General features: G+C 50.8%; 52 protein-coding genes and 3 pseudogenes. 32 read left to right on the forward strand and 23 right to left on the reverse strand.

Features of this window, described 5'->3' with window-relative positions; translation table 11 throughout:
- Window positions 1-867, forward strand: coding sequence for a plasmid replication initiator RepA (gene repA, locus ACXKZD_RS19865; protein WP_488982150.1), 867 nt, complete (start codon window positions 1-3; stop codon window positions 865-867).
- 662 nt (window positions 868-1,529) lie between these two features.
- Window positions 1,530-1,682: a hypothetical protein gene (locus tag ACXKZD_RS19870; RefSeq protein WP_488982151.1), complete on the forward strand. Its 153-nt coding sequence runs from the start codon at window positions 1,530-1,532 to the stop codon at window positions 1,680-1,682.
- 169 nt (window positions 1,683-1,851) lie between these two features.
- On the opposite strand, the gene ACXKZD_RS19875 is transcribed toward ACXKZD_RS19870, so the two are convergent.
- The 6 genes and pseudogenes from ACXKZD_RS19875 to ACXKZD_RS19900 form a co-directional block, all read right to left on the reverse strand.
- Window positions 1,852-2,613 (reverse strand): abortive infection family protein, encoded by a 762-nt coding sequence (locus ACXKZD_RS19875; RefSeq protein ID WP_488982152.1) that lies wholly within the window; start codon window positions 2,611-2,613, stop codon window positions 1,852-1,854.
- Between the two features lie 186 nt (window positions 2,614-2,799).
- On the reverse strand, window positions 2,800-4,824 hold the full coding sequence (locus tag ACXKZD_RS19880; RefSeq protein WP_488982153.1) for an acyltransferase family protein: 2,025 nt from the start codon (window positions 4,822-4,824) through the stop codon (window positions 2,800-2,802).
- A gap of 310 nt (window positions 4,825-5,134) precedes the next feature.
- Window positions 5,135-6,031: pseudogene (gene umuC / locus ACXKZD_RS19885) on the reverse strand (translesion error-prone DNA polymerase V subunit UmuC); the annotation flags it as partial.
- Between the two features lie 106 nt (window positions 6,032-6,137).
- On the reverse strand, window positions 6,138-6,974 hold the full coding sequence (locus ACXKZD_RS19890; protein WP_000480968.1) for an aminoglycoside O-phosphotransferase APH(6)-Id: 837 nt from the start codon (window positions 6,972-6,974) through the stop codon (window positions 6,138-6,140).
- The gene (gene aph(3'')-Ib, locus ACXKZD_RS19895; protein ID WP_001082319.1) at window positions 6,974-7,777 is read right to left on the reverse strand and encodes an aminoglycoside O-phosphotransferase APH(3'')-Ib; all 804 of its coding nucleotides are present in this window, start codon (window positions 7,775-7,777) and stop codon (window positions 6,974-6,976) included. The genes ACXKZD_RS19890 and aph(3'')-Ib overlap by 1 nt, the downstream gene beginning before the upstream one ends.
- Before the next feature lie 65 nt (window positions 7,778-7,842).
- Window positions 7,843-8,457 (reverse strand): recombinase family protein, encoded by a 615-nt coding sequence (locus ACXKZD_RS19900; RefSeq protein WP_000904906.1) that lies wholly within the window; start codon window positions 8,455-8,457, stop codon window positions 7,843-7,845.
- Between the two features lie 125 nt (window positions 8,458-8,582).
- Here ACXKZD_RS19900 and ACXKZD_RS19905 point away from each other — a divergent pair, with 125 nt between their 5' ends.
- Window positions 8,583-11,468 carry a Tn3 family transposase gene (locus ACXKZD_RS19905; RefSeq protein WP_001138082.1) on the forward strand — a complete coding sequence of 962 codons (2,886 nt, stop codon included), beginning with the start codon at window positions 8,583-8,585 and terminating at the stop codon, window positions 11,466-11,468.
- A 32-nt stretch (window positions 11,469-11,500) separates the two neighbouring features.
- Here the strand turns inward: ACXKZD_RS19905 and ACXKZD_RS19910 are convergent.
- From ACXKZD_RS19910 to umuD (ACXKZD_RS19920), 3 genes and pseudogenes are all read right to left on the reverse strand, one after another.
- Window positions 11,501-11,650: pseudogene (locus tag ACXKZD_RS19910) on the reverse strand (Y-family DNA polymerase); the annotation flags it as partial.
- 46 nt (window positions 11,651-11,696) lie between these two features.
- Window positions 11,697-12,971 carry a translesion error-prone DNA polymerase V subunit UmuC gene (gene umuC / locus ACXKZD_RS19915; protein ID WP_064741215.1) on the reverse strand — a complete coding sequence of 425 codons (1,275 nt, stop codon included), beginning with the start codon at window positions 12,969-12,971 and terminating at the stop codon, window positions 11,697-11,699.
- A gap of 8 nt (window positions 12,972-12,979) precedes the next feature.
- A complete protein-coding gene (gene umuD, locus ACXKZD_RS19920; RefSeq protein ID WP_073991704.1) occupies window positions 12,980-13,429 on the reverse strand; it encodes a translesion error-prone DNA polymerase V autoproteolytic subunit in 450 nt (149 codons plus the stop codon).
- A 348-nt stretch (window positions 13,430-13,777) separates the two neighbouring features.
- Here umuD (ACXKZD_RS19920) and ACXKZD_RS19925 point away from each other — a divergent pair, with 348 nt between their 5' ends.
- Both ACXKZD_RS19925 and arsH read left to right on the forward strand, forming a co-directional pair.
- Window positions 13,778-14,113, forward strand: coding sequence for an ArsR/SmtB family transcription factor (locus tag ACXKZD_RS19925; RefSeq protein WP_050680605.1), 336 nt, complete (start codon window positions 13,778-13,780; stop codon window positions 14,111-14,113).
- Complete coding sequence (arsH, locus tag ACXKZD_RS19930) at window positions 14,110-14,832, forward strand: arsenical resistance protein ArsH (RefSeq protein ID WP_050680606.1); 723 nt, start codon at window positions 14,110-14,112, stop codon at window positions 14,830-14,832. The genes ACXKZD_RS19925 and arsH overlap by 4 nt, the downstream gene beginning before the upstream one ends.
- Window positions 14,833-14,890: 58 nt before the next feature.
- Here the strand turns inward: arsH and arsC are convergent, their stop codons facing one another.
- The 4 genes from arsC to cadR form a co-directional block, all read right to left on the reverse strand.
- A complete protein-coding gene (arsC, locus tag ACXKZD_RS19935) occupies window positions 14,891-15,319 on the reverse strand; it encodes a glutaredoxin-dependent arsenate reductase (RefSeq protein WP_050680607.1) in 429 nt (142 codons plus the stop codon).
- 49 nt (window positions 15,320-15,368) lie between these two features.
- Window positions 15,369-16,652: an arsenic transporter gene (locus tag ACXKZD_RS19940; RefSeq protein ID WP_050680608.1), complete on the reverse strand. Its 1,284-nt coding sequence runs from the start codon at window positions 16,650-16,652 to the stop codon at window positions 15,369-15,371.
- Window positions 16,653-16,748: 96 nt separating this feature from the next.
- A complete protein-coding gene (locus ACXKZD_RS19945; protein WP_006785991.1) occupies window positions 16,749-17,102 on the reverse strand; it encodes a metalloregulator ArsR/SmtB family transcription factor in 354 nt (117 codons plus the stop codon).
- A 262-nt stretch (window positions 17,103-17,364) separates the two neighbouring features.
- A complete protein-coding gene (gene cadR, locus ACXKZD_RS19950) occupies window positions 17,365-17,823 on the reverse strand; it encodes a Cd(II)/Pb(II)-responsive transcriptional regulator (RefSeq protein WP_050680609.1) in 459 nt (152 codons plus the stop codon).
- 319 nt (window positions 17,824-18,142) lie between these two features.
- Here cadR and ACXKZD_RS19955 point away from each other — a divergent pair, with 319 nt between their 5' ends.
- Window positions 18,143-20,533, forward strand: a complete 2,391-nt coding sequence (locus ACXKZD_RS19955; protein ID WP_236566396.1) for a heavy metal translocating P-type ATPase — start codon at window positions 18,143-18,145, stop codon at window positions 20,531-20,533.
- Window positions 20,534-20,732: 199 nt separating this feature from the next.
- On the opposite strand, the gene silA is transcribed toward ACXKZD_RS19955, so the two are convergent.
- The 4 genes from silA to silC form a co-directional block, all read right to left on the reverse strand.
- Entirely contained in the window at window positions 20,733-23,879 is a 3,147-nt protein-coding gene (gene silA, locus ACXKZD_RS19960; protein ID WP_050680611.1) for a Cu(+)/Ag(+) efflux RND transporter permease subunit SilA, read from the reverse strand.
- 10 nt (window positions 23,880-23,889) lie between these two features.
- Window positions 23,890-25,182, reverse strand: coding sequence for an efflux RND transporter periplasmic adaptor subunit (locus ACXKZD_RS19965; protein ID WP_050680612.1), 1,293 nt, complete (start codon window positions 25,180-25,182; stop codon window positions 23,890-23,892).
- 113 nt (window positions 25,183-25,295) lie between these two features.
- Window positions 25,296-25,649, reverse strand: coding sequence for a cation efflux system protein CusF (cusF, locus tag ACXKZD_RS19970; protein WP_039389861.1), 354 nt, complete (start codon window positions 25,647-25,649; stop codon window positions 25,296-25,298).
- 28 nt (window positions 25,650-25,677) lie between these two features.
- A complete protein-coding gene (gene silC / locus ACXKZD_RS19975) occupies window positions 25,678-27,063 on the reverse strand; it encodes a Cu(+)/Ag(+) efflux RND transporter outer membrane channel SilC (RefSeq protein ID WP_039389859.1) in 1,386 nt (461 codons plus the stop codon).
- A 194-nt stretch (window positions 27,064-27,257) separates the two neighbouring features.
- Between silC and ACXKZD_RS19980 the strand changes: the two genes are divergently transcribed.
- The 3 genes from ACXKZD_RS19980 to ACXKZD_RS19990 all read left to right on the forward strand — a co-directional run bounded on the left by ACXKZD_RS19980 (window position 27,258) and on the right by ACXKZD_RS19990 (window position 30,077).
- On the forward strand, window positions 27,258-27,941 hold the full coding sequence (locus ACXKZD_RS19980) for a copper/silver response regulator transcription factor (RefSeq protein WP_039389857.1): 684 nt from the start codon (window positions 27,258-27,260) through the stop codon (window positions 27,939-27,941).
- Complete coding sequence (locus ACXKZD_RS19985) at window positions 27,931-29,385, forward strand: Cu(+)/Ag(+) sensor histidine kinase (RefSeq protein ID WP_050680614.1); 1,455 nt, start codon at window positions 27,931-27,933, stop codon at window positions 29,383-29,385. The genes ACXKZD_RS19980 and ACXKZD_RS19985 overlap by 11 nt, the downstream gene beginning before the upstream one ends.
- 269 nt (window positions 29,386-29,654) lie before the next feature.
- Window positions 29,655-30,077 carry a hypothetical protein gene (locus ACXKZD_RS19990; protein WP_039389853.1) on the forward strand — a complete coding sequence of 141 codons (423 nt, stop codon included), beginning with the start codon at window positions 29,655-29,657 and terminating at the stop codon, window positions 30,075-30,077.
- Between the two features lie 853 nt (window positions 30,078-30,930).
- Here the strand turns inward: ACXKZD_RS19990 and ACXKZD_RS19995 are convergent.
- Window positions 30,931-31,161 carry a hypothetical protein gene (locus ACXKZD_RS19995; RefSeq protein WP_050680615.1) on the reverse strand — a complete coding sequence of 77 codons (231 nt, stop codon included), beginning with the start codon at window positions 31,159-31,161 and terminating at the stop codon, window positions 30,931-30,933.
- A 297-nt stretch (window positions 31,162-31,458) separates the two neighbouring features.
- Here ACXKZD_RS19995 and ACXKZD_RS20000 point away from each other — a divergent pair, with 297 nt between their 5' ends.
- From ACXKZD_RS20000 to copM, 7 genes are all read left to right on the forward strand, one after another.
- Complete coding sequence (locus tag ACXKZD_RS20000) at window positions 31,459-33,300, forward strand: copper resistance system multicopper oxidase (RefSeq protein WP_039389849.1); 1,842 nt, start codon at window positions 31,459-31,461, stop codon at window positions 33,298-33,300.
- Between the two features lie 103 nt (window positions 33,301-33,403).
- Window positions 33,404-34,288: a copper resistance protein B gene (locus ACXKZD_RS20005; RefSeq protein WP_050680637.1), complete on the forward strand. Its 885-nt coding sequence runs from the start codon at window positions 33,404-33,406 to the stop codon at window positions 34,286-34,288.
- A 31-nt stretch (window positions 34,289-34,319) separates the two neighbouring features.
- The gene (gene copC / locus ACXKZD_RS20010; RefSeq protein WP_039389843.1) at window positions 34,320-34,700 is read left to right on the forward strand and encodes a copper homeostasis periplasmic binding protein CopC; all 381 of its coding nucleotides are present in this window, start codon (window positions 34,320-34,322) and stop codon (window positions 34,698-34,700) included.
- A gap of 4 nt (window positions 34,701-34,704) precedes the next feature.
- A complete protein-coding gene (copD, locus tag ACXKZD_RS20015; RefSeq protein ID WP_050680616.1) occupies window positions 34,705-35,637 on the forward strand; it encodes a copper homeostasis membrane protein CopD in 933 nt (310 codons plus the stop codon).
- Window positions 35,638-35,668: 31 nt separating this feature from the next.
- On the forward strand, window positions 35,669-36,349 hold the full coding sequence (locus ACXKZD_RS20020) for a heavy metal response regulator transcription factor (RefSeq protein WP_039389839.1): 681 nt from the start codon (window positions 35,669-35,671) through the stop codon (window positions 36,347-36,349).
- On the forward strand, window positions 36,346-37,755 hold the full coding sequence (locus ACXKZD_RS20025; protein ID WP_061704457.1) for a heavy metal sensor histidine kinase: 1,410 nt from the start codon (window positions 36,346-36,348) through the stop codon (window positions 37,753-37,755). The genes ACXKZD_RS20020 and ACXKZD_RS20025 overlap by 4 nt, the downstream gene beginning before the upstream one ends.
- A gap of 128 nt (window positions 37,756-37,883) precedes the next feature.
- Entirely contained in the window at window positions 37,884-38,234 is a 351-nt protein-coding gene (copM, locus tag ACXKZD_RS20030; protein WP_039389835.1) for a CopM family metallochaperone, read from the forward strand.
- Window positions 38,235-38,383: 149 nt separating this feature from the next.
- Here the strand turns inward: copM and ACXKZD_RS20035 are convergent, their stop codons facing one another.
- The 4 genes and pseudogenes from ACXKZD_RS20035 to umuD (ACXKZD_RS20050) form a co-directional block, all read right to left on the reverse strand.
- Window positions 38,384-40,489: a tyrosine-type recombinase/integrase gene (locus ACXKZD_RS20035; RefSeq protein ID WP_061704456.1), complete on the reverse strand. Its 2,106-nt coding sequence runs from the start codon at window positions 40,487-40,489 to the stop codon at window positions 38,384-38,386.
- On the reverse strand, window positions 40,489-41,475 hold the full coding sequence (locus ACXKZD_RS20040; protein WP_064740974.1) for a tyrosine-type recombinase/integrase: 987 nt from the start codon (window positions 41,473-41,475) through the stop codon (window positions 40,489-40,491). The genes ACXKZD_RS20035 and ACXKZD_RS20040 overlap by 1 nt, the downstream gene beginning before the upstream one ends.
- A gap of 73 nt (window positions 41,476-41,548) precedes the next feature.
- A pseudogene (locus ACXKZD_RS20045) lies at window positions 41,549-41,776 on the reverse strand (Y-family DNA polymerase); the annotation flags it as partial.
- Window positions 41,776-42,210, reverse strand: a complete 435-nt coding sequence (gene umuD, locus ACXKZD_RS20050) for a translesion error-prone DNA polymerase V autoproteolytic subunit (RefSeq protein ID WP_488982168.1) — start codon at window positions 42,208-42,210, stop codon at window positions 41,776-41,778. The gene umuD (ACXKZD_RS20050) and the pseudogene ACXKZD_RS20045, both read right to left, overlap by 1 nt.
- 437 nt (window positions 42,211-42,647) lie before the next feature.
- Between umuD (ACXKZD_RS20050) and ACXKZD_RS20055 the strand changes: the two genes are divergently transcribed.
- The 4 genes from ACXKZD_RS20055 (at window position 42,648) to ACXKZD_RS20070 (ending at window position 45,690) form a co-directional block, all read left to right on the forward strand.
- Complete coding sequence (locus ACXKZD_RS20055) at window positions 42,648-42,974, forward strand: type II toxin-antitoxin system Phd/YefM family antitoxin (RefSeq protein WP_488982154.1); 327 nt, start codon at window positions 42,648-42,650, stop codon at window positions 42,972-42,974.
- Window positions 42,974-43,381 (forward strand): type II toxin-antitoxin system death-on-curing family toxin, encoded by a 408-nt coding sequence (locus ACXKZD_RS20060; RefSeq protein ID WP_488982155.1) that lies wholly within the window; start codon window positions 42,974-42,976, stop codon window positions 43,379-43,381. Before ACXKZD_RS20055 ends, ACXKZD_RS20060 begins: the two co-directional genes overlap by 1 nt.
- 435 nt (window positions 43,382-43,816) lie before the next feature.
- Window positions 43,817-44,074, forward strand: a complete 258-nt coding sequence (locus ACXKZD_RS20065; protein WP_488982156.1) for a helix-turn-helix domain-containing protein — start codon at window positions 43,817-43,819, stop codon at window positions 44,072-44,074.
- A gap of 134 nt (window positions 44,075-44,208) precedes the next feature.
- Entirely contained in the window at window positions 44,209-45,690 is a 1,482-nt protein-coding gene (locus ACXKZD_RS20070) for a putative phage abortive infection protein (RefSeq protein ID WP_488982157.1), read from the forward strand.
- Window positions 45,691-45,830: 140 nt separating this feature from the next.
- Here ACXKZD_RS20070 and ACXKZD_RS20075 read toward each other — a convergent pair whose 3' ends face one another.
- Window positions 45,831-46,145 carry a hypothetical protein gene (locus tag ACXKZD_RS20075; protein WP_488982158.1) on the reverse strand — a complete coding sequence of 105 codons (315 nt, stop codon included), beginning with the start codon at window positions 46,143-46,145 and terminating at the stop codon, window positions 45,831-45,833.
- 61 nt (window positions 46,146-46,206) lie between these two features.
- On the opposite strand from ACXKZD_RS20075, the gene ACXKZD_RS20080 reads away from it, so the two are divergent.
- The 12 genes from ACXKZD_RS20080 (at window position 46,207) to ACXKZD_RS20135 (ending at window position 57,142) form a co-directional block, all read left to right on the forward strand.
- The gene (locus ACXKZD_RS20080; RefSeq protein WP_488982159.1) at window positions 46,207-46,407 is read left to right on the forward strand and encodes a hypothetical protein; all 201 of its coding nucleotides are present in this window, start codon (window positions 46,207-46,209) and stop codon (window positions 46,405-46,407) included.
- A 710-nt stretch (window positions 46,408-47,117) separates the two neighbouring features.
- Window positions 47,118-47,876: a tyrosine-type recombinase/integrase gene (locus tag ACXKZD_RS20085; protein WP_488982160.1), complete on the forward strand. Its 759-nt coding sequence runs from the start codon at window positions 47,118-47,120 to the stop codon at window positions 47,874-47,876.
- Window positions 47,877-47,889: 13 nt separating this feature from the next.
- A complete protein-coding gene (locus tag ACXKZD_RS20090) occupies window positions 47,890-49,161 on the forward strand; it encodes a HEPN/Toprim-associated domain-containing protein (protein WP_488982161.1) in 1,272 nt (423 codons plus the stop codon).
- An 87-nt stretch (window positions 49,162-49,248) separates the two neighbouring features.
- Window positions 49,249-50,331, forward strand: a complete 1,083-nt coding sequence (locus ACXKZD_RS20095; protein WP_488982162.1) for a hsdR — start codon at window positions 49,249-49,251, stop codon at window positions 50,329-50,331.
- A 1,238-nt stretch (window positions 50,332-51,569) separates the two neighbouring features.
- Entirely contained in the window at window positions 51,570-52,430 is an 861-nt protein-coding gene (locus ACXKZD_RS20100) for a ParA family protein (RefSeq protein WP_488982163.1), read from the forward strand.
- Window positions 52,430-53,521, forward strand: coding sequence for a ParB/RepB/Spo0J family partition protein (locus tag ACXKZD_RS20105; protein ID WP_488982164.1), 1,092 nt, complete (start codon window positions 52,430-52,432; stop codon window positions 53,519-53,521). The genes ACXKZD_RS20100 and ACXKZD_RS20105 overlap by 1 nt, the downstream gene beginning before the upstream one ends.
- Window positions 53,521-53,976 (forward strand): hypothetical protein, encoded by a 456-nt coding sequence (locus ACXKZD_RS20110; protein ID WP_488982165.1) that lies wholly within the window; start codon window positions 53,521-53,523, stop codon window positions 53,974-53,976. Before ACXKZD_RS20105 ends, ACXKZD_RS20110 begins: the two co-directional genes overlap by 1 nt.
- Window positions 53,973-54,302 (forward strand): hypothetical protein, encoded by a 330-nt coding sequence (locus ACXKZD_RS20115; RefSeq protein ID WP_488982166.1) that lies wholly within the window; start codon window positions 53,973-53,975, stop codon window positions 54,300-54,302. The genes ACXKZD_RS20110 and ACXKZD_RS20115 overlap by 4 nt, the downstream gene beginning before the upstream one ends.
- A gap of 208 nt (window positions 54,303-54,510) precedes the next feature.
- The gene (locus ACXKZD_RS20120) at window positions 54,511-55,515 is read left to right on the forward strand and encodes a DUF4238 domain-containing protein (protein WP_488982167.1); all 1,005 of its coding nucleotides are present in this window, start codon (window positions 54,511-54,513) and stop codon (window positions 55,513-55,515) included.
- A 310-nt stretch (window positions 55,516-55,825) separates the two neighbouring features.
- Window positions 55,826-56,413 carry a hypothetical protein gene (locus tag ACXKZD_RS20125; protein ID WP_488982111.1) on the forward strand — a complete coding sequence of 196 codons (588 nt, stop codon included), beginning with the start codon at window positions 55,826-55,828 and terminating at the stop codon, window positions 56,411-56,413.
- Entirely contained in the window at window positions 56,410-56,664 is a 255-nt protein-coding gene (locus tag ACXKZD_RS20130; RefSeq protein ID WP_312080868.1) for a sugar ABC transporter substrate-binding protein, read from the forward strand. The genes ACXKZD_RS20125 and ACXKZD_RS20130 overlap by 4 nt, the downstream gene beginning before the upstream one ends.
- Complete coding sequence (locus ACXKZD_RS20135; protein WP_488982112.1) at window positions 56,657-57,142, forward strand: hypothetical protein; 486 nt, start codon at window positions 56,657-56,659, stop codon at window positions 57,140-57,142. Before ACXKZD_RS20130 ends, ACXKZD_RS20135 begins: the two co-directional genes overlap by 8 nt.
- Window positions 57,143-57,671: the final 529 nt, after the last annotated feature.

Consider the following 57,671-nt stretch of genomic DNA (forward strand, 5'->3'; position numbering starts at 1 on the left):
GTGAATAAGCAACTTACTGAAAAAACCTCATTTTACCGGCAGGTAAAGAATCCTAATCCGGAATTTATTCCAGAGAACGGAAAGAAAACCCTGCCGTTCTGCGAAAAAATCCGCGAGAAAGCGGCAGGCTTCACCCAGCGCATGGAGTTTCAGTCGCTGGTTGCCATGTCTATAGCCCGGGGGGAGCGCAAGCGCCGACCTCCGGAACTGCGCATGCGTGCACTGGAAGCCTCGCTGCAGGCTCTCTGCCATTATTTCAATCCGCTGGCCAATCGCGTAGGCGCCTCACTGACTACGATGAGTATTCGCTGCGGGCTGGCCACCGAGAAGAAACGCCTCTCGATCACCCGTTTCACCGGTGCCGTGCAGTTTATGGCCCAGCTGAAGCTCCTCACCTATAACACCGAATATGACAAAGAAATCGGCTGTAATATCCCTACCGATATCACTTTCACGCCGTTGATGTGGCAGGTGCTGGACGTCTCCGAGGAAGCCGTTGCGGCCGCACGCCGCAGCCGCATCGAGTGGGAAAATCGCCAGCGTGAAAAGAAGGGCTTACCGCGCGCCGACGCCGGTGAGCTCATCGGCGCCGCCTGGTCATTTGTCCGTGAGCGCTTCCGTGAGTATCAGAGGTCACGGCGTGAGCACGGCATGAAGCGCCACCGTGCACGCAAAGACGCACCGCGCACCCGTAAGGACATCGAGCAGCTGGTACGACTGCAGCTGCAAAAAGAAATCCGTAATGGCGCCTTTTTTGGCAGCCTCGATGCAGTCCGCACGGAGATAGAGCGCCGCGTCACGGAGCGCATGAAGCTTTCACGCGGACACTACACGCGACTCGGTGACGACCTGCTGGTCACAACCTGATGCGTCTCTGACGCCTTCCTTCTTAAACTGCTGGCGCACCCGCGCCGGATGACCCCTGCACGTAATCCGGCTTCAGAAGCCGGCACCTACGCCTTTCCGCCCCCCTTCACGTTATCCGGTTCGCGTCGGAGGCCCGATCACGCCTGCATAAAGCAATTTGCACAAACATTAATCACAACAGTCTCTTACCGGTAACCCAGAAACGAGACCGGGCGCACAAAATTCACCTGCGAGCAGGCCCGCAATCTGTAGTCCTCACTTATCCACATTAACTGCGAGAGGGTATGATATTTATCTTCTGACCGGACTGTCAGTTAACCGCTACCCGAACTTTTTACAAACCGCGATGATCCTTTTAAAAACCCGATCTCCTTTCTTTTAAACAACAGTTATTAGTTACCTTTAAAGATAAAACCTATTCAGCATCCGTCCTGTGGACAGATGAAAAATGCCCGCCCTCGCTGCGGACTGACGTCCGCGCCGGTTCGGATAAAACGCTTCGCGTTAGAAATAGCTCCCGTCGCAAGCGCCGGGCATTGTCCGTAGTTACAACAAACAATCAGCTGACTTCAGACTCACAGTGCTTATTTCAGCATCGAGTGGTACCCACCCTGAAAAGCGCCACCGCCCCGGCCGAAGGCCGGGATGGAGTCGCTTTAAGAATGGATGTTGTAATTAGAATAGGAGTTGCTGCTGATTTTATTACTGTGAGAATGGAGAACACGCTCGTAAGCGGCCCTCACGGCCCGCTAACGCGGAGATACGCCCCGACGGCGGCTACGCCTTGTCGTGACCACTCCGACCGCGCAAAATAGCTCCTGTGCGACTGATAACGGGTTTGGCTTTGCAGGGCGAAGGTATGGTTAGGCAGAACCTATCAAACCGGAACCGGCTTCGCCGGGCTATCGGCGCCATGTGGCCACTTTACCCTGGCTAACATAAGCTGGCGCCTTCATGCCGCTTACGCGGCATCAAAACAAGTGGTTAGCTCTTAGATAAATGCTGCCATGTTTGAATTAGAAAAACAGCCATACCTCCTGCAAGATTAACCGCCAGCAAGGCGTGCCTGTCAGATGGTTTTACCGGTTTTTTCCCTATGCCGTGAGCATCACCTAGTCTATTACGCAGAGTGCCGAGGCCATTAACAACAGACGAACAACCTTTAAGGATCTGTTTGAATATTTGCTCGCTATGCTGCTCTGGTGCGAGCTTCAATTCTTTCGCAGTCAGCTTATAGAGCTCGCTCATGTCCAGGTTACGTTCATACGTAATACTCAAGTCATCCAAGATATGCTTGCAGACTGTTTCTATAAGAGTACGGGCTGCAGTTATAGCCCCCTCTGGATCAGAGCTTCTGCGGTCGAGCGCCTTAGTCCATGCTTCATTCACACCTTTCTCATCATAACTTCTCAGACCGTCGGTTATGTGAAAATCTGAAGGATTGGCCCCTAAGCCTTCAAAGTAATCAAATAGGGGAGAAAACTCATGAGTGATAAAATTTTCTCTTTCTCTGTAGGATGGATACTTGGGCTGGATAAAAGCCCAGAATTGTTTAAGAGTTCTGCACTCCCTTACAAAGGCCGGGAGCAGGGGCTTTATTGCCATATTTTGGAAAAAAAAGGAGCGAAGCGCCATGTAGTCTGTACTGTCTTCTCTATGACCTCCCCGCGCCACTTCTATGAGAAGATTTTCAAGGTGTCTTCCCTTTTCCTCGTCAGATTCAAACTCATTTAAAAAATCGCCCATATCCCCCTCCTTTGCTTATTGTCTCGGACCTGTAATGTCAATTCTCGGCCTTGTTTAATTATATTGTTTCGGATAAATATATTTCGGCATTAATAAAATAAAAAGACGCTGTCAGTTCTTAGCCGTAAGTTATAGGTGATAAAACGCAGGAAAAGACTTGATAAGGGCCTCAGAGAGGCCCTTTTTTTACTGAAGAGGATTGCTAAACTTCTGAATGTATTCCTGACCAAATTTATAGGATGCAAAGTCATTCAGATGACCAACGTCACGGTAGATTGGGGTCCCGTCCAGTGCTGTAACACAATAGTTGTTTTCACACTGTACTTTTTTTGGGTCAATCACGATCAGGGTCGGAAACTCTTTCTGAAGCTGGCCGAACAGCGGCAGCGTCCATTCTTTTTCAGGACTCTGTGGGTTCTGGTTGTCGCATTCTTCCTGGCGATACGGTTCCCTGAAGATCACGTGGTGACGGATACATTGCTGATAATTAACGGGCATGGGGGCCACGGTCCTTATGATCACCGGTCGTGCTCCTGATGCGACTATCGCGTTTAAGGCCTGCCGAATGGCTCTGCTGAATCGCTCCTTAGTTAGTGCATCTGAACGTTCATCACCTGAATGGTTAATGAGATGAGGACCACTTACATACCATTCCCAGACCTGACCCAGAATGACGTAATCATAATGATTTTTAGCGATCAGCTCATAATATTTAGCCGTGTTTTCATGGCACTTATCAAAGGTCTGGTTCCGGAATGACCACCAGTCATAGAGGTATGTATCCGGGAGTGCTAAACACAGCGCTGTACTTAACGCAGTCATGCGAATATGAGCGTCCTGAGCGAGCACATCGAAGAATCCCCAGAAATGGTTTGAGTGAGAATCGCCAATCAGCAGGGCTGTCTTCTGACCTTTAAGATCCCCGAACATGCATTTATCTGCATTCTGAGATCCATCCAGACAGTCTGGCCGGTGTCCGGCCTGAGCTAACCCAGCACTAATACTTTGAGCCACGTGGCCGTATTCAGCACCGAATCGTCCAGGCATGCCGTCGCGGTTCTCAGCATATTTGAACGCAGAGTTGAAGATAACGATCGGGACGATGATCAACAGGGGAATCGTATATTTCAGAGACCAGCGTAACCGTCGGCATGGCTGTTCCACGAAGTAATAGCTAATCAGCGATAGCAGTACCGTCAGAATCAGGCACAAAAGAAGCGTGGAGCCAGCCAGGTTGTAACCCAGGTAACGAGTTATGGCCAGAACGGGCCAGTGCCAGAGATATAACGAATAAGATATCCTGCCCGTGAATGCGACGGGTGAAAGGCTTAGTAACTTAGATGCAATGCTGTTCCTGTACGTTCCGGTAAACATGAGTAAGGCTGAAGCAGTGACAACCAGCAATGCATAGAGATTTGGATAGAACCCGATAACGTCAGGGTGAATCGCAATATAAAGCAACACGGCAAGCGATAAAATGCCTGTACTGTTTGAGACAGCTGAAGGGACCGAGCGAACGTAGCGCGTCAGAAAAAATGCAGCCCCGCCCACCATGAATTCGAATATACGGGTAAGCAGTGAGTAATAGGCTGCATCGGCCTCTCGGCTGGCCATAATCAGCGCCAGAGCAGCTGCCAGCGGCGTCAGGATAAACCACACTGCAGCAAGTGCATTTGCCGGGTTACTGATCACCTTCTGAATCGACTTAAGACGTAAGATGGCACCTGACAGTAAAATGCCCAGCGGGAGAAATAGATACCACTGCCACTCAATTGCCAGAGACCAGGTATGGAGTAAAGGGAACAGATCGGCTGCAGGAGAAGCATACGCAGCACTCTGACGTGCAAAGAACTGATTTGAAAGCAGTAAAGCGTTGTAGTAACTACTGTGCAGGTATGCCAGAAAATCATCAGGCAGATACAAATAGAACGTTGCTATAAGCGTAGCCAGGGACATCGTGATAAAAGCAGGCTGTATACGCCAGAGACGGTGCACGAAGAAGTTCGCCAGACTGAAGGTGTTTTTTTCTCTTTGCTTTACGATAATTCCGGTAATCAAAAAACCGGAAATTGCAAAAAAGATATCGACCCCTATGAAACCGGAAGCTATCTGGTTAATCCCGGCATGAAAAAGTATGACAAGAACAACAGCCAGTGCTCTAAGGCCATCAATGTCCTTTCGGTAGGTCTCTTTGAAGCTTTTATTTGACATAAAACGGACTATGTAAGGAGAATGAAAGGGTGCAGTATATTATTTGTAAAGGAGAAAAAGAAGCTAAGATGCTTTAATAAGGTGATTTTATTTATTCGTTTTTCATCTAATTTTCGAATAATAACTCTTTGTTAGCGGTAAGGCGGTATTGAATATAATTCAGGTGGAACACTGCTTAATAAATTTTTTGCAATTTTTTATTGTGATGATTTATTAATTTATTTTAATGTTAGTTGTCAACCATAATAGTAACGGTGAAAACTTATTTAATTTACTCCTCCTGTAATAAGGCGCATTCGACCTGGCAAAGTCAGTGAATACGGGCTACAGGTATATCTTTCCAACAAGTAGTGTAGGAGGGGGATAACATATCCCGTTTCATTTGCCATGCCTGATTTACGCCTTTTCCAGCAAACCATATCTGCCCTAATCCCGTAGTATTTATGCTGTCGATGATTTTCATCAGTGCTTCGCTATTCTCCCGGGGCTGTTCGTCAGAAAAAAGATTCAGCTGCGCCACACCTGTGGGAAAAAAATCACCCAGCATAATTCCTGCTTTGGCATAACGATGCCCATCAATCCAAATACGATCCAGCGCTTTCATGGCTGCAGCGATGATGTCCCGTGTATCCCGCGTAGGCAGCAACAGTTTCTCGCTGGCCACATTACCGTAATAAACTTCACCTTCTACAAAGGGGGAAGTCTTGATAAAAACGCCTATATGACGCGTGAACTGCCTTTCCTGACGTAGTTTTTCACCTGCCCGCTGAGCGTACTGGCAGATCGCCTGCCGCATAGACTCATAGTCCGTAATTCGTGATCCGAAACTGCGGCTTACCACGATCTGCTGCTTCGTAGGTGGTGCTTCTTCCAGGTCAATGCAGGATTCGCCGTTGAGTTCACGAACGGTACGTTCAAGGACCACGCTGAAATTTTTACGGATGAAAGCCGGATGTGTCCGCGCAAGATCCAGCGCAGTTGCTATGCCCAATGCATTCAGTTTCTTAGACAATCGGCGGCCTACCCCCCACAGCTCCTCGACGGGCTGCAGGCTGAGCAGTTTTAGGGTACGTGTCGGATTGCTGGTTGTCAGCGCCAGAACCCCTCCGAATTGCGGCCACTCTTTTGAAGCCGATTGAGCCGATTTGGCCAGTGTCTTCGTAGGGCCCATACCGACACCTATTGTTAGGCCCGTATAGGCCTTGACGGGGTCGTTTGCGGGAGAGGGCGAAATCCTACGCTAAGGCTTTGGCCAACGATATTCTCCGGTAAGATTGATGTGTTCCCAGGGGATAGGAGAAGTCGCTTGATATCTAGTATGACGTCTGTCGCACCTGCTTGATCGCGGCCGCGATAGCTAGATCGCGTTGCTCCTCTTCTCCATCCGCGTTCCAAGCTGCGGAAAGGCACCCATAAGCGTACGCCTGGTCGAGCAGGCGACGCGGATCGACGTCCAGCGCACGAGAGAATGCGTCCGCCATCTGTGCAATGCGTCTAGGATCGAGACAAAGGTCGTCTCTGTCAGCCGGATCGTAGAACATATTGGCGGCGCCAAAGCCCACTTCACCGACCAGACCGACGGGATCTATCACCAGCCAGCCGCGACTGGAGAACATGATGTTTTCATGATGCAGATCGCCATGTAGCCCACGCAGTTCCGAGGCATTGCTCATCATTTGATCGGCTATAATCGCCGCGTGGACGTAGTCAGTTTGACAACCTGCGTTTTGATCATCGCGCGCCCGCTGAAACAAAGCTGCAAAGCGATCCCGGATCGGGAGAAGGGCAGAAGGCAGGGGTTCCTCAGATGCGGCATACAGCTTCGCCATTAGTTCCGCTGCAATTTCGGTCGCCTGGTAGTCGCCGTGCTCGGCAACGATGTGAGAGAGCATTCGCTCCCCGGCATATTCGAGCAACATCAGATTGTTCTCACGACCGAGCAACCGGACTGCTCCCCTCCCATTGCGCCATACCAGATAGTCGGCCCCGCGCAGTTCATCAGCAATGTCTTCTATAGGTTTCAATCCCTTGACGATTGCAGGAGTCCCGTCTGGCAATGAAACTTTCCAAACGAGGCTGGAAAAGGTGTCCGCAATGAGAACAGGTTGCGAAACGTGCCAATGAGCAGGAAAAACAGGCGGCATGAACATCAACCCCAAGTCAGAGGGTCCAATCGCAGATAGAAGGCAAGGCGTTCGCGGTCGGGGGCTTCGATCCCCAATACATTGAATAGGACAGCGAAGGCGCGCTCTGCTTCATCTGGCGCTGCCCAGTTCTCTTCGGCGTTAGCAATCATGAGTGCCAAATCGGCATAGCGATCTGCTGTTCCGAGCCGCCCAAGGTCGATCAGACCCGTGCATTGAAGAGTTTTAGGGTCCACCATGAAGTTCGGCATGCAGGGATCACCATGGCAAACAACCATATCGGTGCGCTCTTGGTCGAGCCGCACCGGTAGCTCTCGTTCGACACGAGCCAAAAGATCGAGCTGCGGCGTACTCTTGTCCTCGTCCGGTAAGAAGTCGGGATTGACGGCATTGCGGGACACCACATCAACGGCGCGTCCGAACATTCGCGACAGCCTGCGCTCAAACGGACATTGATCAACCGATAGGCTGTGAACAGCGCCAAGTTGCTGCCCCATTGACGGCCACGCTTTGAGCAAATCCGCTCCAGACAGATCAGCCGCCGGTACTCCCGGAATTGCCGTTATCACCAAGCATGCACCCTCCTGTTCCTCCTGCCAGTTGATCACCTCGGGGCAAGCCACACCTCGACCTTTGAGCCAAATGAGGCGGTCACGCTCTCCAGCGAGCTCACCGCGGCGGGAAGCAGGTGCGATTTTCGCGAAGGCATGCCCGTCACCACGTCGAAAAACAAAATCACCAGATTCTCCGCCTCTGACAGGCAACCAGTCAGAATGCGATTCACCAAAAAAAATATTAGTTCGATTCAATGGAGGTTCCTTCAGTTTTCTGATGAAGCGCGGAGGTGGCTCAACCTGCGAAAAGAAACGAGTTGCTACGTAAGTCCGAGAACATGCTTTCCATGGTCTCTGAGCTCGCCTTTGGGACCGACATATCGGTAGAGAGTGACGCGCTCGATGCCGAGTTCCTTGCAGAGATCGGAAACTGAAGTATCGCGCTGGGCCATGGCGGCTTGCGCGAGACGCACCTGAGCTTTGGTGAGCGCGAATTTTCGTCCGCCCTTGCGACCGCGCGCTCTCGCGGAGGCGAGACCCGCCATGGTGCGCTCTCGGATCAGATCCCGCTCGAACTCGGCCAAGGTGGCGAAGATTCCGAACACCATGCGACCGGACGCAGTCGTGGTGTCGATCTGAGCGCCCTTTCCAGTCAGAACCCGCAGGCCGATCTTGCGGTCTGACAGCTCCTTCACCGTGTTGACCAGATGGGCAAGCGATCGTCCGAGGCGATCGAGCTTCCAGACCACCAGCACATCGCCGTCACGCAATGACTTGAGGCAGGCAGTCAAGCCAGGGCGATCATCACGACCGCCGGAAGCAAGATCATCATAGATATTGTCCCGTTCGACACCTGCGGCGCGCAAGGCGTCGTGCTGCAGGTCGAGAGACTGCGAGCCATCGGCTTTGGAGACGCGGGCATATCCGATCAGCATGTATCACAAACGTTGGTTTGAGGCGGCGCTTCGGCCACGATTGCATTGACCTCTGGAAATGTATCTCAACCAGCTTCATAAACAAAGCGTCTTGAACGCTATCAGATTTTGAAAAAGGAACATGTATGCCGCGTCGCGTCACTCTAACCGATCGGCAGAAAGACGCGCTGTTGCGCTTGCCGACTTCACAGACGGATTTGCTCAAGCACTATACGCTGAGTGATGAAGACCTTGGGCATATCAGGCTGCGTCGGCGCGCTCACAACAGGTTCGGCTTCGCCCTGCAATTGTGTGTCCTGCGCTATCCCGGCCGGGTGCTGGCTCCAGGCGAACTGATCCCTGCAGAGGTCATCGAATTTATCGGAGCGCAGCTTGGCCTGGGTGCCGACGATCTCGTAGACTATGCTGCCCGCGAGGAAACACGGCACGAGCATCTTGCCGAGTTACGGGGGCTCTACGGCTTCCGCACCTTCTCCGGACGTGGTGCGAGCGAGCTGAAGGAATGGTTGTTCCGAGAAGCCGAGATGGCGGTGTCGAACGAGGATATCGCCCGTCGCTTCGTAGCCGAGTGCCGACGCACCCGCACTGTCCTTCCCGCGACATCCACGATCGAGCGGCTTTGTGCCGCGGCTCTCGTCGATGCCGAGCGACGCATCGAGACGAGGATCGCCAGTCGGCTGCCTATGTCGATCCGAGAACAGTTGCTGGCATTGCTCGAGGAGACGGCTGATGATCGGGTGACCCGTTTTGTGTGGCTGCGCCAGTTCGAGCCTGGCTCGAACTCTTCGTCGGCCAACCGGCTGCTCGACCGGCTCGAATATCTGCAACGCATCGATCTCCCCGAGGATCTGCTTGCCGGCGTTCCTGCCCATCGGGTGACTCGTCTGCGCAGGCAGGGTGAACGGTATTATGCCGACGGCATGCGCGATCTCCCGGAGGACAGGCGGCTTGCGATCTTGGCTGTTTGCGTCTCGGAATGGCAGGCGATGTTGGCCGACGCAGTGGTCGAAACCCACGACCGGATCGTCGGCCGTCTCTACCGTGCTTCGGAGCGTATTTGCCATGCAAAGGTCGCAGACGAAGCGGGGGTGGTGCGTGACACCCTGAAATCCTTCGCCGAGATCGGGGGCGCCCTGGTCGATGCACAGGATGATGGCCAGCCGCTGGGCGATGTCATCGCGAGTGGGTCAGGGTGGGACGGCTTAAAAACCCTTGTTGCAATGGCAACCAGGCTGACCGCCACCATGGCCGACGATCCGCTCAATCATGTGCTCGACGGTTATCACCGCTTCCGCCGATACGCTCCACGCATGTTGCGCCTGCTCGATCTGCGAGCTGCGCCCGTTGCACTGCCGCTTCTGGAAGCGGTGACGGCCCTTCGTACCGGTTTGAACGATGCCGCGATGACCAGCTTCTTGCGGCCCAGCTCGAAATGGCATCGCCACCTTCGGGCCCAGAGGGCTGGCGACGCTCGCCTATGGGAGATCGCGGTGCTGTTCCATCTGCGCGATGCGTTCCGCTCCGGAGATGTCTGGCTTACTAGGTCCCGGCGCTATGGCGATCTGAAACACGCACTCGTTCCGGCACAATCCATCGCGGAAGGCGGTCGTCTCGCTGTGCCATTGCGGCCGGAGGAATGGCTGGCAGACCGGCAAGCTCGCCTCGACATGCGGTTGCGCGAGCTTGGCCGTGCCGCTCGCGCAGGCACGATCCCGGGCGGGTCGATTGAAAACGGCGTTCTGCATATCGAGAAACTCGAAGCCGCCGCGCCGACAGGCGCCGAAGATCTGGTGCTCGATCTCTACAAGCAGATCCCGCCCACGCGCATCACCGATCTCCTGCTGGAGGTGGATGCGGCGACCGGCTTCACCGAAGCGTTCACCCATCTGCGCACAGGAGCACCCTGCGCTGACCGGATCGGGCTAATGAACGTTATCTTGGCGGAAGGGATCAACCTCGGCTTGCGCAAAATGGCGGATGCGACAAACACCCACACCTTCTGGGAATTGATCCGCATTGGACGGTGGCATGTCGAGGGCGAAGCCTATGACCGGGCGCTGGCCATGGTGGTCGAGGCACAGGCAGCGTTACCCATGGCCCGGTTCTGGGGCATGGGCACGTCGGCTTCGAGCGACGGACAGTTCTTCGTCGCTACAGAGCAAGGTGAGGCCATGAACCTGGTCAACGCGAAATATGGCAATACCCCGGGCCTGAAAGCCTATAGCCACGTCTCCGACCAATATGCGCCGTTCGCAACCCAGGTGATTCCTGCAACGGCAAGCGAAGCGCCTTACATCCTCGATGGCCTGCTGATGAACGATGCTGGACGCCATATCCGCGAGCAGTTCACCGACACGGGCGGCTTCACCGATCACGTCTTTGCCGCATGTGCCATTCTCGGCTACCGGTTCGCTCCGCGCATCCGCGACCTGCCATCCAAACGGCTCTACGCGTTCAATCCGTCGGCCGCCCCGGCGCACCTGCGAGCGTTGATCGGCGGAAAGGTCAACCAAGCCATGATCGAGCGCAATTGGCCCGACATCCTGCGCATCGCCGCCACCATTGCTGCCGGGACCGTCGCGCCAAGCCAGATTCTGCGGAAACTCGCCTCCTATCCGCGGCAGAACGAGCTCGCGACAGCCCTGCGGGAAGTCGGTCGCGTCGAGCGCACCCTGTTCATGATCGACTGGATTCTGGATGCCGAACTCCAACGGCGTGCCCAGATCGGGCTCAACAAAGGCGAAGCTCATCATGCGCTGAAGCGGGCAATCAGCTTCCACCGCCGCGGTGAAATCCGCGACCGTTCCGCCGAAGGCCAGCATTACCGCATCGCCGGCATGAATCTGCTCGCCGCCATCATCATCTTCTGGAACACCATGAAGCTCGGCGAGGTCGTTGCAAACCAGAAACGCGATGGAAAGCTGCTATCGCCCGATCTCTTGGCCCATGTTTCGCCGCTCGGATGGGAACACATCAATCTCACCGGAGAATATCGCTGGCCAAAGCCTTAGCGTAGGATTCCGCCCCCTCCCGCAAACGACCCCTTGACCTGAGTTCGCAGCTGGCGCCCGAAATCTTCAAATCCCATGCAGTGATCAATCCCTCGGATGTCCAGAAACATCTCATCGATAGAGTACTGTTCCACGCGTGGTGCCAGCGCTTCGAGGACAGCCATGACGCGCTGCGACATAGAATGATTTATGTGGAATACAGTTTCAACTGCTTAATTAATAATCGTCTCAGAGCACACGTGCTTTAGGAATGTCTGACCAGCGCGTGGTCCAGGCAGGGCTAAGCATTTCACGCTTCATTTTCCACTCAGTGTTAATTCCCTGTCCGGCAAACCACACATTTCCCAGTCCTGACTGATTAATGCCGTCCAGTACCTTCATCAGCTGTGCGCTTTTAGCCCGTGGCCGATTATCGTCAAACAGATTTAGCTGGCTTACGCCGTTCGGCGTAAAGTTATCAAGCATGATGCCTGCTTTCATGTATCTGCGACCCTCAAGCCAGATACAATCGAGCGACCGCATCGCAGACTCAATGATGTCCCGCGTATCCTGTGTTGGTAGTGTCAGCTTCTCTCCGGCGCTGTTTCCGTAAAACACCTCACCGCTGGCGTGTGGCGACGTCCGGATAAACACGCCGATGTTGCGGCAGTACTGACGTTCCCCTCGCAGCTTTTCCGCTGCGCGTGCAGCGTACTGACACAGCGCCTGCTGCATGGCTGTTTTTGTTGTAATGCGCTCCCCGAAGCTGCGACTGCAGACTATCTGCTGTTTTGCCGGCGGCAGTTCTTCCAGCGGAATACATGACTCACCGTTCAGCTCGCGTACGGTGCGTTCCAGTACCACGGAAAAGTTATCGCGAATGAACTTTGGACGCGCGCGTGACAGCTGCAGGGCGGTTTCGATGCCCATCAGGCTGAGTCGCTTACCGATTCGCCGTCCCACACCCCATATTTCCTCAACGGGCTGGTTAGCTAGCAGAGTTTCGGTACGTTTCGGATTACCCGGCGTCAGCGCCAGCACGCCGCGAAACTGCTTCCACTCCTTACTCGCCCACTGGGCCGATTTTGCCAGCGTTTTAGTGGGCCCCATGCCGACACCGACGGTAAGACCCGTTGTGGTAAATACATGCGCGCGCAGGCGACGACCAAAAGCTTCGAAGTCCTCACAGCCGTTAATACCGGTAAGATCCAGAAACATCTCATCGATGCTGTACTGTTCGACGCGTGGTGTTATGTCCTCAAGCGCGGTCATTACTCTCTGGCTGAGACTGTGATAAAGCGCATAGTTTGAGCTGAACACGTGTACCTTTTCCGGATAGTGCTGTGTTTTTATCTGGAACCACGGTGCACCCATTTTTATGCCCAGTGCTTTTGCGCCATCAGAGCGCGCAATAACGCAGCCATCGTTATTACTAAGTACGACTACTGGCCTGCCACGCAGGTCCGGGCGGAAAAGCGTCTCACAGCTGGCATAGAAAGAATTGACGTCAGCCAGTCCGAACATGGGCATAATTATCTCCGACGTGCACGTGTACTGTTAAAGAACCAGGTGACAACGCCGAGCAGCTGGAGCTCTTCCGGATAGATGGCGGCGTAAGCAGGGTTCATGGGCAGCAGTGCCACCCGTGGGATCAGCTGCAGGCGCTTAACTGTGAACTCACCTCCAACCTCGGCGATGACGATGTCGCCGTGCGTGGGTGGCTCTGCGCGATCGACCACCATAACATCACCGTCATAAAGCCCCAGCTCCTGCATGCTGTTGCCACTGGCCCGTACGAAGAATGTGGACGCCCGTCTGCGAATACAGAGCTCATTCAGGTCCAGCTCTTTCTCTACATAATCCTGAGCAGGGGAGGGAAAACCAGCTGAGCAGGGATCTGCGTACAGCGGCACCTTTACCGTTGGGGTAAAAATCGGCGGCCATAACAGCGTCAGGCCCTGAGCGCAACTGACCGCTTTCATAACGCGGCGTCCCGGACGTGCTGCCGAGTACGGATTAAGAAAAAAAATGTAAAGCGCATAAAAATCCTCCTTTAAATTATACTGTTTATATGAACAGTATTATTGAGCCTGAAATTTCTGGCAAGAGGAAGCGAAACGGTTATGGCTAAAGCTGTTGTCAGATCGCTGAAATTTTACCGAAATTCTGAGCTATGGCCTTTTTATATGCGCTGCCACTGCAGCCGGGTCAACAGGGTATAAAAGGCTTTCCTTTTGAGTGCAGCCCTTTTATGGCAATAAGAGGCTTGACCATTCAGTAAGCTTTAAATTATATTTCCATTATTCTGGAAATATAGATTTGGTGATGGCATGGACATACAAAATGCTGCTAATGCTCTCAGGGAACTGGGACACGTGACGCGACTGGGAGTTTACCGTGAACTGGTGAAAGCCGGGCCTGAAGGACTGCCCGTGGGTGACATCCAGAAAAGACTGGCTATTCCTGCCTCCACGCTCAGCCATCATCTTTCTGCGCTGATGTCCGCTGGCCTCATAAGTCAGGAACGTCAGAGCCGAACCCTGTTCTGCAGGCCCTGTTATTCGCAGCTTGAGCAGCTGATGGCTTTTCTGACTGAAGAGTGCTGCGCCGGCGGCAGCGACTGCAGCCTGTTCACCGCTATTACCCTTAAAGAGACTCCATTGTGAATAACGTGAATGATGCCCTGAACAATATCGATCCGACGCTCCTGGATGCACCGCTGACGGAAGAAAAGCTGAAGGCAGCAGAGGTGGCACACCCGCCCCGCATCCTGATGCTCTACGGCTCGCTGCGTGAGCGCTCTTACAGCCGTCTCGCCACGGAGGAGGCCGCCCGGCTGCTGATGGCCATGGGCGCGGAAGTTAAAATATTCAATCCGTCCGGCCTGCCGCTGCCGGATGACGCCCCGGAGACGCACCCGAAGGTTGCAGAGCTCCGCGAGCTGGTACTCTGGTCAGAAGGCATGGTCTGGTGCTCGCCGGAGCGTCACGGTGCCATGACCGGCATCATGAAGACGCAGATTGACTGGATACCGCTGACGTCCGGTGCGGTCCGGCCGTCACAGGGAAAAACCCTTGCAGTGATGCAGGTCAGCGGCGGCTCACAGTCCTTCAACGCCGTAAATCAGATGCGCATTCTCGGGCGCTGGATGCGCATGATCACTATCCCGAACCAGTCATCCGTGGCGAAAGCCTGGGCCGAGTTTGATGAGGACGGCCGCATGAAGCCTTCTTCGTATTACGACCGCATCGTGGACGTCATGGAGGAACTGATGAAGTTCACCCTGCTGACGCGCGGGCGAAGCAACTGCCTGACCGACCGCTACAGTGAAAGGAAAGAGAGTGCCGCTCAGCTCTCAGAGCGGGTCAACCAGCGCAGCATATAAAAAAGCCGGCAGATGCCGGCTTTTTTCACACTCGTTATGTCTGCAGCCTGGTGAAAAATCAGTGGCTGACGCGGTGACCGTGCTCATCAATGACCACTTCGCCATCCTCTTTGGTAAACGCTCCCTGCTGCGGATCTGGCAGAATGTCGAGAACCGCTTCGGACGGACGGCAGAGCTTCGTTCCGAGCGGCGTCACCACCACCGGGCGATTAATAAGGATCGGATGAGCCAGCATGGCATCGAGCAGTTCGTTATCGCTGAAGCGGTCTTCTGCAAGGCCGAGCTGCTCGTACGGTTCGGTATTCTTGCGCAGCAGGGCGCGTAAGCTGATGCCCATGTCCGCAATCAGCTTCTTCAGCTCGTCGCGTGACGGCGGTGTTTCCAGATACAGAATAACCTTGGGTTCGGTGCCGCTGTTGCGGATAAGCGCCAGGGTGTTGCGGGACGTCCCGCACGCCGGGTTGTGATAAATGGTGATGTCAGTCATAAGCGGTACTCCGTAAAGGCGCTGCACAGTCGCAACACCGGGGTTAAGGTTAAACAGACAGGCGCAGGGCCAGCGCGGTCAGCGTCACAAAAAGTACCGGCAGGGTCATCACGATGCCCACGCGGAAGTAGTAGCTCCAGCTGACAGTAATGTTTTTTTGCGCCAGTACGTGCAGCCACAGCAGGGTAGCGAGGCTGCCGATGGGGGTGATCTTCGGGCCGAGGTCGCAGCCGATGATGTTGGCGTAAATCATCGCTTCCTTCACCACGCCCTGTGCGGTGCTGCCGTCAATCGAAAGCGCACCAACGAGCACGGTAGGCATGTTGTTCATGACTGATGAAAGCGCCGCCGTCAGAAAGCCGGTGCCGAGCGTTGCGCCCCAGACACCATGCTCTGCAAACCGGTTCAGGGCGGCAGAAAGGTAATCAGTTAGCCCGGCATTGCGTAGTCCGTATACCACCAGGTACATGCCCAGCGAGAAGATAACGATCTGCCAGGGCGCACCTTTCAGTACCTTTCCGGTATCAATCACATTGCCTTTCCGGGCTACCAGCCAGAGAATAAACGCCGCCACCGCGGCCACAAGGCTGACCGGCACGCCGAGTGGTTCGAGGGCAAAGAAGCCGATCAGCAGCAGGATGAGAACAATCCAGCCGGTTTTAAAGGTACGCGCATCGCGAATGGCCTCACGCGGCGCCTTCAGCTTCGCCAGGTCGTAAGTGGCCGGGATGTCCCTGCGGAAAAACAGGTGCAGCATCACCAGCGTGGCGGCCACGGACGCGATATTCACCGGCACCATCACCGAGGCATACTCGCTGAAACCCAGTTTAAAGAAGTCTGCCGTGACAATGTTCACCAGGTTCGACACGATGAGCGGCAGGCTGGAGGTATCAGCGATGAAGCCTGCCGCCATCACAAACGCCAGCGTGGCGCCCGGGCTGAAGCCCAGCGCCAGCAGCATGGCGATAACGATCGGCGTCAGAATAAGCGCTGCCCCGTCATTGGCGAACAGGGCGGCTACCGCCGCACCCAGCAGAACGATATACGTGAACAGCAACCGGCCCCTGCCGCCGCCCCAGCGTGAAACGTGCAGCGCGGCCCACTCAAAAAAGCCGGACTCATCAAGCAGCAGGCTGATAATGATGACCGCAATAAACGTGGCCGTGGCGTTCCAGACAATCTGCCAGACTACAGGAATGTCCCCGATGTGTACCACGCCGGTCAGCAGCGCCAGTGCGGCGCCGATAACGGCACTCCAGCCAATGCTGAGCCCTTTCGGCTGCCAGATCACCAGTATCAGGGTCAGGATAAAAATCGCACCCGCCAGAAACATACTCTCTCCTTCTTAATTATACCTGCCCGTTAAAGCGGGCTGCTAAGTGTACCCTGTAAATATATTCGTTTAATCGAATGTGTTTAGATAAAATTTTTACATGCAGACAGCTTTGCCGTTGGTGGTTGCGTTATCACGCTCAGCCTGCTGACTGAGATGAAGAATTTCATCCCGCTGACACAGATATGCCTGCTCAATGACCGCTGCTGCCCACGCAGGCATGTGTGGCGATAACCGGTAATGGATCCACTTGCCGTCGCGCCTGTCGATAAGCAGTCCACTCTCTCTGAGCAGGGCCAGGTGCCGCGATATTTTTGGCTGTGTTTCTTTCAGGATAGATACAAGCTCGCAGACGCAGAGCTCCCCTTTTTCGCGCAACAACAGCACCAGGCTGAGCCGGGTTTCGTCAGAAAGATTCTTAAAAAGTTGCAGGGGCAGAAGTGACGGCATAATTTCTCCTTCGTGGCGGACAGCAACAAGTCTCGTCTTCTGCAGACGAAAGGTCAATTTTATATTGATAAATTCATATATGTTGTGACGTGCTTACAGGCTTTTCTGTACAGCTTAATGAGGGAATAGCGGTTAAACGATGTCACACAGATTTTAACGGCAGCATACTTTCAGCAACCTGAATGGCCGGGCATGACGAAGTAACATCACAAAAAAAGCCTGTTGCTTTAGTGAACCGTTCTACTTACAGCAGAAAGCAGCATCAGCAAGAGTGGCTTCCGGCCAGATGACCTGCAGTGATAACCGGCACGATATCCTCAGGCTCTTCTGCCTGCTCCAGTTCGCGCAGAATACCGCAGTCCCGTGTTGCCCGGTTGGCATTGCAGTGGCTCCGGAGCTCAAACAGTTGCTTTTCCAGCATATTCAGTTCACGAATACGGGCCTGAACGTGGTTCAGATGTTCATTTATCAGGGCATTAACCTTACCGCAGTCTGCGTCAGGCTGGCTTCGCGCCTGCAGCAGCACCCGGATTTCTTCATGGGTCATATCCAGCGCCCGACAGCGCCGGATAAACATAAGCCTTTCGAGATGTGCGCTGTCGTAATGGCGGTAGTTATTAGTCTGGTCCCGCAATGCGGCCTGCAAAAGCCCCTCTCGCTCATAATAACGTACCGTCTCTACAGGACATCCCGCCTGGCGGGCCAGTTCACCAATTTTCATATCACACCTCTTCTGAGCTTGACCCTGTAGTTACATCAGGGTCTTTAATGCCAGTATACGTTATGAACGGGATAAAAAAATGAGTGACTGCTGCAGTAATAAAAAATGTGGATCAGCCGCAACCGTAGAGGAGGCGTCTGTTAAAAATACCGCAACTGCCCCGACTGAGGCTTCCGGGAAGATGCCACCAAAAACGACTGAGACCACACCGGCTTGTTGCAGCACCGGGAGCTGCTGCTCAACGGACGGCCTGAGCCAGGTGTCCGAACTGGTTGCAGAGCATCCCCGCAACGATGACGTTCAGACGCGTCTGCGCATCATGCAGATGGACTGTCCGACGGAGGAGGCGCTCCTCCGAAAAAAACTGGCAAAACTACCTGCCGTCAGCAATCTTGAATTCAATCTGATTCAGAGGGTGCTCACCGTGACCCATACGCCGCAGGCGCTGGAACCGGTTCTGCAGGCGGTGCGCTCGCTGGGTTTTGACCCGGAACCGATTGATAAAGCAATGCAGCCTGAAGGCAACTGCTGTTCAGCCCGTGAGGCGGAAAGTACCGGCGGTTCTTGCTGCGCGCCTGCCCCTATCACATTCGGTGAGCTGCAGACCCAGCTGGTGACCGCTGAAGGGGTGCGTACCAGTATCAGGATCATGCAGATGGACTGCCCGGTTGAAGAGGGCATGATTCGCAAAAAGCTGGACGGCATGTCAGTCGTCAAGGAGCTGGATTTCAATCTTATGCAGCGCGTACTGACGGTAGTTCACGCACCGAATGCGCTGGAGCCTGTTCTGGCCGCCATTCGTTCGCTGGGCTTTGAACCTGAACTTCCTGACAGCAATGGCCGTCACGCGGTTACTGAGGAAAAGAAAAAACCCTGGTGGCCGCTCGCGTTTGCCGGTGTGGCGGCAATCGCCGCCGAAGCCATGCATTGGGCGGGCATGCCGGAATGGCTGGAAGCGGCTCTTGCTCTTGCTGCCGTTGCGGCCTGTGGCCTGTCCACGTACAAAAAAGGCTGGATTGCTCTTCGCAACGGCAACCTGAACATCAACGCCCTGATGAGTATTGCCGTCACCGGGGCGCTGGCGCTCGGACAGTGGCCTGAAGCCGCCATGGTAATGGTACTGTTCACGGTTGCGGAACTGATTGAAGCGAAGTCTCTTGATCGCGCCCGCAATGCCATTGGCTCTCTGATGAAGCTGACGCCTGAAACCGCCACGGTTCAGCAACCAGACGGCTCCTGGAAAGAAACTGAGGCCAGGTCTGTATCCCTTAACAGCGTGGTCAGGGTAAAGCCGGGCGAGCGTATCGCCCTCGACGGCACGGTGGTCCGGGGCAGGACTGCCATTAATCAGGCACCTATTACCGGCGAAAGTCTGCCGGTGGATAAAGGGGAAGGTGACCCGGTCTTCGCCGGGACGGTCAACGGCTCCGGTGGCTTTGAGTACCGGGTAACGGCCGCTGCCGGAAATACCACGCTGGCGCGTATCATTCATGCCGTGGAGGAAGCGCAGGGGGCAAAAGCCCCTACGCAGCGCTTTGTTGACCGCTTTGCACAAATTTATACCCCTTTGGTGTTTGCTATTGCCGTCGCAGTTGCCGTTCTCCCGCCACTGATTGCAGGTGAAAGCTGGCAGGAGTGGATTTACAAGGCGCTGGTTATGCTGGTTATTGCCTGCCCTTGTGCGCTCGTCATTTCCACGCCAGTGACCATTGTCAGCGGCCTGACGGCAGCAGCTCGCCGGGGGATATTTATCAAGGGCGGCGTTTATCTTGAAGAGGGCCGAAAGCTGAAGTGGCTGGCGCTCGACAAGACCGGCACCCTGACGCACGGTAAGCCGGTACAGACGGATGCGATTATCTATACCGGGGTGGCAGAAGAGGAGGGGCGCAAGCTGGCTGTGAGCCTGGCAGGTTACTCCGATCATCCGGTTTCGCAGGCTGTATCGGCGGCATCAGATGGCATTCAGCGTTATGAAGTGGAAAACTTTGAGGCGCTGCCAGGCCGCGGCGTGCGTGGCGTCATCAACGGTGAAACCTACAGTCTGGGCAATCTGAGGCTGGCTGAAGAAACGGTGCGCTGCCCGGAAGCGGTCAGGGCTGCATTAATGGAACTGGAGAACGTCGGTAAAACGGTCATCATGCTCTGTGACACTCATCAGGTGCTTGGGCTGTTTGCGGTGGCTGATACGGTGAAGGAAAGCAGCCGCGAGGCGATAAGTCAGTTGCATAGTCTGGGCGTCAAAACGCTCATGTTGACCGGAGACAATGCGCACACGGCGCAGGCCATTGCCGGTCAGGTTGGTATTGATGAGGCGCGGGGGGATCAACTGCCGGAAGATAAACTGCGTGCTGTAGAAACATTTACGGCGCAGGGCACGACCGGCATGGTAGGCGACGGCATCAATGATGCACCGGCGCTGGCCCGCGCCGATATCGGCTTTGCCATGGGTGCAATGGGCACGGATACCGCCATCGAGACGGCCGATGTGGCCCTCATGGATGACGATTTGCGTAAAATTCCGGCTTTTGTCCGACTCTCCCGGCAGACGTATAACATTCTGGTTCAGAATATCGTTATGGCTATTGGGATCAAGGCAGTATTCCTGGCCCTGACCATTGCCGGTATGGGGACCATGTGGATGGCCGTATTCGCGGATGTGGGGGCAAGCCTGCTTGTCGTGGCAAACGGTCTGCGCCTGTTGCGTAATTAGCAGGGCTGCTGCCTATCGGATTAGGGCGGGCAGTTACAGGAGATGTAGTTGGCTTATATTGTCTGCGTTATGCTACCAAGGTAGGCTCTGAAAAAGAGAGGGACAGCATCACTGACACCGCTCTTTTCATAATGGCTATAGTGCAGTTTTGATACCTATCCTGATATAAAGGCCCTCTCTGACAGAGGGCCTTTTGATATCATAATATCCTTGCTTTATGCCTACGCAGCCAGATTAATTTGTAGGCAGCAGGAATAATGAACAGTGATAGAAGCGGAGCTGTGATCATCCCCCCAATCATGGGTGCTGCAATCCGACTCATGACTTCTGAGCCTGCTCCCGTTCCCCAGAGAATGGGTAGCAGACCCGCAATGATCACTGCCACGGTCATGGCTTTTGGCCGGACACGCAGAACTGCACCATGGTAGAGGGCTTCATCAAGACTTTCAGATGTGAATGTCTCTCGGTGGGACAATTCCGGGTGTGCTTCAATGGCATGACGCAGATACATCAGCATGACCACTCCAAATTCTGCCGCCACCCCAGCCAGGGCGATAAATCCGGTTCCGGTCGCCACAGACATGTGGAAGTCCTGCCAGTAGAGGAACCATATTCCCCCGACCAGGGCAAACGGAAGACTCATCAGGATCAGCAGGGCTTCATCAGCCCGGCGGAAGGCGAGGTATAACAGAATGAAAATGATCATCACCGTCATCGGTACCATCAGTTTCAGTTTCTTGTTGGCGTGCTCAAGTAACTCAAATTGACCGGAGAATGACACACTGGTACCCGGTCTAAGTTTCACTTTCTTGCTGATGGCCGTCTTAATATCGTTTACCACCGAAACCATATCCCTGCCGCGCGCATCAATATAAATCCAGCTGGCAGGCCGGGCATTTTCTGTTTTCAGCATGGTTGGTCCGGAAACGACCCTAACGTCAGTTACATCCCCCAGCGTGATTTGCTGCTTCATCGGTGTCAGAATCGGCATCTGTTTCAGCGCCTGCGGACTGTTCCGGTAATCCTGCGGGTAACGGATATTAATCGGATACCGGGCCACGCCCTCAACCGTTTCCCCCACCGTCGCGCCGCCGATGGCTGAGGAGACGAACAGCTGGACATCACCCACCGTCATCCCGTAGCGGGAGGCTTTTTCACGGTTAATATCGATGCCAATGTAGCGCCCACCCTCCAGTCGCTCAGCCAGAGCAGATACCACTCCCGGCACGGTTTTGGCTACCGCCTCAATGCTCTGCGCCGTTGCATCGATATCGGACAGAACAGTACCTGACACCTTGATACCTATCGGACTTTTGATCCCGGTTGAGAGCATATCAATACGGTTACGGATGGGGGGCACCCAGAGGTTAGCCAGTCCGGGTAAACGGACCGTTTTATCGAGTTCGTCAATAATCTTGTCAATCGTCATGCCGGGCCGCCACTGATCCTCTGGTTTGAGCTGGATCGTGGTTTCCATCATTTCGAGCGGCGCGGAATCCGTCGCGGTCTCGGCCTTCCCGGTCTTGCCAAAAACAGAAGCTACTTCAGGTACGGTTTTGATGAGCTTATCCGTGGTCTGTAAGATCGCAGCGGCCTCTGCCGGCGATACGCCCGGCAATGTTGAGGGCATATACAACAGGTCGCCCTCGTTTATCTTCGGCAGAAACTCGCCGCCCACCTGACTCAGGGGCCAGATAACCGTGAAGATGGATAAGGTCGCAACCAGCAGGGTTGTTTTTGGCCAGTGAAGTACCCGCAGCAGCAAAGGATGATACGCTTTAATCAGCAGCCGGTTCAGAGGATTGCTGGTCTCGGCAGGAATCTTCCCCCGGATCCAGAATCCCATCAGAATCGGGATGACGATGATGGCCAGCGCGGCCGCGCCCGCCATGGAGTAGGTTTTCGTAAAGGCCAGTGGACCAAAGAGACGACCTTCCTGTCCTTCCAGGGTAAAAATAGGAATAAAGGACAGGGTAATGATCAGCAGACTGATAAACAGCGCAGGCCCCACTTCAACGGAGGCATCGGTGATAACCTTCCAGCGGGTTGCGTTGTCAATCTGCTCATCCGGATGCTGATGATCCCACTCTTCCAGCCGTTTATGCGCATTTTCAATCATCACGATGGCGGCATCCACCATCGCCCCTACCGCAATGGCGATCCCTCCCAGCGACATTATATTGGCGTTCAGCCCCTGGAAATGCATGACAATAAAGGCGATACACAGACCAAGGGGCAGAGAAATAATCGCCACCAGGGCAGAACGAACATGCCACAGAAACAGGGCGCAGACGATGGCTACCACGATAAACTCTTCCAGGAGTTTGTAGCTGAGGTTGTCAATGGCCCGGTCAATTAACTGGCTGCGATCGTAGGTAGTCACAATATCAACGCCCTCAGGCAAACTTGCCTTCAGGGTCTCCAGTTTATCTTTCACTGCAGTGATAACGTCGCGCGCATTTTTACCCGACCGCAGGATCACGACGCCGCCGGCGACTTCTCCCTGACCGTTAAGCTCTGCTATACCACGCCGCATTTCAGGCCCGGTCTGCACGCGGGCCACGTCCCGCAGATAAATCGGTACACCGTTTTCTCCGGTTTTCAGGACGATGTTATTGAAATCGTCTATGGACTGGAGGTAACCGCTGGCCCGGACCATGTACTCCGCTTCGGCGATTTCAACGGATGAGCCACCGGCTTCCTGGTTAGATGACTCAAGGGCCTGTTTTACTTCAGGCAGGCTGATGCCGTACTGGGTCTGTTTCTCCGGGTTAACCTGAATTTGGTACTGCTTGACCACGCCGCCTACTGATGCAACTTCCGCGACGTTAGGGATAGTTTTCAGTTCAAATTTCAGGAACCAGTCCTGCAGGGAGCGCAGTTCGGAAAGGTCATGTTTTCCGCTGTGATCAACCAGAGCATATTCAAATATCCAACCCACACCTGTGGCATCAGGCCCGATTTCCGAGCTTACACCGGCAGGCAGTTTCCGCTGAACCTGATTAAGGTATTCCAGCACACGTGAGCGGGCCCAGTACAGATCGGTCCCGTCCTCAAAAATGACATACACATAGGAATCGCCGAACTGGGAAAAACCGCGCACGGTCTTGGCACCGGGTACCGACAGCATGGTGGTCGTGAGCGGATATGTAACCTGGTTTTCAACAATCTGCGGAGCCTGACCAGGATAGCTGGTCTTGATAATTACCTGTACATCGGACAGATCGGGTAGCGCATCCACAGGGGTGTTGATGATAGTCCAGGTGCCCCAGACACTAAGAAACAGAGCGGCCATCATAACGAGGAAACGGTTGGCAACCGATCGCCGTATAATCCATTCAATCATCATCGTCTCCTCAATGACCGGAATGTGTATTTGCAGACGGAGCGGACATTGGCGGCATTGTGCCGTCCGTTGTTTCCGGATGACGCATACGTTCCAGTGCGCCCGTAATGTTGGCTTCGGAGTCAATCAGGAACATGCCGCTGACTACCACCATATCGCCTTCATTGAGGCCGGTGCCGATACCGGACTGTTGCTGAGATTCGTGGAGAACGTGGACCTTTTTTGGCACAAACCGACCTTCTGCATCGACAGTGATCACGCGCTGTTCTTTACCGGTGTCAATAACGGCCTGCGACGGGATCAGCAACATTTCCTGGCTCCGGGTATTCAGTTTCAGATAGGCATTCATGCCCGGTTTAAGACGTTCGTCCTTGTTTGATACCTGCAGACGTACCTGCAGGGTCCGGGTGGTTTGATCGACGCTGGGAAGAATGTTCCATTTTTCTACATGGAACGATTTATCCGGATAGGCCGGTACTGAAATTTCAAATTGAGAGGTGTCTTTCAGGAGATAGGCGATGGATTCGGGTACTGCCGCACTGATCCAGACCGGATCCATCCCCTGAATCTGTGCCACCACTTTATCTTTTGAGATATTCATACCAGTGCGCAGGTCAAACGCCGTAATGACACCATCTATCGGTGCCTTAATGGTAAACCGGGTCTGAATACTCCGGGTTGACCGCAGTTTCTGGATATCCTTTTCCGGCATTCCGGCCAGACGAAGTCGTTCAAGCACACCTTTAATTTGCGTTGGTGTCCCTCCGGTGCCAGATAACAGTAGAAACTCACTTTGTGCTTCCACCCATTCCGGAATGGTAATATCGATAAGCGGTGTACCTTCCTTCACATGATCGCCAATCGTCAGGGGATACACTTTTTCGACGAAACCGTCAGAGCGAGCCTGCACAATGACAAACTGATACTCGTTGTAACTAACATTGGCCGGTATTGTCTGAGAATAATTCAGCATTCCGCGTGTGACTTTTTGCGTTTTTAATCCCAGGTTCTGAACCAGCGTTGGATCAATACGGATCCCATCGCTGATTTTCTCGCCGCTTTCATCTGCATATTTTGGCACCAGGTCCATGTCCATAAAGGGTGATTTTCCGGGTTTATCAAATTTCGTATCCGGTTTCATCGGGTCATACCAGAAAAGTATCTTTCGCTCCGGTGCCTTTAGTTCCGTTTGTACTGTTTTTTGTTCCGGGTTTACATACTGCAAGGCAGTAACCGATATCAGCCCTCCTGCTATCAGGCTGCTGATAATTATTGCAGCATATTTTATCTTTAAAGAAGCCATACAATTTCTCGCTGAAAAATCAAAACACCTGACATATGCGCCTGATCATTAATTCACAGAAATCTCTTTTTAAATGTTCAGGCACACTGGATGTATTCGCTCCGGGCTGACAGTCAGGATTGCGTAACGTTAATGCTTTTGAGTAAGGAGATATTTCCCTGCTGAATAAACGAGAAATCAACGTGGTTACCGGTTTTCAGCGCATTAATGGTGTCGTCTGCATTCATAAAGGTGAAGCGCATGGTCATTGCAGGCCAGCCCACCTCAGGGATAGCTTCGTGCGAAATGGTGATTTTTTTACTGTTCATATCAATGTCTTTAACGACACCGTTGCTATTAATAATTTGCTGTGACGAAGCATCACTGGCAGCATTCATATCGCCATGGTGATGTATTTCAGCATGAAGACCGGCAGAAAACATGACAGAGAAGGCGCCCAATAAAACGGCTTTAAGTGAATTACGCATTTTTTATTTCCTGATTAATTAAATAAATTTACTGTACCCAACCGCCACCCAGTGCGGTGAATAGATTGATTTCGTTAACCTGCCGGGAATATGTAAGATCGAGAATGGTTTGCTGTGTCGTGAACAGGGAGCGTTCTGCGTCCAGCACTTCAATGTAGCTGACAGCACCACTTGAATATAATCCTCTGGCACGCTGGAGGGTTATCTGAAGTGAATCGAGATAACGCTGCTGTGCCTCAAGTTGCTGGTTAAGGCTGTCCCGCAGCGCAAGCGTATCGGATACATCCTTAAAGGCGGACTGAATTTTTTGTTCGTAGTTAACCACCGACTGTTGCTGGCGAATTTCGGCCAATTTCAAATTGGCTTTGTTCCTGCCGGCATTAAAAACAGGAATTTCAATTTTGGGAATAAAATTCCACATTCCGCTTCCTGGCGTAAAGAGGCTGGACAGCTCCGTACTGCTTGCGGAAAGACTACTGGTCAGGGTAATAGATGGGAAAAACGCCGCTCGCGCTGCGCCAATATTGGCATCAGCTGCTTTGAGCTGGTATTCCGCTTCCATGATATCCGGGCGCTGCAGTAAAATTTGTGACGACAGGTTTGGTGGCAGTTTTACTGGTGCGATCTCACCACCTTTCATCGTTTTTTCTGACGGAAGTGCGCGGTAGGTTCCCACCAGCAGTCGCAGGGCATTGTTTGCCTGCGCCAGATCGCCTTCTCGTTTGGCTATCTCAGCGCGGGTACTTTCGATTTGTCCCCTGGCCTGTTCAAGCGCCAGAACGTTCGTACTCCCGGTCACCAGCTGTTGCTCAACGAAAGCATAAGACTGTTGATAATTTTTCAGCGTTTCCCGCGCAATACGGAGTTGTTCGTACGCCAGTTGCTGGCTGAAATAGCTCTGTGAAACGTTGGATACCAGCAGGATGTGTACGGCCCGACGGGCTTCTTCGCTGGCAAAATAGTTCTGGCGGTCAGCTTCACTCATGTTCTTAAGCTTGCCGAAAAAATCGAGTTCATAGCTGAGCTCCAGACCCGCGTCGTACTCCTGTGCGGTCGGCTTGTCATCTTTCAGACCAACGCGGTAGGTGATCCCGGATGAGGCATTCAACTGGGGATAACGGTCTGCATCCGTGACGTTGAACTGGGCCCGGGCCTCTTCAACCTTCAGGGCGGCCATTCTCAAATCACGGTTGTTTGTCAGGGCTTCATCGATCAGCCGGGTAACCTGGGGATCGACAAAAAAAATACGCCAGCCCGTATCCTGATAGCCATTTACCGCTGGCGTCAGGCTGTTGCGTGACAAAGAAAACTGCTGTGGTACTGGCGCTGCCGGCCGCTGATAGTCAGGTGCCAGCGAAACGCAGCCAGCCAGTATAAAAATCATGCTGATGCTTAATAGTTTTAATTTGAACATAACGCTTCTCTTCCAGGCAGGCCTGGTAAATGGTTCAAATGAAGTCCAGAGTATTGATAGGGGGATGTTACAGAATGCTCTCTGTTTGCCAGGTGACTGGATAATGACAATGCTGTCATTTTTAACGTAAGCCGTTGATTACATGCTTAGGCTAAATAGAATGAATGGCACGGGTAGTCAGCCAGGGGAGCAAGATGAAAATACTGATCGTTGAAGATGAAGTAAAAACTGGTGAGTACCTCAGTAAAGGGCTTACTGAAGCGGGATTTGTAGTTGATCACGCCGATAATGGTCTGACCGGATATCATCTCGCCATAACAGCCGAATATGATTTACTGATTCTGGATATCATGCTCCCGGATGTAAACGGCTGGGATATTATTCGTATGCTTCGTGCCGCAGGTAAAGGTATGCCTGTTTTGCTGCTTACGGCTCTCGGCACCATTGAGCACCGGGTTAAAGGACTTGAGCTGGGCGCGGACGATTACCTGATTAAACCATTTGCGTTTGCTGAGCTTCTTGCCCGAGTCAGGACACTTTTACGACGGGGTAACACAGTCATCACGGAAAGCCAGTTTAAGGTGGCTGATCTGATGGTAGACCTTGTTTCAAGAAAGGTTAGCCGCGCAGGGAAACGTATCTTGCTGACGAGTAAGGAGTTCTCTCTACTGGAATTCTTCATTCGTCATCAGGGAGAGGTGCTGCCCCGTTCGCTGATTGCATCGCAGGTCTGGGATATGAACTTTGACAGCGATACTAATGCTATAGACGTGGCAGTAAAACGCCTCAGGGCAAAGATAGACAACGATTATGAGCCTAAGCTGATCCAGACGGTCCGCGGCGTGGGATATATCCTGGAGGTTCCGGATGCGTTTTAATTTCTCAGGGCGCCCTTACTCTCTCGCACTGAGACTAACCTTCTTTATCAGCCTGTCCACCATAATTGCGTTTTTTGCTTTTACCTGGTTTATGCTGCATTCCGTTGAAAAACACTTTGCAGAGCAGGATGTGCGGGATCTGAAACAAATCAGTATCGCGATGAACAGAATACTGCAGACACCTGTAGCTCCGGACCAAAAAAAAATAAGTAAAATCAAAGAATCCATATCAGATTACCGCAACGTCGCTGTTCTTATTTTGACTGATGGGGGTGACGTGTTGTTCAGTTCACCACAAGGAGCGACGTTACGTTCTGTGGTCAATGCATCAAACTTTACAGCGCATAGTCGGGCCAGGGAAATATTCCTCTGGACAGTAAAAGAGCCAACTTTACTTATGCGCAACGGCTCTGACATGAAAATGGAGACTTACAGAATCGTTGCATCTTCAGGCAAAGCAACGCTTAACGGAAAACCACAGACGTATCAGATGATAATTGGGCTCTCGATTGACTTTCATCTTCATTACCTTGAAGCACTAAAAAAGAATTTAATTGCCATTGCCTTCGTAATCAGCCTGTTGATAATTTTCATTATCCGCATAGCGGTTCGCCAGGGTCATCTTCCTCTCCGCAACGTCAGCAAGGCCATTAAAAATATTACCTCGGAGAACCTGGATGTGAGACTGGAACCGTCCAAAGTTCCCATCGAGCTGGAGCAACTGGTGATATCGTTTAACCATATGATTGAAAAGATTGAGGATGTATTTACGCGACAGGCAAATTTCTCTGCTGATATCGCCCATGAAATCAGAACGCCCATAACCAATCTGGTTACACAGACTGAAATCGCGCTAAGTCAGCACAGAACGCAGAAAGAGCTGGAGGATGTGTTGTATTCCAGCCTTGAAGAGTATAACAGAATGACAAAAATGGTCAGCGATATGCTTTTTCTGGCACAGGCTGATAATAATCAATTGATCCCCGAACGGATAATGTTTGATCTCCGCACAGAAGTGGTCAAGGTGTTTGATTTTTTCGAAGCCTGGGCAGAAGAACTCAATGTTTCTCTGCAGTTAAACGGGTCGTGCTGCCTTATTAAAGGAGACCCACTTATGTACCGAAGGGCATTAAATAATCTTCTGTCTAACGCTCTGCGTTATACGCAGTCAGGGAAGACAGTGACTGTAACCATTGCGGGGAATGAGAATAGTGTTCAGCTTATAGTTGAAAATCCAGGGAAACCGATACCTGCAGAACACCTGCCACGTTTGTTTGATCGGTTTTATCGCGTCGATCCATCGCGGCAAAGAAAGGGAGAAGGCAGTGGGATTGGTCTGGCGATTGTAAAGTCAATCGTAAACGCTCATCACGGGAAACTGTGGGTCGAATCAGATACAGTTTCGACACGATTCATATTGCTATTACCCAGAATGGCTGCATAGTGTCCCGAATGTCTCCAGTTTTTTCGATGAATAATAAATATATTACAGAGATGTCATTAAGCTGTCATGCCTTCAACAGAATTAAGCAGGTAGAATCGTCCTCACTAAGCAGGCGGAACAGTCTTTATGGATCAATATCAACGGAATACAGGCACTGAGTTACGCATATTATCTTTTTTTAAGATGAAATCAGTCTGGCTTGTAAGTTCTTTAGTTGATGACATCTTTGACAGTCCGTTATTTATTCCATTATCAACGGGAAACTTATTATGAAAAGTTTAATCTTCGCTTCCTCTGTCGGACTTAGCTTAATTCCTTCAGCCTGGGCGGATGGAAATATCAACATTCATGAGCATGTTAATAATGCCCAGGCGGCAGCGCATCAGCAACAGTTTTCATCCGTTCCTGAATCTGTCAGGGGGGAAGTATTACAAATGAAGAGTATGGATCAGCATGAACAGGCCCTTAATGTTCATAATTCCATGAAAAATGGTGCTTCTGATGCCCATCAGAAAATGGCGAAGAACCATCAGAAAATGTCAGATGATATGGCCGGCATGAAATCAAGTACCGCGCCATCTTTTGCAGAAATGGATGAACATGAAAGGGCCGCCGTTGCCCACGAAAATATGAGTAACGGCCAGTCAGAAGCACACCAGTCAATGGCTGCAATACATCGCGGTATGAAGTAAAACTGACGGAAGCGGGTTGCTATATCAGTCCTTAATGTTTTTGCAGATGTAGATATTCTTACCTTAAAGATACGATCCCTTTATTCAAATTAGCCCCTATATGGGGCTTTTTTGCAACGCTTACAAAAAATAAACATCTTTTTTATAAGATTTAATTTTTATTTTCCTGCTGCAATTGAAGATGTTATCGCTTTGAACTAATGGCGAGGAGTTCTGTTGAAGCTGTTTCAATCAGCTTAGTTTTTTTACATGGCTGAGTGTGATGTTTCTCAATAAATAATTTGCTTAATGTCGCTTGTTTTTTGAGTGATGCCAAATCACATTAATCAATTCCTCTGGCAATTATTTTAAATATTCACGGCTGAAGCAAGAGCACACCTTTCTGAACGGTTTAGAGTTTTTCATTATGCATAATAGCGGCGTATACGACATGAAATGTAAAAAACTGACTTACAAAATCTATAGGCTCTGATGATATCCTGTAAGCGGTTGTATATTCATTTTGATGCTTTCTACCGTTTCAACATGAGGCCTTTCAGGCTTAACCTGAAGATAAATCGCAGATTGCAGTGCAGGTTAGGGCGATTAGCTGGCAGACAAGACCTGAACCGGGTGAAAAAAGGGAAATACAGTTACACCTTACTGCACGTTGAGTAAACCGGGGGCTGCGGTAAAAAGAATGTTTAAAATATAAAAATGTAGCCCGCCACAGTCAGCGGGCCGGCTGAAATCAGCCTGAAAGAAGATTTACCGGAAATACATTAATGATGAGGGTAATACACAACACATCCCGGATGCAGTGGCAAGGAAGAACAGAAAACTCCGGGCGAATTTTCTGTCCACATACTATCCGTTATTTCTCTTCCAGCATCATTTTACGGTGCATATCGATAATGCTCTGATGCGCAGCTGAGTTTGCATTATCCATGCTCTCATGCGCAAGAATGGCACGTTCATGCTCATTCATCGCAGAGACAGAAACACGGTTATCAGTGTTATCTAGTACTGTTTCAGGATGCTGCTGTGCCCATGCGGACGAAGCGGAAATCAGGATCACAAGAGGGATAAGCTTTACTTTTTTCATGGTGGCAGTCCTTAACGTTGAATGTAAAATAAGAATAAACAATTACCGGCCGGGTTTACCTGTGGCCTTAGTGATGTTCATCGTACAGAAGAAAAAACGTTACGGCGAAAAATGACAGAAATGTAATTTATAAACAGTGCGTTCCAACATTACACAATTGTAATCACACAAAGTCTGTAGCTGTGGTAGCTTTCCGGTAACAAAAAACTTTTCATCCTGAACGGTAAGCACGGCTTGTGCTTCCGGAGCGGAGAGAGCCATTCTCCCGGGATAACAGAAAATTGCCGGAGTTCAGTCATGCAGCTTAAAAGTTCACGACGTAATTTCATTAAAGGGATCACTGCCGCTGGCATTGTGGGCGGACTGGGCCTGCGAACATTCGATGCATTCTCGGCGGTAAGCCTGATGCAGTCCCGCACACTTACCGGCACAGACTTTGATCTGTTTATTGGCGAGACGCCGCTAAATATCACCGGTAAAACCCGGTATGCAAAAACCATTAATGCCGGCCTGCCAGGCCCTCTGTTGCGCTGGAAAGAAGGCGATACCGTTACATTAAGAGTTAAAAATCGCCTTTCTGAACCGACATCAATTCACTGGCATGGCATTCTTCTGCCGGCGAATATGGATGGCGTACCGGGACTGAGTTTTCATGGTATTGAGCCGGACGATACCTATGTTTACTCCTTTAAGATAAAGCAGAACGGTACATACTGGTATCACAGCCATTCCGGCCTGCAGGAGCAGGAAGGTGTCTATGGCCCGATTATTATTGATGCAGCTGAACCAGAACCGTTTGTCTGGGACAGCGAACACATAGTCATGCTTACCGACTGGTCTGATGAAAAAGCATCAGACATTCTCGCCAAACTGAAAAAGCAGTCCGATTATTACAACTTTGCGAAACCTACCGTTTCTGACTTTTTCCGTGACGCCAGGGAAAAAGGTCTAGGCAGTACGTTGTCCGATCGGAAAATGTGGGCGGAAATGAAGATGAATCCGACGGATCTGGCTGACGTCAGTGGTGCCACATATACCTATCTCATGAACGGGCAGGGCCCTGGAAAAAACTGGACAGGGCTGTTCCGTAAAGGCGAGAAGGTACGCCTGCGTTTCATTAACGGTTCCGCCATGACCTACTTTGATGTGCGCATTCCGGGGTTGAAAATGACGGTCGTGGCGGCTGATGGCCAGTATGTCACGCCTGTTGCTGTTGACGAGTTCCGCATCGCTGTGGCCGAAACTTACGATGTAATCGTGGAGCCGGCTGAAGATGCCTACACTATTTTCGCGCAGTCTATGGACAGAAGCGGCTACGCTCGCGGCACGCTGGCTGTCCGTGAAGGGCTTTATGCTCCGGTACCGGCTCCCGATCCTCGCCCCTGGCTGACTATGGACGATATGGGTATGGGCGGCATGGATCATGGCAGCATGGGCGATATGGATCACAGCCAGATGCAGAGCATGAATAACGACACCATGACGGGCATGGATGGTAATGCTATGCAGGCTATGGATGGCTCTGGTGTCTCCGGAGCAGCAGAAAGTATGCCGGAAATGGACCATAGCGCCATGGCCGGGATGGATCACGGCAGTATGAGTGGCATGGGGGACATGCAGAAACATCCTGCATCTGAAACAGACAATCCTCTGGTTGATATGCAGGCCATGATGCCGGCGCCTAAATTAAGTGACCCGGGCATTGGTCTGCGCAATAACGGCAGAAAAGTCCTTACGTATGCCGATCTGAAAAGCACATTTGACGATCCGGACGGGCGTGAGCCATCGCGTACCATCGAGCTACATCTCACCGGACATATGGAAAAATTCGCCTGGTCATTCAACGGTATTAAATTCTCCGATTCAGAACCGGTTACGTTGCGATATGGCGAACGCGTGCGTGTGGTGCTGGTTAACGACACGATGATGACGCACCCCATTCACCTGCATGGTATGTGGAGCGATCTGGAGGATGAGGACGGTAATTTCCTGGTACGCAAACACACTATCGATATGCCTCCGGGTACCCGCCGAAGCTATCGGGTAACTGCCGATGCACTCGGGCGGTGGGCTTATCACTGTCATCTTCTTTTCCATATGGAAACCGGCATGTTTCGTGAAGTCCGGGTTACAGAGTGAGGTAGCGATAATGTCAGTTTCAGGATGGAATGATATGACAAAGTATTTTTCACGTTCCGCTGCAGGTTTGCTGGCCTGCACTGCGTTTGCCGGAGCGATAGTGATGCCCGCGTTTGCAGCACCTACGGGACCATCTGACAATTTACAACAGCATGATATGTCAGGCATGGACCATTCTGCTATGCAGGGAATGGATCATGCGTCTATGGAAGGAATGACGCCTGGGACATCCGGTATGGGGGGTATGGAATCCATGCAGCCCGCGGCGCCAGCAGAAAGCCGTACACCCATTCCGCCGGTTACGGAGGCGGACCGTAAGGCAGCATTCCCGGACGTACATGGGCATAAGGTTCATGACAACAGCATAAATTACTTTGTGCTTGCCGATCAGCTTGAATGGCAAAAAAACAACGATCCGGGTGGCTTCAGCTGGGATGTAAGCGGCTGGGCTGGCGGGGATATCAATCGACTCTGGTTACGTAGCGAAGGTGAAACCACCCGAGGTAAAGCCGAATCCGCAGAAGTTCAGGCTTTATGGGGACATGCTCTGACACCCTGGTGGGACGTGGTTGCCGGTGCCCGGCAGGATTTCAGGCCCGGAAAACCGCAAACCTGGCTGGCTGCTGGTTTTCAGGGCATGGCGTTGTACAACTTTGAAAGTGAGCTGACTGCGTTTGCCGGCGAGCAGGGACGGACAGCGCTCAGGCTGGAAGCCGAATACGATGTGCTGCTGACCAATCGCCTGATCCTGCAACCTTCCTTTGAGGCGAATATTTACGGGAAAGATGATGAGGCACGGGAAACCGGTAAAGGCCTTTCCAGTACCGAACTTGCTCTTCGCCTTCGCTATGAAGTGAAAAGAGAATTTGCACCTTACGTAGGGGTTTCGTGGAGCCAGCTCTATGGCAATACTGCTGATATGGCTGCCCGTGAAGGTGAAAAAGATAACGAAGTGCGCTTCCTCCTCGGGGCTCGCATGTGGTTCTGATGCAGTTAATTCAAACAAAACAGGTATTATTATGAAACATTCATCTGCCAAATATTTCTTCGCTTTAATTGCTTCTGGCGCGGCTTTTGCTGCACAGGCGCATCCGGAACTGGCGTCTGCTGTCCCTGCTGATAAGTCTCAGATAACGGCACCGTCTAAACTGGAACTGCATTTCACCGAAAATCTGGTAACGAAATTTTCCGGCGCCCGTCTTGTAATGACCGCCATGCCGGGCATGTCTTCTCATGCGCCAATGCCGGTTGCGGCTAAAGTCTCAGCGGGCAGCGATCCGAAAACGATGATTATCACACCGGCAAAAACTCTGCCTGCAGGAACCTATAAAGTGGAATGGCGGGCGGTATCTTCTGATACTCACCCCCGGACCGGCAACTACAGTTTCAGCGTGAAGTAATACCATGAACGATCAGACTTTTATTATCATCCGTTTTTTTCTTTACCTTGATCTTATGCTTCTTTTTGGCCTGCCTTTATTCGAAATTTATGGGGTAAAGGGAGTATTGAAGAAATCGGTATCGTTGTTCAGCGTCTGGTCGTTCTTTTTTACGCTCATCTCTGCTGGCATGGTTTTGTCCCTTGCAAATATGCTGCTTGTCGCTCAGGCCATGAGTGGCGTCAGTGATCCCGGCGAACTGACTCTCCATATTATGGAGATGGTTGTCGGGGAAACTGCAGTGGGCATGAGCTGGGTTATCCGCTTCGCTGCACTGGTCATGGCGTTTATCGGGCTTGGCCTGCGGCTCAGGCATGTCGGGCTGTCACGTTATGTGCTTACCCTGTCCGGCGGTATAGCACTTGCTACACTGGCATGGGGCGGGCATGCGGCAATGAATGACGGCATCAGCTACTATCTTCATCTTCTGAGCGATATCATTCATCTGACAGCGGCCGGGGCCTGGATCGGTGCACTGGCGGCTTTTACTCTGCTCTTATGCATCAAAAAGGCTGAAAAGGCTGTCTATGCCAGCCAGCTGGCCGCAGCGTTGTCGGGTTTTGCCCGTGCCGGCACGATCATTGTGCTGAGCATTGTCATCACCGCCGTGGTTAACTTCGTATTTATCGTTGAAAAGCCTCTGAGTACCCTGCCGGGCAGTGACTATGGTCTGCTGCTGCTGATAAAAACTGTTCTGTTTTTTCTGATGCTGCTGCTGGCCGCCGCCAATCGCTTCCGGCTTACACCGCGACTGGAAACGGCCCTGCTTCAGGGCCAATATAAGATGGGTATTTACCTGATGCGTAAAAGCATTATCACGGAATTTACTGTTTCGGTACTGATACTGGCAACCGTCGCCTGGCTGGGCACGCTATCGCCGGGTACCGGTATGGAATAACGACTAACCGTAGCCTGCAGGAAAGCTGCCCATGACCACTATGCTGATCGTTGAGGATGAACTGAAAACCGGTACCTACCTGAAACAGGGGCTTCTGGAAGCGGGATATGATGTAACCCTTGTAAACGATGGGCGTCAGGGACTGGAGCATATCCTGCGACAGCATTATGATCTCATTATTCTGGATGTAATGCTGCCCTCAATGGACGGCTGGGATATTCTTCAGCAGATGCGTATGGCCCGGCACGAAGAGCCCGTGTTGTTTCTGACTGCCCGGGATAACGTCAGTGAAAAGATTAAAGGTCTCGATCTTGGCGCGGATGACTATCTGCTCAAACCCTTTGATTTTGCCGAACTCCTGGCGCGTATCCGCACCCTGCTCAGACGCAACCGTACGCAAACGTCCGGTACGCACCGCATTGCTGATTTGGTTATGGATGTCACCCGCCGGAGTGTGAGCCGTTCCGGCAAAAAGATACATTTGTCTGCTAAAGAATTTGTGCTGCTTGAGCTACTGTTACAGCGGACCGGAGAGGTGCTGCCAAGGAGCCTGCTTTCATCTCTGGTCTGGAATATCAATTTTGAAAGCGATACCAATGTGATTGATGTAGCCGTCAGACGACTTCGCAGTAAGGTGGATGATGACTTTACACCAAAGCTTATTCACACGGTACGGGGTATCGGATATGTGCTGGAGATACGGGAAGAGTGAAGCGTAACTGGTCCCTGACATCACGACTGAGCATAATCTTTGCCGGCGTGATGATGTCCGTCTGGCTTCTTTCGAGTGTGCTGCTTGTAGCCGCCCTCAGCAGTTATTTTCGTCATCAGGATGCCACATTGCTGACCGGAAAGCTTGAACTTGCCACAGAGCTTCTTGAGGGCGAGGTGCACGCCGGAAAGCTCGACAGCGCATCGCTTGCACGAAAGCTTTCGGATGCCATGGTTGGTCACAGCGGACTTTATCTTTCCGTTAAAACAACTGATAACCAGATGCTGGCCGACTATTCATCACCCGGTTTTTTGGTGCCTTATGAGCGCTTTAGCGGCGAAGCTACCCGTCCGGGTATTATGCAGACGGTAGAGGAAGATAGCTGGCGTTATAACGTTATGGTCAGAAAAATTAATGCTAAGAGCGCAGGAAAACTAAACGATGTACTGATTACGGCCGCCTATGATACCAGCCTTCATGATGAGTTTATCGGTCAGCTTAAAAGATGGCTGGTCTGGTTTAATGTCGCCCTGATATTTATCTCCGTTTTTCTGGGATGGCTCGTCACCCGGATGGGACTCAGGCCTCTGAATGAAATAAACCGGCTTGCCTCAGCAATTACGATTAACAGCCTGAGCAAACGTCTCCCTGGCCATAATCTGCCAGCCGAACTAAAGGTAACAGTAGCTGAAATTAACAGCATGCTTGAACGGCTGGAAGATTCATTCTGTCGTCTGTCTGAGTTCTCTTCGGATATCGCGCATGAACTGCGTACCCCTGTCAGTAATCTGATGATGCAGACTCAGGTTGCGCTGTCCCGTGAACGTGATGCCGAAAGTTACCGTGAGGTACTTTTTTCAAATCTGGAAGAGCTGAGCCGGCTCGCCAGAATGAGCAGTGATATGCTTTTCCTGGCTAAATCTGAAAACGGGCTGATGCCTCTGGAGAAACAGGACATTTCGTTAAACGCAGAGCTGGAAGAGCTCCTCGATTTTTTTGAACCGCTTGCCGGTGACAGCGGTAAAACGCTTTCTCTGCAGGGGGAGGCAGTTGTCAGAGGCGATCGCCTGATGCTGCGTCGTGCAATGAGTAATCTGATAACTAACGCCATAAAATATTCATTACCGGGATCAGCTATTAATGTGCTGGCTGAACACCACGCCGGCAGGGTTTTTATACATATCTCTAACCCCACAGAAAATATCAACCGGGATAGTCTGAACCGGCTTTTTGACCGCTTTTACCGGGGCGACGCTTCCCGTCAGCATAATACGGACGGTGCCGGGCTGGGGCTGTCCATCACCCGTTCTGTTTTACTGGCTCATGAGGGCGATCTGCAGGTTTCCATGAACGATAATGTAATTACGTTCACGGCAATGATGCCGGCTCCCCGGGAGGTGTTTTAACGTTTTACCGGCAGGTCGGCAATTTTCATGGTCTTGTACTGCCTTAGTATCAGTAATAGGTTTCCCGGCACATTAAAGGATATCGGGAAAATCTGAAGTCTGAATCCAATACATGAAGGAGTGACGTTATGAAAAAAACGCAATTTGTTTTTGCTTCACTGATTTTTGCCCTGCCGGCTGCCGTTATAGCACAGCAGCCGGATTCAAAGATGTCCCAGGATATGAATATGTCCCCGGCTTCAAAAGAGTACATGTCTGGTATGCAAAAGATGCACAGCGGCATGATGAATGCCATGAAGGAGCAGGATGCTGACAGAGCGTTTGCCAGGGGCATGATTGAGCACCACAAAGGGGCTATTGCCATGGCCGAAACGGAACTGAAATACGGGAAAGATCCGGAAATGAAGAAGATGGCAGAGGACATTATCAAAGCGCAAAAAGGTGAAATTGAGCATATGGAAACGTGGCTGAAAAAATAATCATCTTCCGCTTTGGGGTCTGTTAACGTAAAGCAGGTTTCTGGCGGAGGACCTCTGGGAATCTTTAATGAGAAAGTAATATAACCTGTCTGAACCTTCGCCCCGGGTCCATTCAGGCAAAATGCTTCTCCGGGGCGAAACAGGGTGCCTTACTGTTTTTTCAATGCATAATCCAGTTTTTCCATATCGTTAACGACAATTTCTTGCTCGTCAGCAGTCAGAGGAACTTCCTCCAGATAACGCTTCACTGAAGCCTTACTTTCCAGCAGCAGGCCTCTGGCGCTTTCTTTAGGTAGGTTAAAATCGCACCCGATACAGGCCATACGGTGAGGGCAGCTGCTCCAGAATGGGTTCGTACAGAAAGAATCCCCTAAATCGTAATAGGTTGCCGGTCCGGTCAGGCTGACAGCCTCCGGATCATGATCGATTAGCACGCTCATCATATGCGCCACCCGGTCCGCCTTCACAAAAGACGCAGCCAGCTGGGTAGGACGTATACGAATATAATGCATGGTGGACTGAGGCGTAGAATGACCTGACCACTGCATCAGCTCATACAAAGTCATGCCCTGTGGAACACTGGCCAGGGCTGTAACTGCTGAAGCGCGCCCCCGATGGCTGGTAATTGGCCCCCGGCTGTCTTGCGCAGGCACACCCGCTCTGGCACAGAGAACCGGGATGACAGTCCGGTTTATGACATCCCTGCCGACAGGTTTGCCCCGAAACTGAAACAGGAAGCGGACTTTTTCACCGGTACGCTCATCCGTAAGAGCTGCCTGTTCCTGTGGACGTTCGCTGAGCCAGATATCAACGTACTTTTTCACGACGGCAGAGATAGGTTTTACAAAGGCTTTAGACGTTTTTCCTGCCGGTACGCTGAGGTAGCAAAGCGTTCCTGCCGGAATGATGTTGCCATCCTCCCGCCTGATATCATCCGCCTGCAGAGTGATGCAGCCAGCAGTAAGACGCATTAACTCGTTCTGGCGCAGCCCGGCATGTGTCCAGATAACGGCCATCGCCTGCAACATGGACAGAGGATAGTGAATGTCACTCAGGAGATCTTCATGGCGCAGATTGAGGCTTGCCCAGATCAGCTTCAGCCAGACCGGATCATCAATGACGCGGGGATTTACACTCTGACGGAACAGTGGAGTGCCAGGCGTAGAGAGATGTCGTGCCGGACTGAATTTCAGTCGCCCCCAGCCCCAGTTTTCATAATCGATCATGAAACGGCGAACCGCATAAACAAATCCACTACGGGAATTCGGCAGCAAGGGCTCACCTATCCGGGCAGATTGCCGGGCACCTCCTTCAGTGCCCAGTGACAGCTCGCCCACCTTCATTCGTCCAACTGCCGCAATAAAGCTGGCACAGGTTTCCATTGTCCAGTCGGCCGGTTCGTGAATATCCGGATATTCACGGGCAAGCCACAGCCCACAGCGGAGAATAAAACTGTACTGGTTCTCCCGCGATCGGGGGCGAAGCACTGACGTATGCCTCCATTTCCGGCACCACCTGACCCAGTCTGCCGCGATACCTTGCGTGGGTTTTTCATGCCATTCTTTATAATTCCGCATACGCACAGAATTTTTTATGATGCCCATTGCGGCAAGTGCGTGTGAAACCCTGCCAGCTGTTTTTGCTATTCCCCGGTCGTGATAATTCTGTGCCCGCCACAGCAGATCGATCGTAAAGCTTTCAAGTTGAGGATTTTTATTCATCAGCATCAGTACGCCGAGTATGGCTGACAGAGCATTTTTCTGGTTCTGACTTTTATACCCAAGCGAAACCAGAGCTTCAGTCAGACGGCTGAGCTCCTGACTGAAAATGTTCTGTCCAAAAATGGCTCGGGCATACAGCGACGGCGCGCCCTGATGCGGCAAACTGAACGGAGAAGAAAATGGGCCAAGATGAAAGGCAAAAGCGGCAAGCAGCGGCCTGCCTGATTCATGCTGCTGTAACAGATAAATCCATTTTTCCTGCGGCCACTGCCAGCAGGGTTTCCCTGTCCGGTGTGTTTCTGCCAGAACGGAAAGAATTATGATTCTGATCAGCCTGTCACTGGTTCCACTGCGAGTGGCAATATCCTGCAAAGGCATCAGTAACAATGACAAAGAATCCGGCTGTTCGAGAGCGGCTGATCTGCGATGGCCTGTACTTAGCGCTGCCCGTTCTTCAGCAGTGAGCACATCATTCAGCTGATAATCTGTACGTTCAAAGGGGCTATAAGTACACATGATTATTTCTTCTTTCATCAGCGAGTCTCCGTCTGAAAAATAAGGCCGGCAACTTTTCGATCAATTTCAGCTACTGCAGCGGCCATCCGACCAGCCAAATCAGAACCTGAAAGATGGATGTAAATCTGGGTAGTACGCGGATCGCGGTGTCCTGCGTATGCGGCTAGTTCATGGAGTTTCCATCCAAAGCGTGCCAGGTGCGTCAGACGAAGATGGCGGAAGGTATGTGTGGTGATTTGTGGAAGGCCGGCATCAAGTGCCCATTTCCGGACGGTTTTACTCCAGTTCCAGAAAGACAGGGGGGCACCGTGGTTACGATCAGAAGCCGAGCGAAACAATGCACCTTCTCGGTAACCCGCGAGCCGTAACTGCCGGAAATGATTTGCCAGCACCGGTGTTACGGCGGAACTGTAGCAGACTATCCTTTCCCGCCTGTTTTTCGTCGTTTCGGCGCGAACACGAATCAGACGATGAGCAGGATCAATATCTTCAAGCATGAGGGAGGCTACTTCTGCGCGACGAAGCGCACCGTAATACGCCAGGGCTAGCATCAATCTGTCACGCAGGGAGGCGGCAGAGACATGCATCAGGAATCTGAGCCATTGCTCATCATCAGGAATAACGGGCAGACGTGTGATACGGGGAACCAGACCGCGTCCCGTATAAGCGCTCCCCGGCAAACCCGAACGGGGTAACGGGTTGAGACTGCAGATATCCTGATAAACCAGAAAGTCATACCAGAGACGGATCGCAGAAAGGCGCAGCTGGAGCGTGGCGCTGGCCGCGGGAAAAGGCATGCCGGGTAGCTGAGGGCTGATGTAGGCGGCCAGGTCTTCAAACCGGGCCTTTTCAGGTTCAATGCTGTTCTGGCTGCAGAACGCAAAATAATGGCTGAGGGCACTGCGGTAGGCGGAGAGTGTGGCCTGAGCCCTGCCCAGGTCGGACAGCAGTTTCAGCCAGCGCTCCGCCAGTACCAGAACGTCCTCATTTGGTGGAATCATCATTGTGTTTACCTCTGACAGCAGCATTGCTACTCAAAGTTTACCCAGTCAATGTTGCATTCCACTTAACTTACTAGAGTGCATAATTGCTTGAAAAGCAATGTACATTTTTTGAAAAGCCTCTTTCACGCAGTTTGAACCAAGGCTCACCCATCTTTATACCCAGCGCCTTAGCCTCTTTGTTTCTGGCGATGACGCAGCCATCGTTATTTGAGGCAACCACTACAGGCTGACCTTTAAGATCGGGACGGAAGACCTGTTCGCAGGAGGCATAGAAGCTGTTAACGTCGGCCAGGGCAAACATCATTTGCTCCGGGTGCTATGAATAAAGTGAGTGACTACGCCAAAGATATCGAGCTCATCCGGATTGATATCTTTGGCCTGATAAGGAGGCGTCAGCGATCGCAGCGCAAGGCGGGGACGCAGCTGCAGCTGCCGGACGATAAACTCACCCTCAGCGGTGGCCACGATGGTATCACCATGTTCCGGAGTCACCGCACGGTCAATGACCAGCAGATCGCCATCTCTCATACCAGCACTGGTCATGCTGTTTCCTGAAGCCCGAAGGAAGAATGTGGCAGCAGGATGCCTTACACAGTACTGATGCAGGTTTAGCTCTGACTCAATATAGTCTTGAGCCGGAGATGGAAAACCTGCTGGAACCCGCTCAAGAAAAAGCGGAAGTGCCAAATCCTGCGGCTCATCAGTGGCCAGCTGCAATGTGAAAGAAGCGCTCATAAGTTTGCCTGGAAAATTATAACTGTTTTTATATACAGTAATATGACTGGCATAATTTTGCCAGTTGCACCTCTGTAAAGACGGAGAAAGAACTTGATAGGGAGTCAGAAGAACCCTGTTTTTAATAACGAAAAAGGAATAGAGAATTAGTGATGAGGACAACAAATCGTTAATCTGATCCCACTATGCGGCCTGTTCTGGGTTAATGGCTAACCTGCTCAGCCAGGCAGCAGAAATCTGCAAGCGCTTGGTCACGTCTATGTAAATTCATCTCTTTACCTTCAATAGAGCGCGAAACCCCTCTACAGAGCGGCGATATGCACCGATGAGGCGGGCTGTTTATGTACACGGTTTTTTTTACTATCAGCCACTGGCAAAAGGTATGGTTAGTTTGCTAATCTCTAACCTGTACATGTACAGGTTAGGGGTTCTACAACATGAAAACGATTAGCTATACAAAAATGCGTGACGAACTGGCAGATGTGCTTGAAGCACTCCGCGGCGGGGAGCCTGTTACCATTACCCAGCGCGGCAAGGCCGACATCATTATTAGTGCGCAAATCGGCAAGAGCATATATCCGTCAGAGCAACCTGCCTGGAAAAAAAGTAACACAGAAAATAAAAGTGGAATTGGTTATGAAAAAATCCGACAGAAAAATACTAATTCTGGCAAGGGATTAGGTTTGGGACTTACTTTTGAAGAAGCAAAATCGCGTACTCAAAGTAAGCATGCCGGGATTATTAAAGCGTTAGAAGATAAGTAATGGAAATCACTTTTCTTGAAACAGCGCAGGTAGTAGAGATCCAAAGTTCTACGCTACCTCATAGCGGGCCGCCTGATATGGGAAAGTTAGAGGGGGCTCTGCATCGCGTCCACACGCTCAATTATTATGAGGGTTGTGATGATATTTTCATACTGGCGGCACAATACCTGATTGGTATAGCTAAGGCTCATGCTTTTAACGACGCGAATAAGCGTACGGCGTTTCAGGCGGCATCAATATTCTTAATGATGAATGGGTATGAATTAGGAACTTCTCAGGAACTGGTCAAAATGACGGTATTTGCTGCGAGTGATGATGCCAATCTGGCTGAGGTTTCCTTTGCGTTACGCCTGTTATCCAATTATGGCGATGATCTGCTTAATGATTACCCTGACGATTACGTTTAATAAGCCCGCCGCTTGGCGGGTTTTTTATTGGCAGATTTAGCAAAATCACTAAAGGCTTCAACAACGAAAGGCGTCATCATATGACCTGGCATCTGGATAACCCCTTCTCAGGCATAATGGTTTACCTGCCAGGTGTGGGCGGCGAGTGTCAGGGCGATTACAACTAAGATGCTGGCTGTAGCGCAGAGCATGCGGTGGTCTACCCTCCTCAGATGCAACCTGTCATGCAGATATATTGCTTTTTTGCATCTTAAAACTAAAGCTCGTAAAGTATCATTTTGATACTTTTGATTTATAAATTTTAAGGGGATTTTCTCAGATGCATTTTATGTTTTTTTCGTTGATGCTACCGGCAATTGCAGGGATAAAGCCTGAAAGACAGCGGGGCCGGGAGGCATTAAGAGTAGTTCTGCATCACACATATGGTCCTGCACGATGACCTCCTATGAGTTGCGCGTCTGGCGGCGTGGCATGGGATGGACACAGGAGCGAGCAGCAAAAGAGCTGTGCATTTCTTTGCCGACTTATAAGCGGATGGAACTCAAACGCGTGGGCCGGCTTCCAGCACCCGTGCAGCCAGTTATCGAATATGCTACATCTACATTAACGCTTAAAGCGATGTTGCCGGAATTGAAGAAAATGACCAAAACGCAGGTGCTGGCGCAGCTGCAGCTAATGCTGATCCGAGATTAGCATGGTTGATATCAAGCGGATAAGTATGGCTTTATCTGCCGGATTCTGACCCGGAAAGTTATTTAAGTATAAATTTACACTGAACACATCTCCTCTCTTGAGGATTAAAATTCAGTATCTAAAAGGAAGTAGAGATGTATTACAAATTTAAAGAAAATAAATTCATAGATTTTTTAATAATAGTAATTGCTACAGTTATTGCTGTGTTATTTATCAGTAATGTCATTATAGATTCGATTGGGTCGTGGCAAGGTATAGTGGCTATAGCCAGCGCTTTGGGCACCGTATGGGCTGCTGTTGCGACCTGGCTTGCGGCCCGAAAAGCGGCAGAAAGTGCGCAGATAGCCCGCCAGTCAATGGAATACAGTATGGAATTAGGTAAAAAGACGCTTGAAGAAACACAGACTTCAAACCGACACGCCGCTTTTGAAAACCGCTATGCCATGCTGCTTGCGCAGCACGATAATTATCATAATCAGTTATGTTCCTATTTAGATACAGGAAAATTGAGCAAATCAGAATATGATAATATTAAAGCTATTAATTCTTATAGTCATAGTGATAAGCAGAGGAGTCAGGTAGATATCTATGAGTTTTTTCATATCAGTATACATGAGCTAGGCCTAGAGAACTGTCTGGCTTTCCTGACCGGACATGAAATCATCAGCCGCTATATGAGAACGCTGTATCACCTGCTGAAGTTTGTACACACGGAGTGTGTTTATAATGGGGCTGTTGACTATAATTTTCAGAAAAATTACACATCTCCGGTCAGGTCTACAATACGTAATGACGTGCTGCTGCTGATAGCCGTAAATGCGCTTAATGTACGGAGTCAGCGAGCAAAAAATTCCTCATACCCGTATTACCAGCAATTACTTCATACTTTCAATTTCTTTGAGCACGCAATCTTCATGTTCCCCGAAAAACCGAATGAGTTGTTCGGGAATGATGACTGGACTGGAAGTGTCAGAAAGCAAATTTTAAGTAGGCAGAGTGATTTTATGAATAAAAGGGATGAACAGAGATCAACTGAAACCCGCTCTTTTACCATTCCCCCGGTTCGGTTAATGTCTCCACTAATGCTGATCATATTGATTTTCAAAAATCCAATGCTTGAAGCAGCACAGGAGGCACTGGCTAGCCTTGCTGAATCTTATGATATGTCTGAGAAGGTCCAGGAGGAAATTAGAGAAGCCTTGGAGGAACTAAGAACTGCTAGAAATGTTACGAATAAAGCATCTGAATTTGAGGGTAAGTTTTCAAAAGGAGTGATGTGGGAGCCTGTCGAAGAAGCTATCCTGTCTGAAATAGAAATGCGCGCCTTTATGGGCTTCTGTAAATATGATCACACTTCCTTCAGATATCATCTCGATGGAGAAGTCCATACACTTAAGGGCGAATCTATCAGAATGCTATTTCGAAACCTGATGCGATATGATGGGATTTCTAAACGTGTGGAAGAGCATAATGGGCTGGAAGAATATATGCACCATCTTAAGGAAGAGTATGCGGCAAGTTTAATGGCGTTTATGAAAGAGGTGAACGCTTATAAATCAGAACCGGTCATCAGCCACCTTCAGAACGCTGCTGTGCAAGCTATACCCCAACTGTGATAACTATCGGGTCAGCTTCCTGAACCAGACAATCACATGCTAGATATCATAAAATGATACATGGTTGTTATATGAGCAGTGCTCTGTTATTATAAACAGAGTCAGGGGGGCAACCCTGACTCTGTAATAACAGTCTAAAACTACTCAGTAAGAAGATAACGTCCCATCCACAGAATAATCATCGGAGCCGCGCAGACCGCTGCGTAGCAAAGCAATGCACCACCAACGGCGGCGTGCTCCGGTGAAACTGTCAATACTTCCAATACCTTACCCACTGTCGCTTTAGCGACATTCATATATGGATCGGCTTTATAAGTCAGCCCGACACCAAGCAGAAGCTCTAAAGCTACCATTTTGACGCGGGATTTCTTACGGGGGGGGCGCTCGTTTTCTGGTTGCCCAGGATTGACGCCTGAATAATACTTGTTGAAGTTTACGGTTAATAATAGGCCCATAGGTTTCTCCTGTGTAATGGGTGGATAAGAACATTTCTCTACTGCTGAACATGGTTTTCATGTGAAAATCCTTGTTGGTTTAAAAAAAATAAATCTCTTTCTATTTTCAGTTTTCTCTAACGCATGTTTCACCTCGCTTTTGTTTGCCAATCGACTGCCCAATGGGCGCACTTTTCCCCGGGCGTTGCACCCTGATAATGCGGATTTCTATTTTGTTCAGGACATAAAAAAAGGCCCTGACGGTCGTCAGAGCCTGGCGTGAACACACCATTCGGATTCTCTGACGTTGTTATTATCTTTATTCGCAGAGGACCCGACTTATGTCCCGGAAGCAGCTTCGCTTCCTTTCCTGAATATAATACTATCTTACCTTGATAATACGTCTTTGTCAAGAGTCAAGAGGTATTTTTTGCTTATTTTTCTAAATTTAACTTGCGCACTTAATAGTATTATGTGCGCAGTTTGATAAAGCTTTTTGAGTAGTGCTTACCAGGAAGAAAGTTATTTTTTGTTGAACTGAACCGATACCTTTTTAAAAGTATAGATACCTCGCGAAGTTTAAAAGGCGGCGACACATATTGTCTGAGAGTATAAGTCCGCTTGTTGTTCTCTCTCCCTTCTGTGTACTGCCTTTCCGATTTCCGCTATAACCGGAAACCCGGCGTCAGGGGGTGATTTACGGCCTGAAGCCAAAAAAATGGTGTACGATCATCATGATAGCCGGCATCTACTGGCCTGAGTCGCCCCTTAAACCCCCTGCCCCGCCTGCTGTTTTGTTCCGTTTTATGGTATATATCCAGAAGTCGGAAAATGATGCAGGACCACTCAGCGGATTTTTCCGGTGGCCCGCGCCCGCCAGACAGGGGAAAATGGGCAGAACAGGAGCAGACGTCGCTGTGTGAAATCTGAGAAAGGCGTAGGGGTTCACTCCGCCAGATTTTACGTAGCGCTGTCACTGATGAATGAGGGTTTATGTCGCTACCATCCGTTAACGGCCCGATCGCGCTGCCGCCCGCCCGGCACGATTATGGCCGCGCGTTGTCACTCCGAACCATGGCTGGCGCCTACACTGAACTGCCACGGTATCTTCTGGCACCCGAGGTTGCTGCCCTGCTCCATCACATTCCTGACTGGACACAGCATGCTCTGGTGAATACGCTCTGGAACACTGCCGGCCGGCTTAACGAGGTGCTGGCGCTTCGCCGCCGCGACTTCCGGCTGAACGACGAGATCCCTCACGTGGTAATCCGCACTGCCAAGCAGCGGCGTGCCGGCAGCGGACGTCCAAGAAGAGGTACCAGTCCCAACCGTGTGGTGCCGCTTTCCGATCCTGCCTACGTTGACGAGATGCGCCGGCTGTTTGCCAGCGTCAGGGAGGAATTTGAAACTGACAGTGATACCGGTGAGCGTCGTGCTCTGCCGGTCTGGACCGTCTCCGATCGCACGGTGAGGAACTGGATAAACCGGGCCATCGATGCAGCTGCCCGTGCCGGCGTGCGGTTCAGCATCGATATTTCCCCGCATACTTTCCGGCACAGCTTCGCCATGCATATGCTCTATCACCACGTGCCCCCCAAGGTGCTGCAATCGCTGCTTGGGCACGAGAAGTTTGAGTCAACCGAGGTTTATACGAAGGTGTTTGCGCTGGACGTAGCTGCCAGCCACCAGGTGCGGTTCAGCCTCGACACCGAAATGTCCCTGAAACTGCTGCGCAGTGCATCACAGGCCTAGTAAAGGAAAGTACATGTCCACTTACATAGATCTGAATGTTTGCGGCACAGCTATTGAAACCTATCGTAATCATCACAATACGTGGTTTTTTAAACGAAGTGATCGCGTTAGAGAAAACTGTCCTGCTGAAGGCGAGTACGATTATTTCCCAGATGATGCTTTCGTTGGTTACCGGGCTTCTGCTGCAACGATCCGCAGACGTATGGTTTTGGACGGTTACGATATTGACGCATGCAGAGATCACTTCAATGAAAACCTCAAAATCGTTACAGCTCTGGTACAGGAATCACTTGATAGCTGGAATATTATGTTGCAGCAAACTGATTCGGACCCCGATGTACTCCAAAGGGTAAATGGATTTGCCAAAGCCAACAGTAGCTTTCTTGCGGCGACGCAGGGCACCACACTGGATGACTGGATTGCGTGTTTTCCATCTGCAGCAGAGCTGGAAAAGAATTTTGTCCCGCCCTTAGAAGAAACATACTGGCTTAATCATAGTTCAACACCACTTGTAAACGCGATGCTGAGTTCACCTTCGATGTATGCAGAGTTCAGTTATACAGATCGATTTAACTTTCCCTGTATTAACAATCATTTCTTTCATTTTGCATTCTTGTCTGCCTGCCCGGATGATGCAGTCTGTGAACTCAACATCGCGCCGCTGATTGATAGCGGGTATGAGGAAGACTTCCGTGACCTGGAGGAGATCCAGCAGCAGGAGACGCGGCCTCACCAATACAGCCGCGAGTCCATTGAAGAAACCGTCATCCTCTCCGCCACGCAGCCGGAAAACCTGTCCCTACAGCGCATGTGCTATGCCAGTATCATCACGGCTATGGAAGCCTATTTGGGTGATATTCTCAAACGGGAAATTTTTGACAGACAAACAGTTAAAGAAAGGTTTGTGGCCAGCTATAAACCTTTCAGAGAACAAAGCTTTCCACTGACTAACTTATATAAAGCACTCTCAGCTATCGACGCCGAGATAAAAAAAGCTCTCGATACACTTTCGCTTCACAACATTGGCCCTGCAAGAAGCTTGTTCCGTAGCACGCTGTTGACGGAGTTTTCAGAGGAGTCGCTACGAGTTATTGGGGCTGCGGTGAAACTACGTCATGACATTATTCATCGCAATGGCCGGGATACTAAAGGAGATATGTTATCCGTTGAGCGGCGGGACGTTGTTGAACTTTCCAAAGAGGTCCTCTGTTTTACGCACAATGTAGATGCGCAGATTCTCGACGGCCTCCTGCATGAACATTCGACGGGTGGTGATGGCGGTTAACAGCAAGCGATTGGTATAGGCTTGCGGTATCAGTCTTATAAGTGTTCCCGGCCGCCTTCAAAATAACGCTAACTATAGGAATAGATAATGATGGATTTTGATGACGGCTGGGATGATGGCCCCGGACTGTCTCGGGAAACAGTAGCGCTTATAACCAACGGGCTGGATTTTCTTAACAAGGCGCGCGAGGAGCTTGAGGCAGGGCAAGCCAAGTTCTCAGTAGTCAGCTTCTGGACGGCTGTTGAGATTCTGATGAAGGTACCTCTGGTTCACGAACATTGGACGCTGGTCTGTTCAGGTAAAAAGTTAGAACTAAAGAAATATCTTGCTGGAGACTTCCAGTCGGTTAGCTATGACGAGGCCTGCGCCCGTCTGGGAGACGTTCTGGACAAACCGCTTCCTCCAAAAACTGCAGGGCTGTTCGGCAAGATTAAAAATCACCGTAACCGCGTGGTGCACTTCTATCATAATGAACTCAGTGAAGGGGATCAGCAGCAGGTGCTTATTGAGCAGGCGGATGCCTGGTTTGCGCTGAATCGATTGATGCGCGAAGACTGGTCATCACTGTTTGGCGGGCAGTTACTTGAGAAGCTGGCTACAGATGAAACCAGAATGCTTCGCAGCAGTGAGTTTTATGCGGGGGCCAAATTCCGGCAGGAATCCGTTCAGCAGCGGATTGCTGAAGAACGTAATGCTAAGCGCCCTGTTTTGCGTTGTCCTGCCTGCAGTCAGGACTCAGTAATTCTTGAGCAGCCTGTTGCGGATATGCCGCTCTATAATGATCTTTGCTGTGTGTGCCATTATTCTGACGCTCATATAGACGTTGCCTGCACCAGATGTCACGCGACTATTATATTGCGGCCGCATGGAGGCGATTTTCTCTGCAGCGGATGCGGGTATCAGGATAAGCGATACATCTTAATTAACCCCGTACCCCTGACGAGACACAATATGCATGAAGGTTTGCCGGCCGGATGCTCAGACTGTGAGGGGTATAACACAGTGTGTGAGTTTGGTGATAGCTACCTGTGCACGGCCTGCCTGGCGCTGCATGATTCGGTGGACATGTGCCATAACTGTACTTATCACAGCACATCCGTTCCTGATCTTAGTGCGGCGTTTGGCTGTACGTTCTGCGAAGGACATAGTGAAGCGTGGGATGATGACTAAGTCACGCCATTGAATACTCAACATTTCGCATGCGAAATGTCGGGGCGCAGGAATGGATCAAAAGCAGGAAGCGGCATTAGCATACTTACATAATCAGGTTGAGAAGCTGACTTAGCTTCAACCGAAACGCTCGGCATTGCACTTATTTTCTCTTTAACGCCCCCCCAAAGGGTTTAAACGAAGAAAATTAGGGTAGCTACTTGTCAGGAAAAATGAGTCGCTCAGAATGCGTTAGGGGCTCTTGGGTAGCCATGGATGACTAAAAAACACGCACCCGATCATATTAAGAAAAAAATTTTGATTTGGTTGACATGTTGCCAGGCCTTACAAGGCGTGGGCTAAGAAATTTCGCAAGAATTACAACCCCTCTCCCCATCATTTTTTGCTCTTGTCAACTTGCCGTAAATCTTTAGTATCTGTACACATGTAGTGAAATTACTGTCCGGCACCTATACATATTGTAGTTACTTGCAGTGTGGGCAAGGTCAGGTTCAGCTGATGCAAAAAAAAAGGACCAGCTGGCATGCTGATCCTTTTTCCGGAATGACAGAAGCATGGCATTGCTTTCATCATTCCTCAGACTTCACCGAACGTGTTGTCTGTACACTGTGTCGCAAAGAATAACGAATCTGGCTCTTTCTTACAAGGTGGACTGATAGCATTAGCACACAGATTAAACATTACCCGGCGCATCTCTGGCAGGATGCACGCAGCCCAACCGGGACAGAGCTGAACGTGTTGTCTGTACACTGTAAAACCAGCAACACGGAAAAAAGCGCAGCGGGAAACCTTAGGCTGGCTGCGCCGCAATGTCCTTTAATGAAAGGAGGACGTTATGGAAGTGTTAATCACTACACTTAAGGCAATTCGTGTTGCCCTCAACGTAATTATCTTTTTGATTGAAGTAAGGCGTTGATAAAACCCCCTGTTCGTTAAAGCGGACAGGGGGTTTTTTTATGTTAGATGTCCTGAATATCCTTAATTACTTTCACAACCTAATGAGCTGATCAAGCCGTAATCAGTAGGTTCAATGGATTTAGATTCGCATACAAAGCTCACCTAAAGAATCATTATTGATTCTTTAGGTGAGACCTGGCATACTGAATTTGTCACCGGGTAGCCGGCTGGCATCACGGCGAAACGCCAGACTCAACGGAGCCTAACACTTCTTTTGGAGTTCTCCAGTCAGCGACGAGCCATCACAATTATTTCGCATGCGAAATCTTGAGGATGTAGCGATGGAATCAAAAGCAGGAATCGTCATTATTGTCGGAAATCAAAAAGGGGGTGTCGTTAAATCTCAGTCAACCAATGAGCTGACATACAACCTTCAGGTTATGGGAATGCAGACCTGCATGATCGATTTCGACACCACCTCAGGGCTTACGGAAAGAACATTTCCAGATGCTCTGCCGCTTTCAATCGATAAAGACCCGCTGGGCAATACCTTCACGCCAGGCGAAGCAAATGCCTATCAGTTATTCTTCCCTGATACAGAAGTAAATCCTCATGTGCTGCCAGATGGACGCCACATCATCGGTTCGACCAACGAACTGCATGAAATTAACTATCGTCCGCAGGATTGTATCTTCGATTTTAAAGAGCGCATCAGTGAGCTGCGTAAGCACTACGACTACATCTTTATCGACTCGGCACCAGAATATAACAACCTTCTGATTGCCTCTCATCTTGTTGCTGATTATCTGCTGATCCCAACTCTTTTGGAGAAATCATCACGTATTGGCGTCGGAAAGCAGCTGTCGTACATGCAACGTATTCGTAAAAATTACAACCCGGAACTTAAATACCTGGGAACCTATATCACCCAGGCGAATGTTCAGAACTACAATCAGCCTCTCCTTGATGGCTATCTGACCGCTGTAGAGACAGAAAACCTGCAGCGTCTTTTTGACATCCTACAGGAGAAAAACTATGGATCTGAAACCGTGCTGGCTTATATATCTTGGGTAAAAAATCTTGCCAAAGAAGCCATTGAGCTGGGCATGACCATTAAAGAGTACTCTCCATCAAGCAAGCCAGCGCTTCAGTATCAGGAACTGAGTAAAAAGATTGTTGAACTTACACGGGGATTAAAGTGATGGCTGCGAGTAAGTTTCAGAAGAAATTGAACGCGCTTAAAACATCCGGTCCGTCTGTAAGCACCATGCCTGAAGTCGCCGCAAGTGTAGCAGCCCGTAATACACCTGCTCCGGTTGGAACGCCGGAAGCATCAAAGATTCGGGCAGAAATTGCCCGCCCCGGTTTGGAGCCTGATGGGCAGATCGTGCGCGTCAGAGCGGATGAGATCTATGAGGTCGAGCAGGTTCGTCCGGAAGATGATTTTGATGAAGAGGTCATTTCCGGCATGGTTGAGTCGTTCGGTGAATTCGGTAACCTGACACCGCCGCGCTGTTTTCCTAAAGACAGAAATGGGTATCGCGTCTGGTTTGGCGCCACACGCGTCCGCTCAATGAAAAAGCGCGGTGATGAATTTATTGATATCTACGTCGGTCGCCCGCCCAAAGATGAAAAGCAGCGCATCATGGGACAACTTATCGAAAATCTTCAGCAATCAGGCCTTAAGCCTCTGGCGACCGCGCTTGCTTTTGAAAAGCTGAAAACAGAATTTAATATGACCGGGGAAGAAATCGCCCGATCACTCGGTAAGCCTACTGCTTTTGTCAGTAAACATATGCGTATCGGTTCTGCTCCACAGAAGATTAAGACGTTGCTCAAAAACAAGTCTATTTCTGACGTTGATCTTGCTTATACCTTAATTCAGATCGATAGCCTTGATACGGAAACGGCAGATCGCCTCATAGAAAACCATAACGGTGGCAAAGTACTGACACGCGCTCTTGTCAAAAAAGAACTCGATAATCTTAAGGGGCGCGGCAAAAAAGTACCTCAGACGCAAATTTCGCATGCGAAATCGACGCCGGACGGTTCTCAAGGTACCAGCGTAACGGAACCCGTTGATTTACTGCTTCAGACGGGAATTGAAGTACGAGCGGGAGCTCAGCAAGTCCCAGAACAACTTCTGCCGGTAGTAGTACTTGATGGCTTGGAGGGCATTCTGATGCTTGATAAGAAGCCTGAAGAATTTGGCTGGGTGTGGGTTAAAACCCCCCAGGGTGAACACTATGTTCAAGCCTGTGAGGTTCAGTTAGCAGGACTGAGGTCCAGTTAATGTCAGCGATACCTCTTACACCTTTTGCATGTTTGTCTGGTAAGTTCCGCGGGAACATTGTCCGGCAATGGCTCATCGCCGAGCAAAAAAGCGGTGCTGAAGCTGCCGAGGTTCTGACAAGCCATGCGCGGCAACTAAATCTTATTTCGCGTGAACTCGCTGTGCCAGGGGCTGCATTATCTGAATGGAATAAACGTAAACAGCCGCCCTTATGGGCGGCATTGGCTGCTTTTGATTTACAAATAAAACGTGGCTGGCGTCCTGAAAACAATGAGGAATGGGCGGGCTTCGCGTCTCTAATTCTTAAACTAACACCGGTTATGAAAATTGATAGTCTGGCTGAACATCTTCCTTCCAATGTAGATCCTAAGATTGCTTCGGGGTGGATTGCAGCGGCTATCGAGGAAGACCATCATTATCGTGCCCGTAAGAAACTGGCGGCCAGAGAACAATGACATTTGGTGAACTCGATTCAGCGTTGGGGAGTACTGGCAGGCGGTCGCTGGCCACGCGGCTAATCTTCTCACTTGCAGATGCACTTGATGATAATCGTAGTGGCATCAACCTTGACGACTTTGAAAAGCAGAGTGGTTATGTGAGAACAAATATAAGGTCAGTTGCCTCAGCATTGAGGGAGCAGGGCGTGCTGGAAATTGTTTATTACGACGAGAATGTCAGCGAAGTGGACCAGAACCCGGAGAAGAATACATCGCGTGGTCGTTGGTCAAAGCAGCGTTACAGACTGTCTGATGAGGTCCTTAAACTTCTGAGAAGGGCATAATAATTTCGCATGCGAAATCCTAATTTTCAGGCAGCGTATTTTCCTGAATGGCGCCGGATCTGCCTTCGTCAGTCAGTAAGCAATTCCCGGGTGAATCTATCCGGTCTATCAAAAAAAGGCTTAGGATCGAGCTTACTTTTAAAACCGACAGGCCTGGCCCGATTGGCAGGCGCAGACATTGTTAACGGACTATAAGGATTATTCACCCATGTCCAACTTTCTGGACTTGAAGACAGACGTTGTCAGGCAACACACGGTGCCCCGTTTTTTGCTAAAGCATTTCAGCGCCCCCGGAAAAGGCAAGCGTAGGCGACTGCACGCTTTTGATAAGGCAGGCGGGCGCGCTTATAGCACAACTCCTGATGATGCCACCGTCCGTAATACGTTTTATAACCTTGCTGATCATCCGGACCGGCTGAGTCTGGAGCCATTGCTCGGTATTTATGAAAGTAAAGCAGCGCCCGTAATTTTGGCCCTATTGCAACATAAGGATATTCTTCGGCTAACACCGGAAGAACGTTATAAGCTCGCGGTTTTCGTGGCTGTGCAACGCGCCCGCACATTGGGTGAACAGCAGCGTATTTCAGATGTAATATCCGCGATTAGAAATAAAGTTGCTGCGATTGGCGCGACTCCGGAACAGATAAGTGAAGCTTTGGGGGTTTCTGATGAACGTGATACTCAGCATCTTTTTCTGCACCTACTTGTCGACCAAGCTGAGATTGTCGAGCATATTTTGGCAAAAGACTGGTATCTTTTCGAAACCACCGCTGCAGAACCATTCTACATATCTGACAATCCGGTAGTTCTAAAGAATCGGAATGATTTCGGGCTATACGGTAATCTTGGGCTCGGAGTGCCCGGCATAGAAATTTATCTGCCGCTGTCGTCGACGTTAATGCTGGCCATGTACTGCCCTTCAATACGGGCGCAGAAAATAAAAGAAAAGCAACAAATCGAATATCTGGTGTCTCACATGTCGCAGGTCTTACCGGCGCACATACGACCATTTGAAATGCTTGAGCATGCGCGACGTTTTACCGATTATCAGCTTATGCCAGCGCGGCCGGAGCATGTTACTCACTATAACGCGCTGCAGGTAGAATACGCTGAACAATACGTTTTTTGCGTACAAAATAACTTCTCACTGGTACAGCGCATGCTTGCTGATGATGAATGTTATCGCACCGGTCCAAGATTTACGTTCAGCTGACTAATTCATGGGCTTCTAAAATAAGAATTTCAGCATGTTATGAGGCTTGGGTTTTCTGATGCTGCGATGGCAACCTTAGATTCTATTAATTGTTTTGCCAAGTAGCTCAGGGCGAATTTATTGTAATTTAGGTGACGTTGTCACTTTAAGCATTCTTCTATGAGCATAAGGAGCTGATGTTTACAGCCTTGCTGCTTAAAGATCAGGCATGGTCAATTTGATCTACTGGCAAAAAATACGTGCAAAAGTTGGTCATGAGACGTATTATATTTTGACCACGGCAGCGCCCCGACAGGCGAAGGAATAAATCATGCAGTATCACATTCTAAGTTCAGTCCATATCGATCATATCCGGTCCATTGCCAGCGAGCTGGGCCCGGACTGGTACTATCACGAACTTTCATCTCATGCCCGTTGCAGCAAGCTACGCAGCCGCGTGGACCGTCACATCTGGATCCACTTCATGATCTGTCAGGGCCGTTACCAGCTCAGCGCGGGTCTTGATCCGGAATTCTACGCCTACGGCGACCAGGAGCAGATCAGTGTGGCGCTGGGCCGCCCAGCCGCCACTGTTGCGGCCGAAATCCACCGTCGTTTACTGCCCGGGCTGACCGGTACGATCGCAACAGCTCATGCCTGGCGTGCCGAAACCGAGGCCAGAAATGAGCGGAACCTCTGGCTGCAGAACCTGCTACGCCAGTTCTGCGACTCAATTTACAGCCGCTTTAATGCACGAGACCTCTTTACGTTTTCGCCACCCGCCGGCCCTCGTTTTACGGTCAATGAATCCAGCAGCCGCGGCGGCGGATACGATCTCACTCTCAACAATCTTACCTTAGACGACGTCGTGCGCATTGCTGCAGTCGTCTGTCAGGGACAGCAAGGAAAAAACAGATGAAGCATCCTGATTCGGTTTACTACACAGAAGGCGTCAGTGGACAGCGCAAGTTTACTTTCGAGGTCTTCAGAGAGGCTGACGGCTCCTATCGTGCCGTAGCAGCGCGCTGGAACGCGCGTGTTAACAAAGTGGTTGAGCAAACACAGTTTACTGCGCCGGACAAAGCGGGACTGCGCGAGCAGCCTTATCCGTCTACGCGGCAGGTTAAAATATTTCTTAACTCTGAATTCTGGAACGACAGCGATGTATGACGTAATCACAGAAGTTCCTGACAGCGAGCAGATGACTAACGTGCGCGAACGTACGGGCCTGACCCAGACCGAGCTGGCGAAAATCATCGGAATCAACCTGCGTAACTACCAGCTGCGGGAGACGTGCGATCGGGCGACCTATCCGGGCGAATACAATCTGCTGATGCTTCTTGCTGATAATCATCCGCTGTACCGGATAAAAGGTTATACACCTGAGAAAGATGCCGCCGGCATCACTGAAAAGCTTCTGCTGGCAGAGCCTGAGGCCGCTGAGGTCAAACGGCTGCGCAAGGCTATGGGCCTGAAGCTGCAGGAAGCCGCCGATCGCTTTGGCTACACCCTGTCAGCCTGGAAATCGAAGGAAATGGCCAGTAAGCGCGGCACGTTACGGCAGGCTGAATACAACTTTATGCTGCTGCTTCTGGATGAGCATCCAACCCTGAAACTGATTAACCGAAAGGCGTCAGAGGAAAACTGACCGAGGACGTAGTATGAGAGTTTTCATAATTACATTTGGCCTGGTCGGGCTATATACGCTGGCCGCCCCCCCAGGCAGTCTATAGCTACCAATCTGATAGCTGGCGCGCTGTGCATGGCCGTAGCTATGGCGATAACCGGGAAAGGCTCTAAAACGACCAGCCAGAGCGCAGGCCGAACAACTTCCCTGACGCCCTACCTTTTACTTCTTTCCGGCGTAGCTGCTTTAGCATGGGGCGTTAATCTGTATATAGCCACGCCGCAGCCTCTGGATGGTGATGAGGTTGTTCCGCTTGCTGATGTAAGGCTTCCAATTATGCTCTGTATTGCGGGAGCTGGTCTGATACTTGGATCTATCGCGCAAATTTTCATGCGAAGCAGATAAGCAGATATCATATGCTGTTTGAGGTGAAATAATTAATTATCTGAAATAAAAGAGAATTAAATCAAAAAAGGTTGTATTAGTAGGTCAAAAGACGTATTATGAGCTCATCGATTCAGCACATTGCTGAGTTGGCGGCAGCACCCCG

The sequence above is a fragment of the Pantoea sp. ABR1s genome, assembly GCF_057812235.1.

Coding starts and splice junctions, on each gene's coding strand:
- ACXKZD_RS19870 (WP_488982151.1), top strand. CDS start 1,530: ATGGATGTTGTAATTAGAATAGGAGTTGCTGCTGATTTTATTACTGTG.
- ACXKZD_RS19875 (WP_488982152.1), bottom strand. CDS start 2,613: ATGGGCGATTTTTTAAATGAGTTTGAATCTGACGAGGAAAAGGGAAGA.
- ACXKZD_RS19880 (WP_488982153.1), bottom strand. CDS start 4,824: ATGTCAAATAAAAGCTTCAAAGAGACCTACCGAAAGGACATTGATGGC.
- ACXKZD_RS19890 (WP_000480968.1), bottom strand. CDS start 6,974: ATGTTCATGCCGCCTGTTTTTCCTGCTCATTGGCACGTTTCGCAACCT.
- ACXKZD_RS19900 (WP_000904906.1), bottom strand. CDS start 8,457: ATGCTGATCGGATATGCCCGCGTCTCCAAAGCCGATGGCTCGCAGTCT.
- ACXKZD_RS19905 (WP_001138082.1), top strand. CDS start 8,583: ATGCCGCGTCGCGTCACTCTAACCGATCGGCAGAAAGACGCGCTGTTG.
- umuC (WP_064741215.1), bottom strand. CDS start 12,971: ATGTTCGGACTGGCTGACGTCAATTCTTTCTATGCCAGCTGTGAGACG.
- umuD (WP_073991704.1), bottom strand. CDS start 13,429: ATGAAAGCGGTCAGTTGCGCTCAGGGCCTGACGCTGTTATGGCCGCCG.
- ACXKZD_RS19925 (WP_050680605.1), top strand. CDS start 13,778: ATGGACATACAAAATGCTGCTAATGCTCTCAGGGAACTGGGACACGTG.
- arsC (WP_050680607.1), bottom strand. CDS start 15,319: ATGACTGACATCACCATTTATCACAACCCGGCGTGCGGGACGTCCCGC.
- ACXKZD_RS19940 (WP_050680608.1), bottom strand. CDS start 16,652: ATGTTTCTGGCGGGTGCGATTTTTATCCTGACCCTGATACTGGTGATC.
- ACXKZD_RS19945 (WP_006785991.1), bottom strand. CDS start 17,102: ATGCCGTCACTTCTGCCCCTGCAACTTTTTAAGAATCTTTCTGACGAA.
- cadR (WP_050680609.1), bottom strand. CDS start 17,823: ATGAAAATTGGTGAACTGGCCCGCCAGGCGGGATGTCCTGTAGAGACG.
- ACXKZD_RS19955 (WP_236566396.1), top strand. CDS start 18,143: ATGCAGATGGACTGTCCGACGGAGGAGGCGCTCCTCCGAAAAAAACTG.
- silA (WP_050680611.1), bottom strand. CDS start 23,879: ATGATTGAATGGATTATACGGCGATCGGTTGCCAACCGTTTCCTCGTT.
- ACXKZD_RS19965 (WP_050680612.1), bottom strand. CDS start 25,182: ATGGCTTCTTTAAAGATAAAATATGCTGCAATAATTATCAGCAGCCTG.
- cusF (WP_039389861.1), bottom strand. CDS start 25,649: ATGCGTAATTCACTTAAAGCCGTTTTATTGGGCGCCTTCTCTGTCATG.
- silC (WP_039389859.1), bottom strand. CDS start 27,063: ATGTTCAAATTAAAACTATTAAGCATCAGCATGATTTTTATACTGGCT.
- ACXKZD_RS19980 (WP_039389857.1), top strand. CDS start 27,258: ATGAAAATACTGATCGTTGAAGATGAAGTAAAAACTGGTGAGTACCTC.
- ACXKZD_RS19985 (WP_050680614.1), top strand. CDS start 27,931: ATGCGTTTTAATTTCTCAGGGCGCCCTTACTCTCTCGCACTGAGACTA.
- ACXKZD_RS19990 (WP_039389853.1), top strand. CDS start 29,655: ATGAAAAGTTTAATCTTCGCTTCCTCTGTCGGACTTAGCTTAATTCCT.
- ACXKZD_RS19995 (WP_050680615.1), bottom strand. CDS start 31,161: ATGAAAAAAGTAAAGCTTATCCCTCTTGTGATCCTGATTTCCGCTTCG.
- ACXKZD_RS20000 (WP_039389849.1), top strand. CDS start 31,459: ATGCAGCTTAAAAGTTCACGACGTAATTTCATTAAAGGGATCACTGCC.
- ACXKZD_RS20005 (WP_050680637.1), top strand. CDS start 33,404: ATGCCCGCGTTTGCAGCACCTACGGGACCATCTGACAATTTACAACAG.
- copC (WP_039389843.1), top strand. CDS start 34,320: ATGAAACATTCATCTGCCAAATATTTCTTCGCTTTAATTGCTTCTGGC.
- copD (WP_050680616.1), top strand. CDS start 34,705: ATGAACGATCAGACTTTTATTATCATCCGTTTTTTTCTTTACCTTGAT.
- ACXKZD_RS20020 (WP_039389839.1), top strand. CDS start 35,669: ATGACCACTATGCTGATCGTTGAGGATGAACTGAAAACCGGTACCTAC.
- copM (WP_039389835.1), top strand. CDS start 37,884: ATGAAAAAAACGCAATTTGTTTTTGCTTCACTGATTTTTGCCCTGCCG.
- ACXKZD_RS20035 (WP_061704456.1), bottom strand. CDS start 40,489: ATGAAAGAAGAAATAATCATGTGTACTTATAGCCCCTTTGAACGTACA.
- ACXKZD_RS20040 (WP_064740974.1), bottom strand. CDS start 41,475: ATGATGATTCCACCAAATGAGGACGTTCTGGTACTGGCGGAGCGCTGG.
- umuD (WP_488982168.1), bottom strand. CDS start 42,210: ATGAGCGCTTCTTTCACATTGCAGCTGGCCACTGATGAGCCGCAGGAT.
- ACXKZD_RS20055 (WP_488982154.1), top strand. CDS start 42,648: ATGAAAACGATTAGCTATACAAAAATGCGTGACGAACTGGCAGATGTG.
- ACXKZD_RS20060 (WP_488982155.1), top strand. CDS start 42,974: ATGGAAATCACTTTTCTTGAAACAGCGCAGGTAGTAGAGATCCAAAGT.
- ACXKZD_RS20065 (WP_488982156.1), top strand. CDS start 43,817: ATGACCTCCTATGAGTTGCGCGTCTGGCGGCGTGGCATGGGATGGACA.
- ACXKZD_RS20070 (WP_488982157.1), top strand. CDS start 44,209: ATGTATTACAAATTTAAAGAAAATAAATTCATAGATTTTTTAATAATA.
- ACXKZD_RS20075 (WP_488982158.1), bottom strand. CDS start 46,145: ATGGGCCTATTATTAACCGTAAACTTCAACAAGTATTATTCAGGCGTC.
- ACXKZD_RS20085 (WP_488982160.1), top strand. CDS start 47,118: ATGTCGCTACCATCCGTTAACGGCCCGATCGCGCTGCCGCCCGCCCGG.
- ACXKZD_RS20090 (WP_488982161.1), top strand. CDS start 47,890: ATGTCCACTTACATAGATCTGAATGTTTGCGGCACAGCTATTGAAACC.
- ACXKZD_RS20095 (WP_488982162.1), top strand. CDS start 49,249: ATGATGGATTTTGATGACGGCTGGGATGATGGCCCCGGACTGTCTCGG.
- ACXKZD_RS20100 (WP_488982163.1), top strand. CDS start 51,570: ATGGAATCAAAAGCAGGAATCGTCATTATTGTCGGAAATCAAAAAGGG.
- ACXKZD_RS20105 (WP_488982164.1), top strand. CDS start 52,430: ATGGCTGCGAGTAAGTTTCAGAAGAAATTGAACGCGCTTAAAACATCC.
- ACXKZD_RS20110 (WP_488982165.1), top strand. CDS start 53,521: ATGTCAGCGATACCTCTTACACCTTTTGCATGTTTGTCTGGTAAGTTC.
- ACXKZD_RS20115 (WP_488982166.1), top strand. CDS start 53,973: ATGACATTTGGTGAACTCGATTCAGCGTTGGGGAGTACTGGCAGGCGG.
- ACXKZD_RS20120 (WP_488982167.1), top strand. CDS start 54,511: ATGTCCAACTTTCTGGACTTGAAGACAGACGTTGTCAGGCAACACACG.
- ACXKZD_RS20125 (WP_488982111.1), top strand. CDS start 55,826: ATGCAGTATCACATTCTAAGTTCAGTCCATATCGATCATATCCGGTCC.
- ACXKZD_RS20130 (WP_312080868.1), top strand. CDS start 56,410: ATGAAGCATCCTGATTCGGTTTACTACACAGAAGGCGTCAGTGGACAG.
- ACXKZD_RS20135 (WP_488982112.1), top strand. CDS start 56,657: ATGTATGACGTAATCACAGAAGTTCCTGACAGCGAGCAGATGACTAAC.